Raw genomic sequence first — 56,127 nt, forward strand, 5'->3', positions numbered from 1 at the left:
CGCTGGGAAAGCTTGTGGGCGATGCGGAGATGGCGAAGGCGGCCGCCGATATCGATAGACATGATGGGCTCGTTTCTGTTGTCCAGAATATCGAAAACATATCCTTGCGCTTTATATATTTCAATTGGTTATGCAATTGAAGAAAAGGACTTGTTTGCAAAGCGGAAATCACGCCATTCTCGGTTCATTCCCAAGGAGGCCAGAATGGACCAGATCAACAAGACGAACGCGCCCGTACTCGAAAATTTCTGGATGCCGTTCACCGCGAACCGGCAGTTCAAGGCCACGCCGCGCCTTCTCGCAGCCGCCGAAGGCATGTATTACACCGATGTCGATGGGAACCGCGTTCTCGACGGCACGGCCGGCCTCTGGTGCTGCAATGCCGGCCACGGCCGCAAGAAGATCGCCCAGGCCGTCGAGCGGCAGCTTTCGACCATGGACTATGCCCCGACCTTCCAGATGGGCCATCCCATCGCCTTCGACTTTGCCGCAAAGCTCGCCGCAAACGCGCCGGGCGGCGCTGATGCCAAGCTCGACCGCATCTTCTTTACCGGCTCTGGTTCGGAATCGGTCGATACAGCCCTAAAGATCGCCATCGCCTATCAGCGCGCCATCGGCCAGGGCACCCGGACGCGCATCATCGGGCGCGAAAAGGGATATCACGGCGTCGGCTTCGGCGGCATTTCCGTCGGCGGCCTCGTCAACAACCGCCGGGTCTTCCCGCAAATCCCGGCCGACCATATGCGCCATACGCTCGATGTCGAGCGGAACGCCTTCTCCAAGGGGCTTCCCGCCCACGGCATCGAGCTCGCCGACGATCTCGAACGGCTGGTGCAGCTGCACGGCGCCGAAACCATCGCCGCCGTCATCGTCGAGCCGATGTCGGGCTCGGCCGGCGTCGTCCTGCCGCCGAAGGGTTATCTCGAAAAGCTGCGCGCCACTGCCGACAAGCACGGTATCCTGCTGATCTTCGACGAGGTCATCACCGGCTTCGGCCGTCTCGGCACGCCGTTCGCGGCGGATTATTTCGGCGTCATGCCTGATCTCGTCACCACGGCGAAGGGTCTGACCAACGGCGCGATTCCCATGGGCGCGGTCTTTGCCAGCCGCAAGATCTACGACGGCCTGATGGTCGGGCCGGAAAATGCGATCGAGCTCTTCCACGGCTATACCTATTCCGGCCATCCGGTCGCCTGCGCCGCCGGTCTCGCCACCCTCGAAATCTACGAGGAAGAGGGCCTGCTCACCCGCGCATCCGAGCTCGCCGACCACTGGCAGGAAGCCCTCCACTCGCTGAAGGGCCTGCCTCATGTCGTCGACATCCGCAATCTCGGCCTGGTCGGCGCCGTCGAACTCGCGCCCCGCGCTGCTACGCCCGGAACCCGCGCCTACGACGTCTTCGTCGATTGCTTCAAGAAGGGCCTGCTGATCCGCGTGACCGGCGACATCATCGCGCTGTCTCCGCCGCTCATCGTCGAGAAGGAGCAGATCGACACGATCGTCTCGACGATCGCCGATGCGCTGAAGCGCGCGGCATAACTTTGCCAGCCAACCGATGCGGTGGCGAAACGCCACCGCATCGGCTCACCCGACGGGCACGCCGAGCCCGACCTTGACCCGGTCCATCGCAACGAAGGTCCGGAAGCGTTTGACGTTGTTGTTGCCGAAGAAGAGCCGGCGCGTCAGCGCCTCGTAATCGGCCATCGACGGCACGACGATAACCAGAATGAAATCCGCTTCGCCGGTGACGTAATAGCATTGCTGGATCTCAGCGGCGGCCGCGAATTCCTTCTTCGCCCGCTCGATCTGATCGGCGGTTTCGCTGATCACCTCCACCTCGACGAAGATCGTGATCGACTGCCCGACCGCCTCCGGCTCGACGACTGCGACATCCGCCCGGATCACGCCCTCCTCCCGCATTCGCTTGATCCGCCGCTGAACGGCGGGCGCCGAAAGATTGACCGCTTCGCCGATCGTGCGCTGCGGGGTCATGTTGTCCTGCTGCAGGATGGCGAGGATCTTGCGGTCGAAGGCGTCGAGAGGAGAGGTCTGAACACGCTTGCTCAAATGAATGCTCCGGCGAAACAAAATTGCAAATGAACCCGCCAATATCAGCGCCTTTTTCGTGAGCGGTGCAATAGAGTTCAGCGACATCACGAAATCGAGGTTCGCCATGTTTCTTCCAAACACCACTGCCAGCTATCGGCTGCCGCTCGATCCGCGAGAACAGCAGACGCTCGGCATCGCCGCCGCCGAAGAGGTGGAGCGCTACCTCGCCTTTCGCGAGGACCATGCGGTTACGCCGCTCGTCGCGCTGCCGGGACTGGCGCGCGACATCGGCGTCGGCGCGATCCACGTCAAGGATGAGGGCCATCGCTTCGGCCTCGGCAGCTTCAAGGCGCTCGGCGGCGCCTATGCGGTGATCCGTCTCGTCCTCGAACAGGCCCGGCGGAAACTCGGCCGCGACGTCGATATGGCCGAGCTGCATTCCGAAGAGGTCCGCGCCGTTGCGCGCGAGATGACGGTTGCCTGCGCCACCGACGGCAATCATGGCCGCTCGGTTGCCCAGGGGGCTCAGTTCGTCGGTGCGCGCGCCGCGATCTTCGTGCACGCAGGCGTCAGCGATGAACGCGTCGCCGCCATCGCCCGTTTCGGCGCAGAGATGATCCGCGTCGAGGGCACCTATGACGACTCCGTCCGCGAGGCGGCCCGCATCGCCGAGGCGAAGGGCTGGATCATCGTCTCGGACACCTCATGGCCGGGCTACGAGCGCATCCCCGGCCTGGTGATGCAGGGCTATACCGCGCTGATCCGGGAAGCACTGAGCCAGATGCCGGAGCCGCCGACGCATGTGTTCATTCAATCGGGCGTCGGCGGCATTGCCGCCGCGGTCGCCGGCCATCTGGCGATTGCGCTCGGCGAGCGGCGTCCCGTCTTCACCGTCGTCGATCCCGCCCGCGCGGCGTGCCTCTTCGAAACGGCGCGCGCCGGCCATCCCGTTACGGTCGCCCATGGCGAACCGACAGTCATGGCGATGCTGGAATGTTATGAGCCCTCGCTGGTCGCCTGGCGTGTTCTTTCGCGTGCGGCCGATGCCTTCATGACGGTGGAGGAGACTGAGGCGACCGCGATCATGAACCGCCTTGCCCGCCCCGTTGCCGGCGATCCCGCGATCGTCGCCGGCGAAAGTGGCGGCGTCGGCCTCGCAGCCGCCATCAAAGCCGCCGCCGACCCGGCGAGCAGGGCGGCGCTTGCGATCGGCCAAGGCTCCCGCATCTTCGTCGTCAACACGGAGGGTGCGACCGATCCGGGCAAATACGAAGAAATCACCGGCCTGCCGCCCGCCGCGGTCGCCGCGAAGAACCGGCAAGGAGCCATGGCATGACTAAGCCATCCATCGATGCGGCCCGTCTTCTCGGACGCATCAGGACGCTCGGCGAGATCGGCCGGGACAGCAAAGGCCGGCTCGTCCGGCTGGCGGCGTCCGATACGGAAAAACTCGGCCGCGACCAGTTCGTGGCCTGGATCGCAGGCGCCGGACTCGAGGTCGCCATCGATCGCATCGGCAATATCTTCGGCATCTGGAAGCCGGATGGTGTGGCAGACGAAGCGCCCATTCTGCTCGGCTCGCATATCGACACGGTCATCGGTGCCGGCATCTATGACGGCTGCTACGGCACGCTGTCGGGGCTTGAAGTGATCGAGACGCTGAAGGCGGAAGGTCTGGCGCCATCCCGGCCGGTCGCCGTTGCGGCCTTCACCAACGAGGAAGGCGTGCGCTACGCGCCCGATATGATGGGATCGCTGGTCTATGCGGGCGGTCTCGACGTCGATGCCGTGCTTGCCACAATCGGCACCGACGGGACTGTTCTCGGCGAGGAGCTGAAGCGCATCGGCTATGCCGGCGAATATGAGCCGGGCTTCCTGAAACCGCATGCCTATATCGAGCTGCATATCGAGCAGGGGCCGGTCCTCGAACGCGGGGGTATTCCCGTCGGCGCCGTGGAAGACCTTCAGGGCATTTCCTGGCAGAAGGTGACTATCACCGGTGACGCCAACCATGCGGGAACGACGCCGATCTCGATGCGCCGCGATGCGGGTCATGCCGCGGCACGGGTCGTCACCTTCCTGCGCGACCGGGCAAAGACCTCGAACACGCCGACGGTGGCGACGGTCGGCTGCATGAATTTCGAACCGAACGCGATCAATGTGATCCCGTCGCGGGCGACCTTCACGGTCGATCTGCGCGACCCGGACGAAGATCGCCTCCGGGAAGAAGAAGCCGCGCTCGCATCCTTCCTGGAGGGCCTCTCGGCCGAGGAGCAAGTCAGCATATCGGTGGAAAGGCTTGCCCGGTTCGAGCCGGTGAAATTCGATTTGGGAATTGTCGAGCTCATCGAAGACTCCGCAGGAAAGCGGGGTCTCGCCTGCCGGCGGATGACCTCGGGCGCCGGCCACGATGCGCAGATGATCGCCAGGATCGCCCCGTCGGCGATGATCTTCGTTCCGAGCGCCGGTGGCATCAGCCACAATCCAAAGGAATACACCGCTGACGAAGATCTCGTTGCAGGCGCCAACATCCTGCTCGACGTCGTTCGCCGCCTCGCCACGGAAGGACTGCCGGCATGAGCATCGACAGGAATGCGCTTCACGCGGACATGACGGAATGGAGACGCCATCTCCACGCCCATCCCGAGTTCGGCTTCGAGGAGCAGCGGACCGCTGCCTTCGTCGCGGCCAAGCTCAGGGAGTTCGGCTTCGATGAGGTCGCTGAAGGCATCGGCGGCACCGGCGTCGTCGGAACGTTGAAGCGCGGCAGCGGCAATCGCGCCATTGCGCTACGCGCGGATATGGATGCCCTGCGCATCAGCGAACAGACGAACGCCTCATACCGGTCGCAGAACCCCGGCACCATGCACGCCTGCGGGCACGACGGCCACACCACCATGCTGCTCGGCGCGGCAAAGACCCTGGCTCAAGAAGGCGGCTTCGACGGCACCGTGCGCTTCCTCTTCCAGCCGGCCGAGGAATGGGGCAAGGGCGCGCTCGCGATGATCGCCGACGGGCTTTTCGAGCGTTTCCCCTTCGACGAGATCTACGGCATCCACAATATGCCGGGGCTCGGCGTCGGCAATTTCCAAACGCGTCCCGAAGCGTTCATGTCGGCCGAGGACAATTTCGAGATCACGCTGACCGGTATCGGCGGCCATGCCGCGCGGCCGCATTGGGGCAATGAAGTGCTCGTCGCCGCCTGCGCGCTGGTGACAAACCTGCAGACGATCGTCTCGCGGCGACTGGACCCGGCCGATATCGGCGTCGTCTCCGTCACCGAGCTGATCGCCGACGGCACGCGCAACGCGCTTCCCGGCCTTGCCCGCATTCTCGGCGACGCCCGCAGCTTCCGTCCGGAGATCAGCGAGACCATCGAAAAGCAGATGCGCGTCATCGCCGAGGGTACGGCCATGGCCTACAACGTCAAGGCCGACGTTCTCTATACCAGGGAATTCGTGCCGCTCATGAACGATCCCCTCCTGACGGAGGAAGCCCTGGCGGTGGGGCGCGGTCTCTACGGCGCTTCGAATGTCGCCATCGCGAGCAAGCCGATGACAGGGTCGGAAGATTTCGCGCAGTTCCTTGCGAAAGTGCCGGGCTGCTTCGTGTTCCTCGGCAACGGCGAAAGCTCGCCGCCGCTCCACAACCCGACCTATGATTTCAACGATGCGGGCCTGCTCCATGGGGCCGACTTCCACGCCGGAATCGTCCGTCGGCGGCTCCGGGCAGGCTGACGCTCACTGCTTGAAGACCTGTGAGGGCAGTTGGCCGAAACGCTTCCTGTATTCGGCTGCAAACCGCCCGAGATGGGTGAAGCCCCATCTGAACGCGATCTCGGCGACGGCCTGCCTGCCGCCGGTTTCCAGCAATTCGCTGTGGGCCGCCAGCATGCGGATTTCCTGCAGATAGGACATCGGGGTCGTGTTCCTGAACTGCCGGAAACCCTGCTGCAGGGTCCGCACGCTGACCTTGGCGGCCGCCGCTATGTCGTCGAGCGAGATCGGCTCGGCGATGTGTTCCTGCATGTAATCGATGGCCCATTTGACGTGGCGCGGCGCCGGCGCCGGAGCGGTCAGCGCCAGCTCGTCCGAATAGCGATTGGGACAGGCCTCCAGAAGCAGGTAGATCACCGCATCGGAGAGCGAGCTGACAGCCAGCGGCGAGCGCCGCAGCGGTCCGTTTTCGGCAAGGCCGGCATGAAGGTTCGCCACGATCTGCTGCACGATGAGTCCGGGACCGGCCGCAAGATCGATATCGGGATGAATGCCGATGTCGCCCGTGATCGTTCGCTCGAACATATGCGTGAGGCGCCTGACGATCATCTCCCGATCGATGAACATGCACAGGTGATGGCGGGGGCCGAAGATGCTGGTGCCCCTGGCACGGCCCGGCTCCAGGATTACGCCCCGGCCGGGCACGGAATAGATCGGCTCCTTGCTGCCCCCGAAGAGCATGTTGCCCTCCGTCGGCAGAAATATGGCCAATCTGTCGATGACACCGTCCCGCTTGCCGACAAGCGTGCCTTCATAGGAGCAATCGGCAACGCTGACATCTCCCGCCGAGATGAAATTGCAGTGATAGGAAATCGGCGCATTGCCCTCCGCCATCATCCTGATCGCTGCTTTCGGCGTCGACAATGCTTCCGAGAGCTGGTCGGGGTCCGTTCCACTCTGCACCATTTCCCGAAAGGACATGCCTGCCATCGCCGTCTCGCGGGAAAGATCGGCGGTGCTGTGCCTGTGAGGATTAACGGACATTCGTGACCTCGGATGACGGCTTCCCCGAGGGATAACCGATTTGTACAGTCATGTACATTCCCTTTCCTCCCGCTTGCGCGCTCAGCCGTAGCGGCTGACCGCAAGATCCCTGGCGTCGATTTCGGGCGCGCGGCCGCTGACGAGATCGCCGATCAGCCGCGCCGAACCGGTGCTCATCGTCCAGCCGAGCGTGCCGTGGCCGGTATTGAGGAAGAGGCCGGCGACCTTGGTCGGGCCGATGACCGGCGTACCATCAGGCGTCATCGGGCGCAGGCCGGACCAGAAGGACGCCTTGGAAACATCGCCGCCGGGGAAGAGATCGGTGACGGAGTGCTCCAGGGTGCTGCGGCGGGCCAGGCCGAGATCGTTGGTATAGCCCGAAATCTCGGCCATGCCGCCGACACGGATGCGATCGCCGAGCCGGGTGATGGCGATCTTGTAGGTTTCGTCCATGACGGTCGATTCCGGCGCACGCAACGCATCGGTGATCGGAATGGTGAGCGAATAGCCCTTGACCGGATAGACCGGCAGGCTGATGCCGAGAGGTTTGACCAGCAGCGGCGAATAGCTGCCGAGCGCGACCACCACCACATCCGCGCTCATGCGCTCGCGATCGGGGTTGCCGTCGCCATCGCGAGTGGTGATCACCCCGCGCACGCGCCCGGCCTCGACATCAAGCGCCTTGATCGTCGTGCCGTAGGCGAAGCGGACGCCGAGCGCCTCGGCCTTGGCGGCCAGCGCGTTGGTGAACTTGAAGCAGTCGCCGGTTTCGTCCTTCGGAGTCAGCAGGCCGCCGACGATCTTGTCGCGCACATGCTTCAGCGCCGGCTCGACGCGGATGCAGCCGTCCCGGTCGAGCACCTCGTAGGGAATGCCGTCGGCGGCGAGCGCCTTGACGTCCTTTGCCGAGGCATCGAGCTGCTGCTGCATGCGGAACAATTGCAGCGTCCCCTGCATGCGCTCGTCATAGGCAATGCCGGTTTCGGCGCGAAGCTCGGCGAGCGCGATGCGGCTGTAATCGGCAAGGCGCAGCATGCGGCTCTTGTTGATCGCGTAGCGCTCGGAGGTGCAGTTCGACAGCATTCTCGCCATCCAGGCGAGCATGGCCACGTCGAATTTCGGGCGCAGGATGAGCGGCGCATGTTTCATGAACAGCCACTTCATGGCCTTCGCAGGAATGCCGGGGGCCGCCCACGGGGAGCAATAGCCGAAGGAGACTTCGCCGGCATTGGCAAAGCTCGTCTCCAGCGCCGGGCCGGACTGACGGTCGACGACCGTCACCTCGTGGCCTGATTTGGCGAGCTGATAAGCGGAGGTGACGCCGAGGATGCCGGCGCCCAGAACGATGACTTTCATGATGTTCCCAATGATGAAGCGCCTGATCTCAGCGATATTGCCTGTGATAACGATCGCCGAGACCGGTTAGGATTTCGTAAGATAGCGATATTGCCTGTGATAACGATCGCCGAGACCGGTTAGGATTTCGTAAGATATGGTGTCGGCATCGCGCGCGATATGCTCGAGCGTCTGATGCGCCCCGAGCACCTCGACAAGGCTGCCGAGCGTCAGAGCGCCTTCCGGTAGCGCCGATACGTCGACGGTGATGCTGTCCATCGACACGCGCCCGACGATCGGCAGGCGGATGCCCTTGAAATAGACGGCGCCGCGGCCGCTCAGGCTTCGCGGCAGGCCGTCGGCATAGCCGGCTGCAATGGTGGCAAGGCGCGTTTCCCGATGCGTGACATGCGCGCCGCCATAACCGACCTTCGTGCCTTCAGGCACGGCGCGCGTCTGCACGACGGCGACATCGAGGCTGACGACCGGCTCCATCGGATTCTCCGTGCCGGCATTCGGAGCGCCGCCATAGAGCGCGATGCCCGGCCGGGCGAGCACGCCATGATAGGCATCGCCGAGGAAGACGCCGCCCGAATTGGCGAAGGAAATATCGAAGCCCGGAAATTCCTCGGCGATGCAGGCCATCTCCGCCAGCTGTTCGCCGTTCTGCTCGCCGTCCGTCTCATCGGCCGAGGCCAGGTGACTCATGATGAACAGGATCTCGACATTGCCGCCATCGCGAAGGGCGGCCGCAAGTTCTGCCCTCTCTTCGCTGGGAAAGCCGAGCCGCGACATGCCGGTGTCGAATTGCAGGACAGCGGGCAGGCAGCGCTTCAGGGCGCGCGCCGCCGCCGACCATTGCCGCCACTGGGCGAGCGAGTTCAGGACCGGGACGACGCCCATCTCGGCGCAGGCGATTTCATTGCCCGGCTGCAAGCCGTTCAGGACGAAAATCTGGGCGTCCTGCGCAAGTGCGGGCCGGAGCCGCACGGCCTCGATGAACTGGGCGACGAAGAAATGCCGGCAGCCCTGAGCGTAGAGCGTCCTGGCGACCCGTTCGGCGCCGAGGCCATAGGCGTCGGCCTTGACGACGGCGCCGGCGCGGACCGGCGTCAGCATGGATAGGAGCTTGCGGTAGTTGCGGCCGAGTGCGGCGAGGTCGATCGTCAGATAGCCGGTGGCTCCCTGCATGATCGTGGCAGTACGTGCGTGGGAAACCAAAATATCGCTATCCATGTCCACCCCTCTTTTCCAAGAGTGTATGAAATAATGAGCGACATTGCCTGCGATTCTGTCATCGATTATTGCGTGACTTGCATATTATGCGCATAGTCGATGAAAATTTGGAACAATCGATCATGCCCGCTCTCGACACCACCGATCGCAACATCCTGAGACTGCTGCGCCTCGATGCCCGCATGAGCAATGCCAAGCTCGCGGCCGAGGTCGGCCTGTCGCCATCGGCCTGCCTCCGGCGCATCAAGATCATGGAAAAGACGGGCGTGATCCGCGGCTATACGGCGCTGCTCGATACGAGCAATGCGGATGCGATGATCGCCGTGATCATCAACATCACCCTCGAACGGCAGACGGAAGATTATCTCGACCGCTTCGAAGCGGCGGTCCGCCGGCACCCGGAAATCCGGGAATGTTTTCTGATGACGGGCGGCTCGGATTATCTCCTGCGCGTGGAAGTCGCCAATGCGGGCGAATTCGAGCGGATCCACAAGGAGATATTGTCAGCCTTGCCGGGCGTGCTCAGAATTCATTCGAGCTTTTCGATCCGCAACGTTCTGGCGACACGGACGAAGGGAAAACGCTGAGCACGGTTCCTTGCATTCCTATCAGAACCCCGCTTCCTTCTGATGCCGCACCGCCAGGATCATCAAGGCGTCTCCATCGATACGGTAGCGAACCACGTACCCGCTGTCGCCGAAATCGACGAGCCATTCCAGGTATTGCTCGGGCAGATCGTCGACAAGACGTCCCATATGCGGATTAAGACCGAGAGCCCGCACAGATCTGAGGATCGTTTCGCCTGCTCGCTTGGCGGCCGATGGATTTTTCGGCCGGAGGAACTTCCGCAACCGTTCAAGGTCACGGATTGCAGCCGGGGAGAAGATTACTTGTGGCATTCGGGTGCGGGCAGCTCTTCGTCAGTTCCCCATGTTGAAAGCCAGTTCTCAACCTCATCTCCGGTCACGTGCAGACCGGTCGCCTGAAATTCATCCCAGGCATTGAGCGTCTCCTGCCGCAGCCTCTCGCGCTTCTCCTCGCGCTCCACATATTGTGCAATGGCTTCCCGCATGATCCAATGAGACGAGCGGCGGCGGGCTTCGGCCAATTGCTGGACACGGCCCTTCAACTCGTCATCGAGCTTGAGTGAGGTCGGCGATGCCATGGAGCCTCCTTAGTCAAAGGTAATACCGAGCGCTAATGTAAGGTTTCCCAGCCCGCTTGTCCACGAAGATGTTGACCGCCCTCGCCCGCGGGCCTGACGTCAAACTGAGCATTTCAAGCTATATCAGCTCGAGCGCAGTGGCCTTGGCCACCGCTTCGCTCGTCGTGGCGACGGTCAGCTTCCGGCGGGCCGAGGCGAGATAGAGCTGCACGGCGCTGACCGAAATGGACAGGCGGGCGCAGATCTGCTTTGCCAAAAGGCCATTGGCGGTCATCTCCAGGCATTGCAGTTCGCGGCGCGACAATTGCGGAAAATCCGCGGTCTTTCTCATGCCTGACAAGACCATCGCCCTGTCATGGAGATGGTGGGCGAGAAACTGGAGGTCACGCATGCTGTCCATCCGGAACTGACGCCAATAGGCATCCGGATGATTGGATGTGACGGTAAACAGCGATCGCTCCCCTTGCGGGCCGCGCACCGGCAAGGTGATACCTTGTCGGCCGACGCCGAAGGCCATCGCCTCCTTGAAGAAGCCTTGCGCCCGGCCCGAATCCCATTTCGAAGCGGACCATTCCACCGGCAGGAAGCCGCGCCGGCCAAGGCGGACGATGGGATCGATGCTGAAATAGTCCCGCTCGAGATATTGCTTCACCCACTCGGGCGGATAGGTGAGCATCAGCAACGGATTGCTGGCATTGCCGCCCGAGGTGCGGGTTACATGCAGAACCATATGCGAGATGGCGTAGATATGGCGGACCTCGTCCAGGGTTGCTTCCAGATCCCGCAATGTCGGCGATGCGGAGATCCGGTCCAGACTGTAGAAAAAACGAGAACTGCTCAGCATGAGATGAACTCGCAGTTGTGTGTTTGCTTTACTGCTCGTATTGGTATCATTTAGCGACTGCTGATAAAAGCCCAATCCCCGGCACGACGTGAAAAATAGGTTAAGGTCCGGCAGCGGCATATCTCACTCTGGGCGGCGCCGCTCTCCAGCGATCCCGAGATCACCTGATGCCGCCATGCCTTTCGCCGGCGACGGCCTCGGCGGGATTGCGGGAGGCTTGTTCGAGAAGGCGGGACAGGTTGGCGCGAAGTATGCGGCAATTGTCGGCCGTAACGTCCCACAGGCCGACAAAGAGGTTGCCGATTTCCGGCCGGGATCTAGCAAGCGGCGTCGGTCTCCAGCCGATCCGGCGATAGACGCCGATCATCGCGGCATCGTAGACGCCGACGATGCTTTCGATGCCGGTATCGAGTGCCAGATCGCAAAGCCCGGAGAGCAGTTCCGTGGCGACCGTGCGCGAGGAATGTTGATCGATCTCTCCGGCAAGCGGATGCACGCAGAAACGGGTGCATTCCCAGGTCGTCGGACTGTCGACATCGATGGGCTCATCGAAGAATTGACGAAACTCGCTCTTGAGCATCGTCGCCCCCGTGGTCGGCAGCAGGCGCAGCGAGCCCGTCAGCGTGCCGGAAGGCCGTTGCGTCACGATGTAGACGGGATCTTCCGTCTCGTCGTATCGATCCCTTTCCCACTCGTCCCTGACATCGACCTGCCATCCCAGCCGGTCGCGGAAGACGGCCGCGCGTGCGCGAAACATTTCATCGAAGGCTAGCCGATCGATCTCGAACATGTCTCTGGTGAGTATCCGCAGCATCTCCGTCCTCCTGATCACCGAAGTTTCACAAGGGGAGGACGGCCCCGGCAATATGGATATTTCACCAGATTGACCGGCGCTTCGCTTTGCCTTTCATTTTCATAAGCGACTTCTGATATTGACCGGCAAACGCTCTCCATGACCGCCAAACAATATAAACATGGGGAGGATTCCGATGACGCACGACCTGGCACGCGGCAAACGCATTCGCGAGGCGATATCCCGCGGCAAGTTCCGCAAAGTTCATGCACTTGCGGCCGAACTGAACGTCTCCGTCGCCGCCGTTTCGCGCTGGCAGAACGGCGGCCACACCTCGCTCGAAAGCGCCTGCGCGCTGGCGCACCTCCTTGATGTTTCCCTCGACTGGCTGCTGCTCGGGCGCGGCACCATCGACTGGCACAGGAACAGCCCGGTCTCGGCCACCGAATTGCAATTGGTTCTGGCACTGCGCGACCGGCCCGCGGCAGCCCGCTCCAATCTCATGGGCCTGGTCGAATCCATTCCCCCGGAGCACCCGTAACCCCAGGCGCAAATCTGCGCAGATTTTTCAATCTGCGCTCAACACGTTTAAGTTGCTATTTTCCAGATCATCAATGATCTTTCTCGTCAGGGTTTCAACAACGGTATCAGCAAAAACGGCTCATCCGCCTGCCTCGCCGCCGCGGAAACCCTTGTTTTCACTCTCAACCGAGAAGGGTCGTCGACCATGTCTACTTTGCTGACCATCAACGTGAAAAACTTCGAACCCCAGGCGCAGGGCTTCTTCTTCTTCCAGCAGCCGGCCATTTATACCGGCGGCGGCCAAGTCTATTCGAACAGCCTTTTCTCGCAGACCCTCGTCAACTACGATTCCGGAGGCTCGATTCTGACCTTCCAGGTCAACCTGCAATATTATGCCGGTATCCAGCAGGCGAATACGCCGCCGGCTATCGGCTCCGCTTCCGGCTATGCATCGGCCAGCCGCGCCGTCGATCTGGCTCCAGCGGCGGGCGGCAGCGGCAAGCCCAACGACTGGACGACCGCAACGGTCAGTCCGCTCGGCCTTTCCGCACCGACCTACGGTGAAGGGGTGCAGCCTGGCGCGTTCCGCATCACCACCCCGAGCTTCACCTCGCCGCCCTATTACAACGTCGGCTCCGCCGTCGAGGTCAATGGCGGCATCGTGCTTTCCAACTTCGTCCAGGCAAATCCGCTCAGCAATACCGATTGCCAGCCGATCCTCAAATATTATGTCCAGACCGGCGCCTACACGCCGGGCAGCGTCATGGATTTCACGCAGTCGAGCGTGAATGCGGCCGTCGCTGACTTCACCGGCGGCTACACCGTCTGCAACGTCACCCTGAACGCCAATGGCACCTGGAGCGTGCAGCGCCAGTAAGCCTCGGCAGCATGCGGGTGGGGCGTCCCCTCCTCACCCGCATGCGCACCATCCGCGCGATTGCCGCCATCCGCCGAGACGACGGGTAGGCTGGGTCTCAGACGGGAGCGCCGTACGCCATGACCAGTTCGTCCTACCAGATCAACGTTCGGAACCAATCGCAGACCACGCAATATTTTTATCTCTTCCAGAAGCAGGCCGCTTTCCCGTCTATGACGAACCCTTCGGTGCTCGCGAGCAGCCTCTGCTGCCAGAGCGTCGGCAACTACGGAAGTTCGGGAGCCCAGATCAATTTCGGCCTGGACAGACAGGTCTACGCCGGTGCCCTCAGCACCATGCAATCGGCGCCGCCCTCGCAGCTGATCGCGCTCATCGCACTCGATGCCAACACACGATCCATCGTCACCAGAACCACGGCCGCCCGGGCGATCACGCTCACCACAGCAAGCGGCTCACCTGACAATTGCACGAGTCTGTCGCTCGATCCGCTGGGTCTTTCCGTGCCCGCCTATCAATCCGGGATCCCCACAGGCGCCTTCGCCATGAACGTACCCACCTATACGCCCTTGCCGACTCCGGAACTTTATTGCGGCGTCGCCGCCCTGAACGACGATGAGTCGATCATCCTGTCGAGCTTCGTCGCCCCTGCGCCGAACGCCGTCCTGAGCTGCATCCCGGAACAGGTCTTTTTCGTAAAAACCGGCTACCAGCCGGCCGGAACCGTCGTGCCCTACGACGAGACCAACGCCGCCCGCTGCGATTTCACCACCGGCTACGCAAGCTTCACCGTCACCTACAACGCCAACGGAACCTTTTTGGTGACAGGAGGACCATAGACCCAGAAATCCGCTTCATCACCGACGTTCAGCCATCCAAACCCCGAGCTTATAGGGAGCATATCAATGCTAAACATCGCACCGAAATTCGCTGGCCAGACATCACGCCGCCGCAAGGCCGCTGCCGGCTTTGTCATTGCCGCCGCCTCTCTCCTCGCGACCGCTCTGCCGGCCGCCGCGCAATTGGCCTTTTCGCCCGACTGCCGGAATTTTCAGCCTATTGCCGTCGCCGCGCCGAACGATGCGATCCTGTTCACCAAGCAGCCGGTGCCGCATCCGAACGGAACGGCGACCGTTTTCGCGATCAACGGATTGGACAACTACGTCATTCCGGCCGGCGTCAATTCCTGCATCGTCGCAGCGCCCGAACCCAATGACAATTACTGCTTCATGGCCCGCAGCGACAACACGATCGACGGCGTCGGCTTTGCCGCCATTCATAATCCGGGCGGCCTGCCTGCGTGCCAGTAGGAGCTGTTCCATTTTCAGCAAATCTCCCCGCCCTGTCGAAAAAGAAGGCGGGGAGAGAAAGGGCGGCCAGTCGCAAGGATGCGACATGCCCGCCTCATCAGCTCGCGCGGACGGCGCCGGCTTGCCGGACCTCCAGCGCTTCCTGCTCCAGCCGCGCCGTCAGATCGGCAAAGGATTGCGGCCGCCCGAACGCATAGCCCTGAAGAGTGTGGACGCCGAGACCGGCAAGCACCTGGGCATGGTCGAGGGTTTCCACCCCTTCCGCGATGACTTCCATATCGAGGGCGCGCGCTATGTCGACCAGCGAGCTGACCAGCCGGCGGCTGGGCACCGATTGCAGGATCGGCATCACCAGCTGGCGGTCGATCTTGACGCGATCCGGCCGCAGCTCGAGGAGGCCCAGCAAGGAGGCATGGCCAGAGCCGAGGTCGTCGATTTCGATGTCGATGCCGAAGGATTTGATTGTCTGGATATTCTCCCGCACCTGATCGCTCAGGCTGTCGAGGAATATCGTTTCTATCAGCTCGAAGCTCAGCCGGCCGGGCGGTATGTCGAACGCGCCGAGCCTGGTGATCCACTCGGGATCGTCGAGACGGTCGGCGGAAAGGTTCACCGACACCCGGATCCCGGCAAGCGCAGCGCAGGATTCCATATCCGACAGAACGGCTTTCAGAATGACGTCATCGAGCTCTGCGACCAGTCCGTTCGATGCGGCGAGCGACAGGAAATGCGACGGCGCGAGAATTCCCCTGGTCGGATGGTGCCATCGCGCCAGCGCCTCGACGCCGTTGATCCGCAACGACCTGGCGTCGACCTGAACCTGATAGAAGGGGCGGATCTGGCCGAGCGCCAGTCCCGAACGGAGATCCTGGGCAAGCTGCCTTTCGTTGGCGAGCGCCGAAGCCATCTCATCGGAAAAGACTTCGGCGCGGTTCCGCCCATTCCGTTTGGCGTGATAGAGCGCCAGATCGGAATGCGAGAGCAGCTTGGCAAAATCGGCGCTTGCAGCACTGGCAACGCCGATCGAGCATCGGACGATCAGCGTCTGATCGCCGACAGGAATCGGATTGCCCAGGCTTTCCTGAATATGATCGAGCACCGCATCGATCCGGGCGCCTTCGTCTTCCGGGATGAGGATGGCGAACTCATCGCCGCCAAGACGCGCGGCGACACCGCCCGCGGAAATGGCGTTCAGCAGAATCTTGCTGACATGGCAGAGAACGAAATCGCCGACCGCATGGCCGAAACGATCGTTGATTTCCTTGAAGTGATCGACGTCGATGTGGAAAAGCGTGACCTTGACGCTCTCTTTCCTGGCAAATTCGGCCAGGGCGAAGTCGAAGCTGCGCCTGTTCAGAAGCCCGGTCAAATGATCGTGGTCGGCGGCGAGCCGCGCCTCCTCCCGGCTTCTTTCGAGCTCCTTGTTGAGAAGCACGTCGTCGGTCACGTCCCATTCGGCACCGACAAAGCAGGGATCGCCGCTCGCATCGACGAAATAGCGGGCACGCGAGCGCAGATAGCGCACCGCGCCGTCCGGCCGGATGATGCGGAACTCGGAAGCATAATCCGATTTGGTTTCTATCGCGCGCAGAAACACCGCATTGGTCGGCCCCAGGTCGTCGGGATGGACGCTGTCGAGCCAGATGACATCGAGCGGTGCCTTGGGCACGCCATAGATCGCCTTGAGCTGCTCATCCCACCGCGTCTGGTTCTTCGCGATGTTGTGCTGCCAGATGCCGATCCCGGACGCCTCGAGAGCCAGGCCAAGCTGGCGAAGCAGGTTCTCTAGCTCGACATTCGTTCTGGACCGTTTTGTGCTCAAAGGCGATCTCGCTGTTTCGTTCGCCCAAATGTCTCATTGAATATTTTATAGAGTGCTAATCGGCATCTCGCGGCAATCGCGCCGCCATGCTGCGCAGCCGAAGCGCTGCCGCGCAGACCCCAATCCGGCGAAATTCGCGTCCCGATCTTTCGCGGCAGGCTCCGCCCCGGCGCCATCCAGAAAAATCTTGTAAAAAAAATTACGAAGATATTCTGCTTTCCCGTTACACGGCGGAGATCACCGAAACAGGGATATTCAAATCATTTTCGACACTTGTTCAATCTTCATATTACCGGGGCTGAAATAATTATCCCGCTAACGAGTATTTTTCTTACAACGCCTTTCGCGCAGCATTTTCCACATATGAAATATTTATTGCAAAGCGCGGCCGTTGCGCTCTTAATTGAAAAAAAGGAACCACATGAATGCTCACACGGTCCGAACGCGCTCCCGCACCATTGTCGCCTGAAGCCCTTCTCGACGGGTTCCAGCCCAGCTTCGAATTCGAGCCGGTCAATCCGCTGCCGGAGGAAGAATTCGCGGAACGCCTGCGCCATATCCGGCGCGAGGCCACCATGGCCGGCCACGATCTCATCCTCGTCCATGCCGATTCCATCGGCTCCTACCGCGTGTCGAATTCCTATCTGCGCTACATCTGCGACTGGATGCGCGAAGGCGTGCTCGTCATTCCGACGGACGAGGATCTGCCGATGGCGCTGTTCTCCTTCTTCAGCAGTTCCGTCCTGCTGCCGCCGGCCGGCGAACCGGTGCTCGTCGAGGATATCTGGCAGATCGGCACCTGGGGGCGCGAAACCTACAACCGGCCCGGCCGGACCGTCGACCGTGTCGTCGAGGCGGTCGCCGCTCATCTGGAGGGACGGGGATTTGCCTGCAGCCAGATCGGCCTTTTCGGCGATGCCACCTCCTCACCCTATTGGGACGGCCTGAAGACCCGTCTGCCGCGTAGCCGCTTCGTGTCCGATGCCGGCATCATCGAACGGATGCAGCGGCGGCGCAGCAAGCGCGAGCAGGCGATCGTGCGGGCGGCGGCGCAACTGGCCGATATCGGCATCCAGGCCGCCTATCACGTCACCCGTCCCGGCGTGACCGATCACCAGATCTATGCGGCCTTCACCTTTGCCCAGATGGCGCGCGGCGGCGAATGGGGCGATGGCTATCAGATCGGCGTCAACCGCTACGGCACCCATTGCGGCAAGCCCTATGGCCATGTCGTCAGCCCCGGCGACCTCGTCAATCTCTATATTTCGAGCGTCAGCTATCACGGCTACTCCGCGCAGATCGCCCGCATGATCGCCGTTGGCGACATCACCGACCAACAGGAAGAAGTCCTGCAGATGTGCGTCGAAGGCGTCGAGGCGGCGGCGGCGCGTGTGCGCCCGGGCGTCTTGGTCTCCGAAGTCGCCAACGCATCCTTCGAGCCCTATATCCGCCGTGGATACCTGAAATCGGCCGACAGTCGAACGATGCCTTATAACTGGCAATCGAATGAAGACGGATCGCCCCGCCAAGTCCCGCGCAGCTACGTGGCTGACGCCGATTGGGAGCGGCAGGGGCGCAGGCTGATGCATGTCTATCCCGCGACCAGAGGACCGCACAATCCCAATGTCGGCCACTCCGTCTCGATGGCCAAATTCAAGCCCTACAACATCGCCTCCAACAATCATGACCGGCTGGAGGAGGGCATGACCTTCGTCCTGCATTCGCAGTGGCTCGATCCGCTGGTGGCGGGCTGCAATGTCGGGGACTGCTATCTTGTCACCGACGACGGCTGCGAGAATTTGAGCTGCAACACGTCCTTGGCGCCCTACCGCGTCAAGGCCTGACCCAACAACAACGATAAATCGACAAAACAAACAAAAGAGGTGAACGAAAATGAATAGAATTTCCCTGCTCTCCGGCGCCTGCGCCGTCATCATGGCATTGGCTGCGGCAGCACCTGCCACGGCGCAAGACAAGGTGAACCTCGTCGTCTCGAATTCCCAATGGCTCGACGCCCTGCGCGGCGAAGCGCTGTGGAAGGCGGTCAAGAATTATGAAAAAAAGGCACCCAACGTCCAGCTCGAATCCCTCGGCATTCCGTCGAAGGATTATGGCGACCGGCTGATGACCGAGTTCGGCGCCGGCCAAGGGCCCGATGTGGCGATCATCCAGGAAGGCGTCTTCTTCGCGCTCGCCGATGCCGGCCTTCTCGTCGACGTCGGCTCTGCGACCGAAGGTGTCACGCTCAACGCCACAGCGAAGAACGGCATCGTCGACGGCGTGACGCTCGGCGTTCCCTGGCAGCGCGCGGCCTACGCGCTGATCTATAACGGCAAGCTGACCGAAACGGCCGGCGCCGCCGTGCCGAAAACCATCGACGAGCTCATCGCAAGCGCCAAGACCGTACAGGACAAGACGGGCGCCATCGGCTTCACCTCGCGTCACCAGATCAACGACTTCTCCGGCTTCTACATGGATTTCCAGAGCTGGGCCTATGGCTATGGCGTCAACTGGGTGAACGACAAGGGCAAGCTGACGATCAACACGCCCGAAGCGGTCAAGGCCGTCACCGAATTCAAGAAGATGTACGATGCGAAGATCATTCCTGTCGGCGATGATATGCCGACCCAGCGCACACGCTTCAAGGAAGGCCGCGTCGGCTTCAGTATCGACAACTCCGGCGGAACGCTCAACATCGGCTCCGGCGGCACGATCAAAAGCGCCGACATGCATGCGGCGCCCCTGCCCTTCCCCAATCCCGGCGCCCATCAGCAGATCTATGTCGTCGTCAACGCCAACAGCAAGCATCCCGATGAAGCCAAGGACTTCCTGAAATGGCTGATGAGCCCGGAGGGCCAGACCGATTTGCGCAAGGCTTCCGGACCGGACATGCTGGCAACCGACGTGCCGCTGACGGAAGAGTTCGTGGCCGCCAATCCCTGGGCTCCGGTCTTTGCCGACATCGCCCAGAAGTCGCGCTCGGTGCTCATTCCCGGCTACGAGGTCGAGACGACGCAGATCATGCGCCCCGTCATGGAAGCCGTCGAGGAAGTGCTGATCAAGGGCACCGATCCTGCCGCAGCGCTGACAAAGGCTCAGGAAAAAGTCGACGGCATGTTCTGACGAACGAGCCGCTGATCAACAAGGAAAATGGGCCATGACTGACCAAACCCTGCTGGAGCGGCCCCTGGCCGTCCCAGCATACTCCGCCCGAAAATCCACAGCCCGCAGACGGCTGAACGGACTTCTGCCCTATGCCTTCGTCATCCCGCCGGCCCTCTATCTGCTGGTGTTCATGTTCTGGCCGCTCGGCAAGCAGATCTATCTGAGCTTCACCCGCACGCGGCTCGCCAACCCGAACCGCAGCAGCTTCATCGGATTGCGGAATTACGAAAGACTGCTCGACAATCCGGATTTCTACACGACGCTGCAGATCACCCTGATCTATTCCGTCATGGCCGTGGTGATCGGCGTCACCGTCGGCCTCATCGCAGCGCTTGCGCTGAACCGGCCGTTTCCGGGCCGCACCCTGGTGCGCGGCATCCTGCTGTTCGGCTGGGCGGTTCCCAATGTCGCCGCCGCGCTCGTGTGGCTGTGGATCTTCAACGAGCGCTCGGGCATCCTCAACACGATCGTCACCGGTCTCGGCCTCGAACGGATCTCCTGGCTGACCAGCACCGAGATGGCGCTGCCTTCGATTCTTCTCGTCACGGTGTGGCAGGTCGCGCCCTTCGTCATGCTGGTGATGCTGGCTGCCCTTCAATCCGTTCCGGAAGAGGTGAAGGAGGCGGCGGTCGTCGACGGCGCCGACAAGCTCAACGTCTTCAAGTCGGTGACGCTGCCGCACATCCTGCCGACATTGCAGCTCGTTTCCCTGCTCGTCATGGTCTGGTCGATCCGCCGCTTCGACATCATCTACTTGCTGACGGGCGGCGGCCCGGTCGACAGCACCAGCACCCTCATCGTCAAGCTGCGGCAGGTCGCCTTCGAGAACCATGACCTCGGCCTCTCCAGCACCTACGGCGTGGTCGGCCTGGTCTTGGCGCTCTCAGTCGCGGCGATCCATGCGCTCTTCAACCACCGCCGTCAGAAAATGAGTTCGCGATGAGCAATCTCCATCAAATCCCGACCCGCCTGCTGCATATCCTGCTCGTTCTCGCGCTCACGGTTTTCGGCGGCTTCCCGATCTATTGGATGGCGACAACGGCGCTGTCGCTGAATTCCGAACTCTACAACAGCGGCCAGGTGCCGTGGCCGCAGCTAGCCAACCTGCCAGCCATGATCGGCGAACTCTCCCAGTTGCCGCTGATGCGCTGGCTGATGAATACCAGCATCGTTGCTGTCGGAACCACCGTCCTCAGCCTGGTGCTCGGCGCCCTTGCCGGCTACTCCCTCAGCCGCTTCAAGTTCCACGGCAAGAGCATCCTGGGCTTCCTGATGTTCATGACGCAGGTGGTTCCCGAGGCGCTGATCCTCGTGCCGCTCTACGCCATGTTCATCACCTTCGGGCTTCTGAACAGCCTGTTCGGCCTGGTGCTCGCCAATGTCGGCTTCTCGCTGCCGGTGGCCGCCTTCATCATCAAGGGCGCCATCGATGCCGTTCCCTACGAGATCGAGGAATCGGCCGTCATCGACAATTGCCCGCGCATCAGCGTGCTGACGATGATCATCCTGCCGATCATCGCGCCCTCGATGGCGGCAGCCGCAGTGATTTCCTTCTTTGCCGGCTGGAACGAATATCTCTTCGCCGCAACCTTCCTGATGGACAGAGACCTCTGGCCGGCCAGCGTCGGGCTTGCATCCTTCGTCGGCCAGTACGAGACGCCGCTTTCGCGGTCATGGCCGCGGCTTTGATCTTCAGCCTCCCGGCCGTCGTCTTCTTCCTTCTCATTCAACGCAAGATCGTCGCCGGCATCACCGCCGGTGCAGTGAAGGGATAATCCCCATGCCTCAGATCACCATGAAAGGCGTCAGCAAGAATTTCGGCGACGCCACCGTCATTCCCCAGTTCGATGCCTCGATCGATGACGGCGAATTCCTCGTCCTCCTCGGTCCCTCCGGCTGCGGCAAGTCCACCCTCTTGCGCATGATCGCCGGGCTGACCGGCATCACCTCGGGAAGCCTCAGTTTCGACGGCGAGGATGTCAACGACTGGACGCCCAGCCGGCGCGGCGTCGCCTTTGTCTTCCAGTCCTATGCGCTTTATCCGCATATGACGGTGCGCGAAAACATCGCCTTCCCGCTGCTGATGGATGCATTCCGCAAATGGCATCACATACCGCTCGTCAGCAGCGTCATGCGCTGGAAGCTGATGCGCCGCCCCGATATCGTCGAGCGCACCAACCAGATCGCCGAACAGCTGGAACTCGCACCCTTGATGAACCGGCGTCCGGCGAGCCTCTCCGGCGGCCAGCGCCAGCGTGTCGCGCTCGCCCGTTCGCTGGTGCGCGATCCCTCGCTCTATCTTCTGGACGAGCCGCTCTCCAATCTCGATGCCAAGCTGCGCACGCAAATGCGCTCTGAGATATCGACCCTGCATCAGCGCGTGCGCAAAACCTTCGTCTACGTCACCCACGATCAGGTCGAGGCCATGACGATGGCGACGAAGATCATCGTGATGAATCGCGGCGAGATCCAGCAGATCGGCACGCCCGACGAGATCTACGAGCATCCGGCGAACACCTTCGTCGCCCGCTTCGTCGGCGCGCCTCCGATGAACCTTCTCCCCGTCCGGCGGCAGGGGCAGCAATTGACGCTCGAGGCCGGCGCGGCCTTCACGCATCCCGGCGAACTGCCGGCCGAAAAGGAACTGATCCTCGGCCTGCGCCCCGAGCGGCTGAGGCTTCAATCGGCGGAACAGCCCGGCATTCCCGTCGAGGTGAGCCTTGTGGAAAAACTCGGCGCCGAAGTCATCCTCGGATGCCGTATCGTCCATCCCGGCGACAGGCAATCCGGCGCGCTCCTGCGGCAGGATCTGGTCTTCGTGCGTATCTCGGGCAATCCGCATATCGCGATCGGCACGCGGGCTTCGCTCGGATACGACGCGGCTGACGTCAACTGGTATTCGCCACAGACCGGCAAGGCGCTGCATTCGGCTCCTGCTCCACTCCTCTCCTGCAGCGCCTGAGGAGCCGATATGTTCGATTTTCATGTCGCCGCGACCGGCCACAGCCTGAACTATCTTCCGCATTATGTCGCCGTGCGGCAGGGCTTCTTCGAGGCGGAGGGCCTGCGCGTCACCGTCAGCGTGCCGCGTCCCTGGGATCTGGTGCTGGAAGAGCTTCGCCGGGGAACCGCCCAGGCTGCGCTCGGCGGCATCTGGGTGCCGTCCATGTATCTTGGCCGCGGCACGCGTTTCACTCCCTTCGCCCAGATCGCGGCCCGCGCGCCGCTCGCCATCGTCGGCCGGGAAAAACAGGAGGAATTCCGCTGGGAGACGCTGCCCGGCAAGGTCGTCCTGATGAAGGGCAGCAACGGCGCCAGCGTCGGGCTCTTTTTCAAACTGTGCCTGCGCGAGCATGGCATCGACCCCGGCAAGCTCGGCTATATCCAGGATCTCGACGGCGCCATGCTCTCGGAACTTTTCCACGGCGGCATGGGCGATTATCTGATCGTCGATTACCCGAATGCGCTGCGGATGGAGGCGGAAGCCCGCGGTCATGTCGTGCAGCCGCTTCCCGTCACCGGAGGCAATGTGCCGTGGAGCGTCTATTATGCGCTCGGCGAGAACGACCCTGAGCGGCAGGAAATCCAGACGCGTTTTGCCCTCGCCCTCAATCGGGGCATGGAATGGATCTTGGCGCGGAATCCGGAGACCTACGCCGATTTTCTCGCCGAGACCTTCCCCAGCCTGCCCTTGAACATCGTCCTGTCCGCGGCGCGGACCTATATCGCGCACGGCATGTGGACGACGCCGAGGATCGATGCGGATGGCTATCGCCGCTGGCAGCAGGGTATTACGGCCGGTCATCTCACCACGGCTCCAATTCCCTATGAGCAACTGATCGATTCCGTTCCGACCCGGCAATGGCAAGGGGCTGAAGAAATCGCATGAAAATAGCCGTCATCAATCCGAACACGACGGTCGAGATGACCCGGGCGATCGGCGTCGCCGCGGCGCGATCGGCCGCACCCACGACCGAACTCCTGATCCGCCAGTCGAACCATGGCCCTTCGGCGATCGAAGGCCCGTTCGACGGCGCGGTCTGCCTGCCCGGACTGCTCCAGGCCATTCAGCAGGCCGAGGCCGAGGGCGCACGAGCCCATGTGATCGCCTGTTTCGACGACACCGGGCTAGACGCGGCGCGCGCCCTGTCGCATTGCCCGGTCATCGGCGTCGGCGAGGCGGCGCTCCATGTCGCAAGCCTCGTCGCCCAGGAATTCTGCGTCGTCACCACGCTTTCCCGATCGGTGCCGACGCTGAAGATGAACATTCTGCGCTACGGATTCGAACGGCGCTGCCCGCAGGTTCTGGCCAGCGACATTCCCGTGCTCGATCTGCACCGGCCGGAAAGCGGAGCGCGTGAGAAGATCTCCGGCCTCATCGTGCGGGCAATGGAAAACGGCGCCGAGGCTGCGGTTCTCGGCTGCGCCGGCATGGCGGATCTGGCCGCGTCATTGCAGCAGGAACTCGGCATTCCCGTCATCAACGGTATCGATGCCGCCGTCCGCCTGGCGGAAATGTTGGCGGCATCGGGGCTTGCTCCCTCGAAGCGCCGCGGCTGGGCCTTTCCATCGCGCGCCGGCGATTTCCTGCGAGTAGATTAGCCTTTCGGCCGCGCCGTTTCCCGCTTCGGTGTAGCAACGTCGTCGATCAGCTCGACCATCCGGTCGATCCTGCGGAAGCGTTCGACGCTGAGCTCACCGAGCCGCGCCGCGACGGTCCAGGAGATATAGTCGATCATCGTCGCAGCCGCGGTGAAGGAGTTGAACGCCGCCAGCGAATGGCAGCGGCATCGGATGACATGGTCGGCGGCCTTGGCGCTTTCGGCGGCGCTGATATCGGTGATCAGAACCGCGATCGCGCCGGTGGTGCGGATCTCGTTCAGAAGCAGCGGAAGCTTGCGCGGCCGGCGGCGGAAGGCGAAGCAGATCACCAGATCGCCCTCGCGAATGCCCGACAATTCATGCGCCATCGAAGTGCCGGTCGCCGGCAGCACCCGCACGTCGTTCTTGATCAGGCCGAGATAATGCGCGGCATAATGCGCTAGGCCGAAGCCGTTGCGCATGCCGACGACGAAGATGCGCTCGGCTTCGATGCAGGCGGTGCAGATCGCATCCAGCGTCTCCGGCGGCGTCCCGTCGGCGGTCGCGCGGATGTTGTCGATATTGGTCTGCACCACCGCGGCCAAAGTCGGCACCTCAGCCGCATGCTCAGCGGTATCGATCGCGCCGCCCTGCGGCGATCCCCAATGGATCGCCTCGCGGATCTGGCGCTTGGCGGCGGGATAGGAGGAATAGCCGAGGGTGCGAATGAGCCTGGCCGCCGTCGCCGTCGAAACGCCCGCCTTGCGAGCAAGCTCGCCCGCCGTATAGAGGGCAAGATCCATCTGATGCTCGAGCATCACATCCGCCAGCCGGCGCTCCGATGGAGAAAGGCCGGCATAGACGGAATAAATTCTGGATTCCAACGACCTCGTCGGCTGCGTGTTCTGCACGTCGATATCCCGCTGGGAAAACAAGATTGCCGGCCTCGATCAATAAACCTGCCAGTCATCTCTATCTTATGTTTCTCAGGGCTAGGTCAAGGATGGCTGTGCGCCGGCCGTGAGATCTAAGTCTTCTGACGAGATCGGCGACGGCCGCAGTTCACCTTTGCATCGCCGGCCGCAGAGCGACCACCTGCGACGGCATGCGGCTCTCCAACGACCGTGTATTGTTCCGCGTGCTCGCTTGGCCCCTGTCATCATCCAATTGGAACTGATTGACCAGCTCCCGCAGACGGCTTGCCTCGGAGGCTAACGAAGAGGCGGCGGCCGTCGACTGCTCGACCATCGCCGCATTTTGCTGGGTTGCCTGATCCATATGATTGATGGCTGTGTTGATCTCGGAAAGTCCGGTAGCCTGCTCGCGCGCCGAAGTGGCAATCGCATCCATGGCTCGGTTGATGTGTGCGACGTGCTCGCCGATCGACTTGAGTGACGTCCCGGTTTCGAGAACCAGTCTGACCCCGTGTTCGACTTCGGTCGATGATTTCTGAATGAGGCCCTTGATTTCCTTGGCCGCCTGCGCGGCTCGCTGAGCGAGTTCACGAACTTCCTGCGCGACCACCGCGAAACCCTTTCCTGCCTCGCCCGCACGCGCCGCCTCGACACCGGCGTTGAGCGCCAGGAGGTTCGTCTGGAAGGCAATTTCGTCGATGACGCCGATGATGTTGGAAATCTGCTGTGAACTGTCCTCGATGCGTCGCATGGCCTGCTCCGCCTCCGACACGACGGCGGCCGACCGCTGGGCGCTGACATTGGCTTCGACAGAGATATTACGCGCTTCCTCGGTGCGTTTCGTCGCCATCGCGACATTCGAGGTAATCTCATCCAATGCGGCTGCGGTCTCCTCGAGCGAAGCGGCCTGTTGTTCCGTGCGCTTCGACAGGTCCTGGGCGCCGGATGCTATTTCACCGGTTCCATTGTCTATGCTGTGTACCGTCTGGAGCACCGCGCCGATCGTCGCGCCCAATTGCCGCAGCGAAATATTGAAATCGTCGCGCAATGCTTCGTAGTCAGGGGCAAATCGCTCCGAAAGCTGGAAGGATATATCGCCCGCGGCAAGGCGCCGGAGACCTCCGCCCAAGGTCGTGGTCGCAAAGCGCAACTGCTCGGCTTCGCGTTCGGCACGCTGCTGGGCTACAGCGCGCGCCGCCTCGCTCTCACTGCGGGATTCGGCAGCTTCCTTCTCAAGCCTGACAACGTTGAGAGCATTCTGACGAAACACTTCAACCGCGCCGGCCATTTCGCCGATTTCGTCGGCGCGGCCGGCATAAGGAATATCGCTGCCGAGATCGCCAGCCGACAACCGCTTCATGGCGGACGCCGTATTGCGGATCGGATTGGCAATGCCGGAAATCGCAAATACGATACCTGCGATGGCCACGAGCAAGGCCAGCGAGGCGATCGCAGCGGTCAGCATGAAAGCGGATTCTGCGGAAGCATCACTTGCCGCCACGAAGCCTTCGGTCTGACTGAGAATGAATGCCACCAGATCCGCTACCCCATTGTTCACCAAGTCGGCCTGCGGCTCCATCTTCTCCTTGAAAAGCTGGACTGCCTCGGCTGTCTTGCCGCCATCTTCGAGCGCGATCATTTGCTCCGCCAACGCGCGATATTTGTCGAGTTCGGGCTTTATCTGATTGATCAGCTGGCGCCCGCGCTCCGTGCGCACGCCTTTCTCGTATTCGCCGACAACCGTCTCGAGCCCAGTGGCAGCAGCAGCGATAGCCTGCTTTTCGGTGTTGTCGATCTCCGCGGCGTCTTCGAGCAAATATCGGGCGTGCGCAAGTTTCAGATCCAGAAAGTTGGCTTTGATCTCACGCGCCGTCACCAGCCGATGCACCCAGAAGGTGCCGACCTGTTCAGCATTTGCGCGAAGCGAGGAAATGGTGTCCAGCGAGACGTAAGACAGACCAAGTATGAACATGCTGATGATGGACAGCTTTAGGATGAGAGCTTGCTTGATACTCGGGCGCTTCATGCGGGTCTCCTCAAAGAAACTTGGGACGGTCGCTGCCGGTTAATGCGAAATCTCCCATCGGATTCGATAATTTAGTATTAACTAAACAACGATGTTTGTTCGGTTTTCGGAATCTTTAGCCGGCGCGATTACTTCCGCGATCAATCCGAAGCCCGCTCCACTCAAAGTTACTGGAAAATATAGGGAATTGCGACTTTTCCGGGCGGGGCGACCAGAGCGGCGGACGCCTTTGGTCTCGCGTTGCGTCGCGATTCGTCAGACCGGAAGCGTTAAATGCAGGTGCTCCGTTTTGATGCCCTCAGTGGATGAACGCGAGCCTGTAGCCTCGCAGTCGCTCGAAGCGCCAATTCGCTTGGTCGAGTTATGTGCACTGCACAAATATGGCGCTCAGCAGCTGCGTTTCGCATTCGCAATCGCACAAATCGTGACCACATTCTTTATGTGCACAACAAATAATCATTGCTGAAATTTCCGATTTTCTTGTTTTGCTTCCTACAGTTACTCGCCTTCTTTGGAGTTGGCATGCCGATTGCCTCTTCCTAGGCGCACCGGTCAACGGCGACCGGCGCGGATGGGCGCGGCATAAGCGTCCGCATGAGACAATGGCGTCGCAAGGTCTTTGCTGTCGGGAAACTCCCATCCCGCGAGCAATGTCCGGCGGCGTTTTTTTGCGTGCGAATTCACCAAGCAGAGGGGAACCTGCAGATGAAAAAGATTTCGACGACTGGGATTTCGACAACCGGCATCACCCGCCGCAGCATGCTCAAGACGACGGCCGCGGCCGCCCTCATCGGCGCGGTCAAGACCGCCTTTCCCTCCGGCGCCTTCGCAGCCGGAGCCGGCCCTGAAGTGAAGGGCGTCAAGCTCGGCTTCATCGCTCTCACCGATTCCGCGCCGCTCATCATCGCCAAGGAGAAAGGCTTTTTCGACAAGCACGGCCTGCCGGAAACGGATGTGGCCAAGCAGGCCTCCTGGGGCGCGACGCGCGACAATCTGGTGCTCGGCGGCGCGGCCAACGGCATCGATGGCGCGCACATTCTTTCGCCGCTGCCCTACCTCATGCAGACGGGCAAGGTGACGCAGAACAACAAGCCGGTGCCGATGGCGATCCTCGCCCGGCTCAATCTCGACAGCCAGGGCATTTCCGTCGCCAAGGAATATGCCGAAACCGGCGTGCAGCTCGATGCTTCCAAGCTGAAGGCCGCCTTCGAGAAGAAGAAGGCGGAGGGCAAGGAGATCAAGGCCGCCATGACCTTCCCCGGCGGCACCCACGACCTCTGGATCCGTTACTGGCTCGCCGCCGGCGGCATCGATCCGAACAAGGACGTTTCCACCATCGTCGTACCGCCGCCGCAGATGGTCGCCAACATGAAGGTCGGAAACATGGATGTCTTCTGTGTCGGCGAGCCGTGGAACGAGCAGCTCGTCAACCAGGGCATCGGCTTTACCGCGGCGACCACCGGCGAGCTCTGGAAGGGGCATCCCGAAAAGGCGCTCGGCCTGCGCGCCGACTGGATCGAGAAGAATCCGAACGCCGCCAAGGCCCTGCTGATGGCCGTCATGGAAGCGCAGCAATGGTGCGAAAGCATGGATAACAAGGCCGAGATGGCCGAGATCCTCGGCAAGCGCCAATGGTTCAACGTTCCGACCAAGGACGTGCTCGGCCGCCTCAGGGGCGACATCAACTACGGCAACGGCCGCGAGGCCAAGGCCACCGACCTCTATATGAAATTCTGGAAGGACGGCGCCTCCTATCCGTTCAAGAGCCACGACACCTGGTTCATGACGGAGAATGTCCGCTGGGGAAATCTGCCCGGTACAACCGACATCAAGGCGCTGGTCGACCAGGTGAACCGCGAGGATATCTGGCGCGAGGCCGCCAAGGATCTGGGCGTCGCCGCGGCCGACATTCCCGCATCCTCGTCGCGCGGCAAGGAGACCTTCTTCGATGGCAAGGTCTTCGATCCTGAAAATCCTTCCGCCTATCTCGACAGCCTGTCGATCAAGGCCCTCTCCTGATCCCGCCTCCGGCGCGCGCGGCGCGCCGGCCTTCCATTCCCGTGAGGAGCGCGCTGATGTCCGCCCTGGCAAATAAAGAAACTCCCTCGATAGTCGCCCCTGCCAAGCCGGCGGCGAAGGTGCTGTCATTCTCCGGCAAGCAAGGCTCGCGGATCGATCTTCGCCGTGCGGCGCTGACCGCACTTCAAAATATCGTTCCGCCGGCCGTCGTGCTGGCGCTCGTCCTCCTCCTCTGGCAGGCGCTCTGTTCATCGGCGGACGCCTCCCTGCCTTCGCCGCACCAGGTCTGGCAGGATAGCTACGACCTCATCGCCTATCCGTTCTTCAACTACGGCTCCCAGGATATCGGCCTCGGCTGGCGCGTGCTGGTTTCGCTGCAGCGCGTCGCCTATGGCTTCGGTCTTGCCGCCGTCGCCGGCGTCATCGTCGGGGCGATCATCGGCCAGTCGGTCTGGGCGATGCGCGGCCTCGATCCGATCTTCCAGGTGCTGCGCACGGTGCCGCCGCTCGCCTGGCTGCCGCTGTCGCTCGCCGCCTTCCAGGATTCCAACCCTTCGGCGATCTTCGTCATCTTCATCACCTCGATCTGGCCTGTCATCATCAACACCGCCGTCGGCGTCCGCAATATTCCGCAGGATTATCGCAACGTCGCCGAGGTGCTGCGGCTCAACCAGTTCGAGTTTTTCTGGAAGATCATGCTGCCATCGGCAGCCCCTTACATCTTCACCGGCCTCAGGATCGGCGTCGGGCTTTCCTGGCTCGCCATCGTCGCGGCCGAAATGCTGACCGGCGGCGTCGGTATCGGCTTCTTCATCTGGGACGCATGGAACTCCTCGCGCCTTCCCGACATCATCGTCGCGCTCGCCTATATCGGCATCGTCGGTTTCGCTCTCGACAAGCTGGTGGCCGCGCTCGGCAAACTCGTCACCCGCGGCGCCATGGCCAACTGAGGACCGTACGATGAACGCCTATCTCAAGCTCGATCATATCGACAAGCATTTCGATCGCGGCGGCGTGCGCGCCGAAGTCCTGAAGGATATCAACCTGACGATATCCGAGGGCGAATTCGTCTCGATCATCGGCCATTCCGGCTGCGGCAAGTCCACCCTGCTCAATCTCATCGCCGGCCTGACGCCGGTTTCTTCAGGAGCCGTGCTCCTGGAAAATCGCGAGGTCAACGAGCCAGGCCCGGAACGCGCCGTCGTCTTTCAGAACCATTCGCTGCTGCCGTGGCTGACGGTCTATGAGAATGTGAATCTCGCCGTCTCCAAGGTCTTCAGCCGAACGAAGACCAAGGCCGAGCGGCATGACTGGGTCATGGCCAATCTCGACCTCGTGCAGATGGCGCATGCCAGGGACAAGCGGCCCGCGGAAATCTCAGGCGGCATGAAGCAGCGCGTCGGCATTGCCCGCGCGCTTGCCATGGAGCCGAAGATCCTGCTGCTCGATGAGCCCTTCGGCGCGCTCGACGCGCTGACCCGCGCCCATCTTCAGGATGCGGTGATGGAAATCCACGCCCGGCTTGGCAACACGATGGTGATGATCACCCATGATGTCGACGAAGCGGTGCTGCTCTCCGACCGCATCGTGATGATGACCAACGGCCCGGCGGCCCGCATCGGCGAAGTGCTCGACGTCACCATGCCGCGCCCCCGCAACCGCATCGAACTCGCCTCCGACCGGACATATCTCAAATGCCGTGAAGCCGTGTTGAAGTTCCTCTACGAACGCCACCGCTTCATCGAAGCCGCGGAATAGACCGCGGCGATTGCGGACATAACCCGCTGCCCGATTGCCAATCGGGCAGCGGTACGCATACTGGCCTGATGCAGCAATCAGACAATCAACCGGCCGCCATCGATGTCGTGCTTTGGCAATATCCGAAGAACGGGAGCGATGGAGAGCGCTGGATGCGGTCGCTTTCCTCAAATGAGCGGGAGCGCGCCGCGACCTATCGCTTCGAACGCGACCGGACCTTGTTCATCGCCGGCCGCTATCTGCTGCGGCAACTGCTGAGCGCGCATACCGAAACGCAGCCTGACAAGGTCGTGTTGCTGGCGGATGCGTACGGCAAGCTGACGGTCGAGGGCCGCGACAGGCTGCAGTTCAGTCTTTCCAATGCCGACGGGCTGGTGGCGGTCGCCGTCACTTCGGACTGTGAGCGCGTCGGGATCGACTGCGAACGCGCCGACGCCGAAATCGAGGCGGCGGCGCTGGAGAGCTATTGCAGCCTGGACGAACGGCGCTGGCTCGATCAAATGCCTGCGGGCGAACGGCCGCGTGCGGCCGTTGCCGTTTGGACACTCAAGGAGAGCCATCTCAAGGCGCTCGGGGTGGGCTTGCGCGGGGATGCCCGCAGCGTCGCCTTTTCCTGGCAGGACGGCATTCCTGTCCTGGTTCACAGCGGCGAACCCGACCGGCAATGGCATCACCGTCTGCTCGAAAGCGGCAGCCAGCACGTCGTCGCGCTGGCCGTCCGCTGCCAATCCGGCGATCCTGGTATTCATCTCCGGATGTTTCAGGACGAGAGCAGGCCATCCGAATAGCCGGCCCGCAGCTGATGCGGCATGGCGGAAGCTGCCTCCGTCGCCCAGACCAGCTGCGCATTGTCGGGCTCGGCATCGAAATGCTGCCGGCCGAGAAGCGTGTTGACGATGGCGGCGCTGCGCCAGGCCATCAGGCTGAGCTGAGAATCGGCGATGCCATGCGAGTATCGGCCGGCATTCTGCGCAAACAGCCGGTTGGTCCGCGGACCTGTCCACTGCATCGTGTAATCGTCGTTCAAGGTGGGATAGCCGTTTCTGTCGAGGCTGATCCTTTCGCTGAGCGATCCGAGCGCATCCGGCAAACGGAACCTGTAGCCGGTTGCCAGCACCACTGCATCGGCATGCAGCACCTCGATCCCGCCGTCGAAGTGGTTGCGGACGATCAGCCGATAGGCATTGCCGTTCCGCTCCATCTGGATCACGTCGCGGTTCGGCGACAGGGATGCGTTCAGCGTGCCCGGCTCGAGATAACGCAGCGCATAGAGGCGGCGATAGATCGAATGGATCGTCGAAATCGACAGGCCGTCACTCGTCAGGATCGAGTTCTTCAGCGCCGCCTGCTTCTGCTCGCCGCTGAGCTTCAGGTAGGCCTGCACATATTCCGGAGAAAAGACCTGGTTCGAAAACGGCGTGTCGTTGATCGGCTCGAAATTGTGGCGCCGGCTGATCCAGGTCAGTTCCCTCATCGAACCGGGATCGCCAAGCAGCGCTTCCACCACCTCGCCGCCGCTCTGGCCGCCGCCGACCACGACGATGCGGGAAGCGCCGAGATCGCCGAGGCGCGTTTTGGCCTCGCTGTTATGGAAGCAATCCGCGCCGAGGAAGGGTTTCGCCCAATCGGGCACGAAGGGCGAAGACCCGGTGCCGATCACCAGGTTGCGCGCTTCCTCCTGGCCGTTGTCGAAGCGCAGGACGAAGCGGTCGTCGCGGTGCTCGACGTCACGAATCTCGCTCGAAAAACGCAAGCCCTCCACGCCCTTGGCGACCCAGGCGAGGTAACGCGCGAATTCCTGCCGGGGGACGGCCTCGTAATTGGCGTTCAGGAAGGCGTAGAGCCTTTTATGGGCGACCAGATAGGAGATGAAGGACCAGCGGCTGGTCGGCAGGACCGGGGTGACGAGATCCTTCAGGAAGGACGACTGCAGCTCGACGCCGGGCATCATCATGCCGGGATGCCAGTCGAAGGCGCCGCGCCGCTCGAAGAAGCGGCTGCGGACCTCGGGCACGGATTCCAGCAGGCAGGCAAGGCTCAGATTGGAGGGACCGATGCCGATGCCGGCAAGATCGAGCGGCTCGTTCAGGGCATCCCTGCGGGTAAAAGCGACGGTCATGCGTTATCCTTCTCTGTTTCCTTGAGACGCAGGGCAAGCCTTGAGTGGAAGGCGGGCGACCCGATCATGTGCAGATGGTTGGTGCCGGTGATGATTTCGGCCGCGCGCGCCCGCGGCGACAGGCGGCGCCAATCGATCAGGTTGAGGCCGCGATTGAGGCTGTCGTCGGCCGCCCAGGGATAGATCGGCACATCGTGGGGAACGAGCCGATGCTTGCGGAAGATCAGGGCGTTGTCGATCAGCACCCAGAACGTATGCTCGCGGCTGCTGATGTCAGGCCCGTCGGTCGGAAGCGGATCCTTCTCGTCGCCGACGAAGCGCAGGAACTGCTCGTAGGTATCTGCGTCCATCGTCGAAAGCAGCCGGTCCCATTCCGGGCGCATCGCCGTCTTTTGCAGCCATGCCTGCACGTCGCGATGCAGCACGTCGCGCTCGCCGGGGCGGAAGCGCGGCTTGGCGCCGATCGCGAATTCCGAGCCGAGATCGCACACGTCGACCATCGCCATCATCCTGACATCGACTTCGTTGCCGAGGGTGCGGGCAGCCTCGTAGGCGAGAAGCCCACCCCAGGACCAGCCGAGGAAATAGCAGGGCGCGCCTCCGCTATGCGTCCTGATGTAATCGACATAGCTCTCGATGATCTCTTCGATCGGCGCGCCGACTTCCTTCTTTTCGGAGAGCGAATGGCAAATGAAGCCGGTCGCCGGCTGGTCGGCGCCGAGATAATCGACGAGCTTCACATATTCGCGGGTGCTGACGAGAAGCCCCGGGAAGCAATAGAGCCGCGGCTTGGCGCCGGAGGCGCGCAGCACGATCACCTCGGAGAGATCGCGCTCCTCCCCCTGCTCCATCACGCCGGCAAAGGCGCGGATGGTCGGGTTGTTGAAGATATCGGCGACGGTCAGCGGAACCTTCGGCCGGCGCTGCCTGAGCTGCGTGAGGATGCGGATCGCGCCCAGCGAATTGCCGCCGATGGCGAAGAAATTATCCTCGACGCTGATCGCTTCCAGCTTGAGAACCTGGCGCCAGACATCCAGCACCTCCTCTTCCAGCGCGGTCGCCGGCTCGACGATGGCGCGTTTGACCTGCTGGGGTGCGGGCAGCGCGAAGCGGTCGAGCTTGCTGTTCGGATTGGTCGGCATCTTCTCCAGTTCGACGACAGCGGCCGGCACCATATAGGAGGGCAGGCTGCGTTCGAGGCCGGATCGAACAGTCTCGACATCGAGCCTCTCGTCCTTCTTCGGAACGACATAGGCGACCAGCGCCTTTTCGCCGCCGGCATCGTCATCGCGCAGCACGACCAGGGCCTCGCCGACGCCGGGCTGCTGGAGCAGCGCGGCTTCGATCTCACCGAGCTCGATGCGGTATCCACGCAGCTTCACCTGATGGTCGACGCGGCCGACGAATTCGACGGTTCCGTCCTCGCGCCAGCGCGTCAGATCACCGGAGCAATAGAGCCGGCCGCCTTCCTTCGAGAACGGGTCGGGGATGAAGCGGTCGGCGGTCGTATCTGCTTTGCCGAGATAGCCGCGCGCGATGCCCTCGCCGCCGATATAGAGTTCGCCGGTCACGCCGATCGGGCACAGGTTCAGGTCGGGATCGAGCACATAGACGCGCCGCAGCCCAACCGCGCGGCCGAGAGGCGCATAGACGCCCTGGAACTTGGTGCCGGCCCTCACCTTCCAGACCATCGGCGTCATGATGGTTTCCGTGGGACCGTAGCCGTTGATAAGCCATTCCGATTTCAGCGCCCGCGACAGGAGGTCGAAGGTCGATTGCGCCAGCCCCTCGCCGCCGAAGGAATAGAGGCGCATCGGCGGCGCGCCGTCGGTAATGTCGGCCCATTCCGCCAGCTGCTGCAGATAGGTTGTCGGAATGCTCGCATTGTTGGCGCCATGCTTGCGCATCGCCGTCAGCGTCTCTTCCGGTGTCCAGAGCGGCTGGTCGGGAAGAATGATGCTGCCGCCTTCCATCAGCGGGTTCATCCAGCGCTCATGGCCGCCGTCCGAACTGAAAGGCAGGAAGGGAAGCTCGCGGGATTCCGAGCTCATGCCATAGACGCGCGAGGTATTCTGCAGATGGTGGGTCAGCGGCCCGTGCTCGACGGCGACGCCCTTCGGCAATCCCGTCGAGCCCGAGGTGTACATGACATAGGCGAGCTGGTCCTTGTGCGTGGGAACATAGAGCGGCGTATCCAGCTCGCCGTCGAGATCGAGCTTGTCGAGCTCGAGGACGGTCGCGTCGAGCTCTTCCGGCAGGCGGTGGCGCAGCCAGCTATGGGTGAGCACGATCTTGACGCCGCCATCGCGCAGGATGTGGTGGTTGCGCACCGGCGGATGGTCGGGCTCGACCGGAATATAGGCGCCGCCGGCCTTCAGGGTCGCGAGGATACCGACGATCGCTTCCGGCGAGCGCTTGATGAAGATGGCGACCGTCACTTCGGCGCGAACGCCGAGCTGCCGCAGCCGATGGCCGAGGCGGTTGGTGCTCGCCTCCAGCCAGCCATGGCTCCACTCCTCGTCGCCATAGACGATCGCTGTTTTGTCGGGCGTGCGGCGCGAATGGGCCGAAATCAGCTCGTGCACCGGCCGGTCGTCATTGACGACGTCATCCTCATAGGGCGCCGACAGCCAGTCGAGCTCATCGCTGCCCATGAGCTCGATATCCTTGATCCTGAGATCCGGCTTCGCGATGATCTGCTCCAGCACCAGGCTGAAATGCCGGGCGACACGGGCGATCAGGGCACCGTCATAGAGATCCTGGGCATAATCGATCAGCCCGTATGCGGCGCCATCGGCACGCGCCTCGATCACCAGGGAAAGCTCGCTGTCGGCGCGTGCGCCCGAGGGTTCCAGGTTCGTCGCCAGCCTGGCGACGGGATAAGGCTCGCGGAATTCGAACAAGGCCTTGACCACGGCCTCCTGGGCGGCTGCCTCGTCGACGACCAGTTCCTGCGTGATGCGCTCCAGCGGCACGAGGCGGGCAAGCCCCTCCTCCGTCACCGACGAGATCGCCGCGACGACGTCGTCGAGCGAGTGCCTGGAGGTCAGCGAAAGCACGAGGGGAAGAACCTGTTCGGCGCGGCCGCGGCTGGCGAAATGCTCGGTGCGGGGCCGCGCGACGAGCAGGCCGGTCAGCAGGGCATAGTTGCCGCTGTAGCGCGCCAGCAGAGCGCAGAAGGCGGCGTGAAGCACGCGCTCGATCTGAACGCCCTTGCCTCTCGCATGCCGTTCGAGTTTGCTCCAGAGGTCGGGCTCGATCGAAAACCGATGCTCGGCGCGCGCCACGCCTGCCAGGCCGCCGCTGTTGAAGCGGGTGGGGAAGGTCGAGGCCGCATAGTCGAGACCGATCGCATCGCGCCAATAGGCAAGCGCTTGCCGCGCCTCGTCCGTCTCCAGCCAATCGGCCTCCCGCGTTCCGGCCGAGATTTCCACCGGCTGCACGTCGCCGGCGGGTTCGCCATCGAGAATGCGCGCCAGCGACCTCGCCAGGACGGATTTTTCGCGGTCGTCGCAGATGATCGGATGCAGCACGATCGTCAGCAGCGATTGCCCCTCGGCAAGCCGGATGATCTGGATGCGCGCACCGGGCCCCTCCAGGAGATCGAAGCGCTTGTCGCGGAAGGCTTTCCGTGCGGCCAAGGCATCCGGCTCGGAAAGAGCCGCGCCGTCCGTGCCGAGGATTTCGACCGGCACTGCGCTCGATGCGCCGCGATACTGCTCGATCCGGCCGCCCGCCAGCCGGCGGAAACGGGAGGCGAGCGACGGGTTTTGCGCCACGAGCGCCCGGCAGGCGCCTTCAATCGTCTCGACGTCGATCGCGGCGCTCAGCCTCAGCCCGATGACCTGGTCGGGAAAGACGGTGTAATTGCCGATCTGCTCCAGCGACCAGATGCGCTTCTGCGCGATGGTCAGCGGAAAACTCTCGAAGACGGCGTCCACTGCGTCGGTCGGGCGGGCATCGGCGAAATTGGTGATCTGCTTGTTCATCTTGCCATCCAGAGGTTTTCAGAGACGCGCATCGCCGGCCATCGCCGAGCGCAGGGAGAGCGGGCGGGGATCGGTCCAGGCGTCGCGGATATGGGCCAGGCATTCCTGGCGCGAACCGGCAAAGCCCGCGGCCTCCCAGCTCATCGGAATCCGCTTGTCCTGCGGCCAGACCGAATAGTGGCGCTCGGTGTCGATGACGACGATCCAGAGATCGTCGCGGGGCTCAAGATTGTCCATTCGAAGCTCCTGCAGAGATGGATGTCATGCGCAAATGACGGATCGGGCAGGTTGCAGTTTAGAAAATTGATGAGAATTTTTTTCTTCGTATAACCCTAAATCGGGCCGGAGATGGATCGTCATTCTACCAAATCGGCACAGGAGCGGGCTTCATGCTCGCAGCGTCAAAAGTCCTGCCGATCAAGGAGAACATCATGGATTTCGACGCCGCCAAACAGAGGCGGGCTCTGCAGTCGCGGAGCTACATCAGGCTCGCCCCCAATATCGTCCACCTGAAGACCGCGCACGGGCACCACGAAGCCGCCTACGAGGCCGAGGCCGGCGTCGCAACGATCACCTTCTACCACGGTGATCCCACGCAATCGGCGGAGCTTCTGATGGCGGCGGCCGAAGCGGTGACGGCGGAGGATCGCTCGATCAGGTCGGTCGCCTTCGAAGGCCATCAGGCAAGCCTTCCCCGGCATATTTCGAGCGCGGGGAAGCTCGATTCCGCGATCCTGTGGCAATGGCCGTCGCTGTGGCTGCCGCAGCTTTCCTATCCGCTGCCGCCGGTGCAGGAAATGACCGCGGGCCGCTATCATCCGCGCCGTCCGGCAAAGCCGAAGGGCACGGTCTATCGCCGCTTCATCCCCTGGCTGGAACGGGACATCAGCTTCCGGGTGGCCGATCCCGAGACCGATCTTGCCGCCTTTCACCGCTGGATGAACGACGAGCAGGTCAACACGATCTGGGAGGATGCGGGCTCGCTCGAAAAACACCGCGAGATCCTGGAGGAGCGGGTCGCCGATCCGCATGTGCTGCCGCTGATCGGCAGTTTCGCGGACATTCCCTTCGGCTATTTCGAGGTCTACTGGGCGAAGGAAAACCGGCTCGGGCCGTTCTACGACGCCGACGATTACGATCGCGGCTGGCATGTCGCGATCGGCGAGCCGGATTATCGCGGCAAGAAATGGATCAGCGCCTGGCTTCCCTCGCTGATGCATTTCATCTTCCTCGACGATCCCCGCACGCAGCGCATCGTCGGCGAGCCGCGCGCCAGCCACGAGCAGCAGATCCGCAATCTCGACCGCTCGGGCTTCGCCAAGATCAAGCATTTCGATTTTCCGCATAAGCGGGCGCTGCTCGTCATGCTGAGCCGCGAGCGCTTCTTCGGCGATCATCTCTGGGTGCCCGCATCATGAACGACATGAGCGAAATGAGCGGCAGCCTGCGGAAACGGCGGCTTGCGCCGGAAGATCTTGCCAGTCCGCACCTGTTCAGGCTGCTGCTGCGGCTCGGGCTGCCCGCCATGTTCGGCTTGTCGATCAACGCCGCGCATCACACCATCAACATGATCTTTGTCGGCATGATCGGCGAAGACCAGATCGCCGCCATCATGATCGTGCTGCCGGTCCTCATGCTCGTCGCCGCTTTCGGCGAAGGCATCGGCGTCGGTGTGGCGACCGAGGTCGGACGCGCGCTCGGCGCCGGCGACCGGTCGCGGGCGAGTACCCTTGCCTCGGTCAGCCTTGCCGCCGGCGTCGCCTTCGGGGCGGCAAGCGCGGTTGCGATCGTCGCCTTTCCCTCTGCCCTGCTGTTCGGCGCCACATCAGCGATCGAGCCGCTGGCGCAGCATTATCTCCTTATCATCGCGATCTCGATACCGCTGACGATGGCGCAGATCATTCTCGATTTCCTGGCGATCGCCGAGGGCAATGCCCGCTTCAGCATGTGGACGCTCGTCGCCTGCTTCGCGCTGAACATCATCCTCGACCCGATCATGATCTTCGGCTTCGGTCTCGGTCTGCAGGGCGTGGCGATGGCAACCATCCTCTCCCAGCTCGTGGCGCTCTCGATTTACGGCGCCTACCATGCGAGACGTCTCGGGACGATCCGCCTGACGTTCTCCTGGCGGTTCGCCGATATCAGGCATCTCAAGCCGGTGCTTGCTGTGGGCGCACCGACGACGCTGACGAGCCTTGCGACGGCGGGCGCGATTGCCGCGATGCTGTCGGTCGCCGGCACCTATCACGGTGAGGACGGCATCGCCGGCGTCGGCATCGCCTTGCGGCTGCTTGCGGTCGGCGCACTGCCGGTCATCGGCATTTCGCTCGGGGCGCAGTCCATCCTGAGCTTTGCCTGGGGCCGCGGGGATATATCGCGGGTGCTGGCGGCAGCCCGCATGCTTTCCGTGGTCACGAGCGCGGTCGGCGGCGTCTACGGGCTGGCAGCGATCGTCTTTTCCGAGCGCCTCGTCTCGTTCTTCACCGACGAAGCCGCCGTGCTTACGATCGCCGGCCAGGCGATCGTCGCAACCCATCTTCCCTTCCTGCTGTTCGGCCTCCGGCAAACCGTGCTGATCCTCTTCCAGGCGCAGGGCAGGCCGAAAGCCGCACTTGCCGTCGGCCTGGCGCAGAACGGGTATCTTCTCTTTCCGCTGCTTGCGCTGCTACCGCCCTTCTTCGGCTTTTCCGGTCTGCTCGCCGCCATGTTCCTGGCCTCGGCGCTCACCGGCCTGCTGTCATGCGTCTGCCTGGCAAGGTCGCTCAGCGCACTCCGGCAGCGCTCGGCCGACGATCTGACCGCTCTTCGTCCCTATCCCAGCTTTTGTCCATGAGAGGATTATCATGAACCAGTCGTTCAGCCCCCGCGACCTTGGCGCCCACGCGGCCGCCGACGATCTCTTCACGCCCGTCGATCCGGCCGCCTTCAACGCCGTCTCGCCGCCGATCTTCCAGACCTCGCTCTTCACCTATGACAGCTACGAGGCGATGGAGGATGTCTTCGCCGGCCGGACGCGCAACTTCATCTATTCGCGCGGCGACAATCCGACCGTGCGCGAATTCGAGCTCCTGGTCGCCCGCCTCGAAGGCGCGGAGGATGGGCGCGCCTTTTCCAGCGGAACGGCCGCCATCACCTCGACCATTCTCAGTCTCGTGGAAGTGGGCGACCGGGTCGTCGCCGTCCGCCACCTCTATAATGACGTCTACCGCCTTCTCGTGAAGCTGCTCGGCAGGCTCGGCGTCACCGTCGATTTCGTCGATCCGTCCGATCATGACGAGGTGCGCAGGGCGCTGCCGGGCGCCAAGCTGCTCTATCTCGAAAACCCCTCCTCCTTCGTCTTCGAGCTTCAGGACATCGTGGCGCTGTCAGCCATGGCGAAGGAGGCAGGCGTCACTACGATCATCGACAATTCCTGGGCGACGCCGCTCTTCCAGAAGCCGATCCAGCACGGCGTCGATATCGTCATTCATGCCGCCTCGAAATATCTCGGCGGCCACAGCGATACGGTCGCCGGCGTTGTGGTCGGCACGAAGGAGGCGATCGCCAAGATCAACTCGACCTCCTACCCCTATGTCGGCGCCAAGCTTTCGCCCTTCGAGGCCTGGCTCCTGCTGCGCGGCATGCGCACGCTGCGGGTGCGCCTCAAGGAACACGAGCGCAGCGGGCTTCTGCTCGCCGGCCGGCTGAAACAGCATCCCGACATCGCGCGTGTCCGCCACCCGGCCTTTCAGGATCATCCCGGCCGGGCGACGCTCTCGGGTTATGCCGGGCTTTTCGCCTTCGATCTCACGCCCGATATCGATGTCGTGCGCTTCGTCAACGCGCTTCGCGAGATCCGCCTCGGCGTCAGCTGGGGAGGGCCGGAAACGCTGGTGGTTCCGGCCAAGGTCGCGCTGCAGATCCCCGACCGGATGACCACCTTCATCCGGTTCGGCGTGAGCGAGCAGACGATACGTTTCGCTGTTGGGCTGGAAGAGCCGGAATTGCTGTGGAACGATTTGCAGCAGGCGCTGCACGCCGCGAAGCGGTAATATCCCGCGGGCGCTCGTGATCGGGGCGGGCAGGTTCGGTGATTGCCAGATGGCAATGCTGCTCCGCCGCCTTGATCATGAAATTGACGAGCGTCCTGGAGACGCCGAGTTCGGCCGCGATATCCTTCTGCGGCACGCCGTTCAGGCGATGGCGGATGAAGGCGTCGTTGGTGCGCTTCGGCAGCGCCTCGAGCGAGGCAAGCACATCGCGCAGGGTTTCGGCGGCGACCAGCTGATCGAGCACGGTGGGGATGGGCGCCGTGATCTCCTGAACCTGGTCTATCGACCTATAGTTGTTCATCTGCTGGCGCCGGCGGCGGCTCTCGTCGAGGGCGAGGTTATAGACCATCCGGAAGGCATAGCCGATCGGGCAACGGATGCCCTCGATATTGACCCCGTAAGCTTTGATCACGCCATCCTGGAATATATCCTCAGAATATGACCTTGATTTGACAACGCTTTCAATCGTCTTCAGGAGCTTGTCCTTGTTTTCGATCATCGCGTTGACAACCGCATTTCCGTTCACATCACGATGCGATGCTCGCATTGTCCTGTACCCTTTTTACAAATGGAAAATCAGGCTCTGTCGTTGCTGGGTCGGTTCGGCCTCGGTGCTCCTTTTTGAACAAAGGTACACGATGTGATTGCAGTGTCTAATTTAAGGTGATAACAGGAGTCAAGTTTAAATCGACCGAGCGGAGGCGAGAAAAAAATGGGACGAACAGTCGAGATCCTGACCGGCAAGGCGGAGCTCTGCCGATCGATCATGGGGGCTTTGCCCGACTGGTTTTCGGAACCCGAAGTCATCGAGGCGAGCGCTGAGGCGGTCGAGGAACTGCCGGTGTTCGGCTATATCGAAGCGGATGTCGTCACCGCCATGATCGCCTTGAAGCCGCACCTGCCTGATGCCGTCGAGATCGCGCTGATCGCGACCCGGCCCGACTATCACGGCCGCGGCGCCGGGCGTCATCTCGTCGATGCGGCCGAACGCTTCGCCCATGAATCGGGCGCCCGGCTGCTGACGGTCAAGACGCTTGCGCCGCGCGGCCGCGACGAGCCGCAATTCGAAGCGACGCGGCGCTTCTATGACCGGACCGGCTTCGTCAAGGCCGAGGTCTTTCCAAAACTCTGGCACGAGGATCATCCGTGTCTGTTCATGGTCAAGCCGCTCACGGAGACGCAGCCGAACAGGACCGCGCTTTGAGACGACGAGACTTTCTTCTTGGCGCTTTGGCAATGACCGGCGCTCCCGCCATCGCGCAGGCCGGCGACGGCGGCGTCGTTTCGCTCGATTATGGGCTGGCATCGACGATGCTGGCGCTCGGCAGCGTGCCGCGGGCAATCGCTTCCTTGAGGAACTGGCCGGAATGGGTGGTCGAGCCGGCGATGCCATCAGGCGTCGTCGATATCGGCACCACCGCCGAGATCAATCTCGAAGTCCTCACCAGCCTCCGGCCATCGCTCATCCTCAGCACACCCTTTCTTGCGGCCATGGATGAGAAACTGTCGCGGATCGCGCCCGTGGAAACCTTCACTGTCTATGCCGAGAACGGCGAGGCGCTCGGCCGCTCCTACGCCGAAACGCTACGTCTCGGCGCCATGATCGGGCGACGTCAGGAAGCGGAAGCATTTCTCGCTCGCGCCGACGCGACGTTCGATCGGCTGCGCGACCGGATAAAAAGCCTGTCGGCGCCGCCGGTCGCCGTCATCAATTTCATCGACCAGAGGCATGCGCGCATCTATGGCGGCCCCGGACTTTACGGCGGTGCCATGCGCCGCATCGGCCTCGATAATGCCTGGAAGGGCGAGGCGAGCTACTGGGGATTTCAGACGATCGGGCTGGAGCAGCTCGCCGAACTCGGCGAAGAGGCGCATCTCGTCGTCGTGTCGCCGCTGCTTCCGCCCGATGTTCTGACCCGGCTTTCCGAAAGCCCGCTCTGGACCAGCCTTCCCTTCGTCCGGCGGCAGAAGATCTCGGTCGTTCCAGGTGTGCTGATGTTTGGAATGGTCCAGGAAGCGCTGCGCTTTTCGACCCTGATGGTCGATGTTCTGGAGACTGCCGCCCGATGACAGCGCAAATTTCCCGCTTCGGCGCGCCCGCACTCGCGGCGCTGCTGCTGTTTTCGGGCCTCGGCCTGGCTCTCCTCGACGTCCTGCCGGCGCTGCCGCATCTGGAGACATCAGACGGTTACGACGCCCAGCACCTCCTTCTCGTCTATTCGACGCTTCCGCGCATGGCGACCGCCCTGATCACCGGAGCGGCCCTCGCGCTGTCGGGCACGATCCTGCAGCAGGTGCTGCGCAACCCGCTCGCTTCGCCGACGACGCTCGGCGTTTCGGCCGGGGCCAATCTGGCGCTGGTCTCCGTCATGCTTGCCTTCCCGTCGCTGACGGGATGGGGCCGCGACGCGGTGGCGCTTGCCGGAAGTGCCGCTGCCGCCTTCGCGATCTTCTCGATCAGCGCCCGGCACGGCTTCTCGCCCTTTTCCCTCATCCTCTCGGGCATGATCATCGGCCTCTGGTGCGGGGCCGCGGCCGCCATCCTGATCTTGATGAACGAGCAATATCTCTCCGGGATCTTCATCTGGGGCGCCGGGTCGCTCTCGCAGCAAAGCTGGGCGATCCCGATCTCGCTGCTGCCGAAGGTGGCGCTGCTCGCCGCTCTTGCCCTTCTCGCCACGCGGCCGCTGGCGCTGAGCCAGCTCGGCGATGCCGGCGCGACGAGCCTCGGCCTGCCGATCAAATGGGCGCGCGGCTTCATCCTGGCGATCGCGATTGCGCTGAGCGCCCTCGTCACCAGCGCCGTCGGCGTCATCGGCTTCATCGGTCTGGTCGCCCCGCAGATCGTCCGGCTTGCAGGTGCAAGGCGCGTCGTCAGCCAATTGATCTGGTCGCCCGTTGCCGGCGCCGGTCTGCTCCTTCTGACCGATGAGGCGATCAAACTCCTTGCTCCCGGCGATTTCGTGCCGACCGGGGCAGTGACCGCATTGCTCGGCGGCCCGATCCTGATCGCGCTCCTGCCACGCCTCGCCACCGCCACCCGCGCCCTGCCCGGCATGGCCTCGCCAAAGGTTGCAGTCGGCAGCAGAACCACATCGCTTGTCCTGCTGCTCCTGGCGGTTGCCGCTTTGGCAACGGCCGCGGTCTTCTTCGGCCGCGCGCCGGACGGAAGCTGGGCCTGGCTGCCGGCCGCCGCATGGGATGAGATCCTTCCCCTTCGCCTGCCGCGCGTCGCCGCCGCCTTCGGGGCCGGAACCGTGCTCGGCGTGACCGGGCTGATCCTGCAGCGGCTGACCGGAAACGAAATGGCAAGCCCCGAAGTGCTCGGCGTTTCGGCGGGAGCGACGCTCGGCGTCGCCGCCGCCATATTCGCCTTCGCCGCACCGGGGCTGACCATCCAGCTTGCCTTTGCCGGCGGCGGCGCGCTTGCGGTGCTGCTGCTGATCTTCCTCCTGAGCGCCCGTTCGGGCTTCGGCCCGAACCGTGTGCTGCTCGCCGGCATCGCCTTCGGCGCGATCCTCGACGCCGGGATCGGCGTGCTGGCGGCCAGCGGCGATCCGCGCGGCCTGGCGCTGATCCGCTGGATGGCGGGCTCGACCTATTTCGTCGACAACAGCGTTGCGGCCAGCGCCCTCATGATCGGACTTACCGGCCTCATCGCGGCCTTTCTCGCCAGCAGATGGCTTGCGCTCTTGCAACTCGGGCCGGAGGCCGCAAGCGAACTCGGCCTGAGGATCGCTCCCACGCGCGCGATCCTGTTCGGGCTCTCGGCGATCATGACGGCCGCCGCCACGCTCGTCGTCGGCCCCTTGAGCTTCATCGGCCTGATGGCGCCGCACCTCGCTCACGGTCTCGGCCTTCGCCGCCCCTCCATCCAGCTCCTCGCCGCCGCCCTCATCGGCGCGACCCTGCTCGTCACCGCCGACTGGGCCGGCCGCATGATCGCCTTTCCCTACCAGGTCCCCGCCGGCTTGATCTCCGCCCTGGTCGGGGCGCCGATGCTGCTGATCGTGTTGCGCCGGCGGGCGTGAAAAAGTGGTCGGCAATCGGCGTCTCAAGCGGGTTTATGTCGAGATCCGTGGCTCGACCCTGGTCGGTTACCGCAGCCGGATGGGGGCAACCGGCAATCATTTGGATCGAGGGCTGAAAGATTAATGCCGCCCGTCCGGCAGTGGACAGGCTTCGCCGCAGCCGCCGACGCCCGGCAGGTTGTAGCGCAGGCAGCAGACCTTGCGACGGGCGAATTCCAGCCCGCATTGCTGGCGCGCCATGCGGATCATGCCGAACATCGGATTGCGCCCGCCGCCCGGCCACTCGGCATCATTCAGCAGCGCAAGGCCGCCTTCGACGAGGGCGGGCTCGTGGCGATGGGCGATCTCTTTCAGGATCCAGGAGAGATAGGCCGCGACATTGTTCCACAGAAGCTTCGGCGCCACGCCGGCATTGGCGGCAATCGCCGCGATGACGGGCTCGGCATGGCCGAGCATCAGCCGGTGAAGCTCGCCGGCCGGATCGGCGGTGATCTCGGGGCTGTCGGACATCACGAATGCTTCCGGCTCGCCCGTCTCGGCGTTGCAGACGAGCGAAAGCCGGTCGATGTCCATCGGCAGGGCAATGCGGTTCACGAACATGTGGACGCTCGGGGCGATCGTCAGCATGCTGAAATAATAGAGCGTCCACATGGAAACGATCGCGCGGCGGTCGCTGCCCGGGAATTTTTCGGCATAGCGGGCGATGATCCCGCCAAAGACGTCCGGGTCGCCAAGCTCCCGGCAGGAAACCACCAGGCCCGCCGGCGGCGCAGAGCCGAGCAGCTTACCGCGGCAATAGGCGAACGGGCCATCGCCCACCAGGCCGTCGAGGTCGACGGCCTGGTGGGCGACAGGATGATCGGCGATCGAAGGGCGCGAGACCGCCCCGTTCATCTCTGCCGCCATGGTGCTACCACCGATACTTCAGGGTGCCGGCCATATTGCGGCCCTGGCCGAGGTAGCAGAAGCCCTCTTCGCAGACCGTTTCACGCTCATCACCGATGTTGCGGATGTTGAAGGCTGCCGTCAGTCCTTCATATTTCTTGTCGACGGCCCCGAAATCATAGGCGAGGGCGGCATCGACATAGAAAGTTGCGGAATTCTTCGAGGTGTTGGCGACATCCGTCCAGGTCTCGCCGATGTAGCGCACGCCGGCGCCCATCGACAGGCCGTTGAAGGGATTGCTTTCCTGGAAGGTATAATTCGCCCAAAGGCTCGCGATATGGGTCGGGGTGAGGGCGGGAGTATTTCCGACGTTGTTGCCCCCGGTTACCTCAGAGTCGTTGTAGGTATAGGCAGCAATAATATCGAGACCGTCGGCGATTGCCGCGCGGGCTTCAAGCTCGATACCCTTTCCCGTCACCTCGCCCTGGGAGTCGTAGGCGAAGGTCAGCGGGTCGGCGAGCCTCGGCTTGTTTTTCTCGACGATATGATAGGCGACAGCCGAGAGCAGGATGTCGGAACCGGGCGGCTGGTATTTCACGCCGAGTTCGAATTGCTCGCCCTTCGACGGCGGAAGAATAGTGTTGGATGCCGACCGGTTGGTGACCGGATCGAAGGAGGTAGCGTAGGAAGCAAACGGCGCGATGCCGTTGTCGAAGGGGTAAAGCGCGCCGGCCTGTACGGAGAAGGCATTCTTGTCGACGTCCTCCGAGCTGACCGTGGGCAAGGTCGAATCTCGCGTCTGGTTCACCCAGGTCTGCCGGCCGCCGAGGTTGAAGCGCCAGTTTCCGGCCTCGATCTGGTCCATGACGTATATGCCGACCTGCCGCATGTCGGCATCGGACGCCAAGAAATTATAATCCGGCGTGGCGCCCGAGACTCCATAGGTCGGATTGGCGATATCGAAGTCGAATGCCGGATCTGCGGCTCCGGCACCGTAGCCAAAGCTCGACTGGAGATTGGTGTAGTCGAGCCCGAACAGCATCGTATGCGCAAGCGGGCCTGTATCGAACTTTGCCTCGAGCTGGTTATCGACCTGGAAAACGTTCATTTCGTCCCGGATCGCATTTGTGCCGCGATGCGCGACGGTCCCGGTCCAGCTGGTAACACCCAGATAGCGAGACTCCAGATCGAGATGCGAATAACGCAGGTTCTGCCGGAAGGTCAGGCCGTTGTCGAATTCATGCTCGAACTGATAGCCGACCTGCTGCTGCTTGACCTTCTGGTGATCGTAATCCGGATCACTCGCCCTGAGATCGAGAATCCGGCCGTCCGAGGTCGTGATCGCGCCGACATTGGCGTCGATCTCGTCGGACTGCGCCAGACCATACACCGTGAAAGTCGTGCCTTCGTCAGGCTTCCAGGTGAAGGACGGCGCGAGCAGATAGCGGTCGTCGGCAATGTCGAAATTGGTGTCGCCGTTGCGGGCGACACCAACGATGCGATAGAGGAAATCGTCATTGCCCTCACTGATCGGCCCGCCGAAATCGAACATTCCCTGCACCCGGTCCTTGGTGCCGTAGATAATGCCGACTTCGCGGATCGGCTCGTCGGTCGGAAGCTTCGATATTTTGTTGACGAGGCCGCCCGGCGAACCGGAACCGTAAAGAACGGAAACCGGTCCCTTGATCACTTCGACGCGCTGCAGCTGATAGGGCTCGGTGCGGAACATGCCGTAATTGATGTAGGGCTGGCGCAATCCGTCGCGATAGTCGCCGACCGTCGTGGCGTTGTAGCCGCGAATGTAGATCTGGTCGAAACGCGGGTCGAAGCCGCTCGTTCCCGTCGTCACGCCGGCCGTATAACGCACCGCCTCGATGACCGTCTGCGCACCGCGCTGCTCGATTTCCTTCTCGGTGGTGACCGAGACCGAACGCGGAGTCTCCACAAGCGGCGTGCTGATCTTGGTCGCGCCGGCGCTGTTCTTGGCGGTCACCGACGTCCGGTCGGTCTTGCTATCAGAGGATGCACCTTGGATGACGATCGGTTCCAGTGCCGTCGCCGTGTCGCCAGTGGTGGCGCTCTGGGCGGAAGCCGGCGATGCTGCAATGCCGGTCAGAACGATTGCCGTGGTGGCAAATAGGGTATCTCTATAAAATCGCGATACATTATTAGAAACATTCAAAAAAACACGCGCCATTGCTTGGTCCCTACGTCACTGATGCGCGCGGAACCTATGGAGCGAAGAAAGCCTTGTCAACATAAGGTGATTATTTTTGTCATCTTTTAGACGAGAAAAATCCTTAGTCCGGCACTCTCGAAGAGGTTGCACGGAATCCTCCATATCCGGCGCCGATAAAATTGCCGCCGGCCCGCACGGGAATTTCCGAGCCTGATGTTGCTTCCCCACTTGCTGAAAGCGACAATGGGCAGGTTCGAACCATCGAATTTCGGCCCGGAGGACTTCGATTTGTACGACATGTGGACTTGAAAACTGGCGGATATGGGTGATTGATCTGGCGATTGGTCGCAACCATCGGAGCGGGCGGAGTCCATGACGACATATTTTGGCGCGATTGCAGATGACTTCACCGGCGCGACCGATCTCGCCGGGCTGCTGGCGCGGTCGGGCGTGCGGGTATCGTTGAGGATCGGCGTGCCGCGGGAGCCGCCCGCCGATACCGCACCGCTGGAAATCATCGCGCTGAAATGTCGGACAGCGCCGGTTGAAGAGGCCGTGGCCGAGACGCAGGCCGCGCTCGATTGGCTTCGTCGGGCCGGCGCCCAGCGGTTCTTCTGGAAATATTGCTCGACCTTCGATTCGACGCCGCAGGGCAATATCGGCCCGGTCGCGGAAGCGCTGATGACGGCGCTCGGAACGAAGCAGACGATTTATTGCCCGGCCTTTCCCGAAAACGGCCGCTCCATCTTCATGGGCAATCTTTTCGTCGGCGAACAGCCGCTTGCCGAAAGCCCGATGAAGGATCATCCGCTGACGCCGATGCGCGATTCGAACCTCTTGCGCCTGCTGGCGCCGCAGGTGACATCGCCGGTCGGCCTTGCCAACCGCCATGCGGTGGCGAAGGGAGCGGCGGCATTGCGCGACAGGCTCGCGCAGCTCATGGACGACGGCGTAGTCCATGTCGTCGTCGACGCCGTTGCCAATGACGATCTCTCTCTCATCGCAGAGGCCTGCCACGACATGCCGCTGCTGACCGGCGGCAGCGCGATCGCCATGCCGCTGCCGGAGATCTGGCTGAAGCAGGGTGTTCTGAAGCGTCACGAGGTCGATCGCACCCATCGCTTCGAGGCAGGCCCCGCCATTATTCTCTCCGGCAGCTGTTCGGCCATGACCAATCGCCAGGTCGCGGCCTTTCTGTCCAAGGAGCGGCCGAGTCTGAAACTCGACCCGCTCGATCTTGCCGAAAACGGCGATGCGGCCGCGCTCGACTGGCTCTCCCGCCAGGATCTGGCCGGCACGCCAATCATCTATGCCACCGCCGCGCCGGATGCGGTGCGCGCCGCGCAGGAGAAGCTCGGCACCGAACGCGCCGGTGTGCTCGTCGAAGCGACGCTCGCCGCCTGCGCCGCCAGGGCCAGGGATCTCGGCGTCCGGCGCTTCGTCGTCGCCGGGGGCGAGACGTCGGGGGCGGTCACCAAGAGCCTCGGCATATCGCGGCTCGATATCGGCGCCGAGATCGCGCCCGGTGTGCCCTGGTGTTTTGCCCGCACGGCAGGCCGCGATATCGCCATCACCCTGAAATCGGGAAATTTCGGCAGCGAAGACTTTTTCGCCAAGGCGCTTAAGGTGCTCCAGAGATGACCGACGAATCCCGCCTGCGCGAACTCATCTGCACCCTGGCGAAATCGCTGTTCGACCGCGGTCTGACCCATGGTTCGACCGGCAATATATCGGCACGCACAGCGGATGGCGGACTGCTCGTCTCGCCGACGGGCTCCAGCTTCGGGCGGCTCGATCCCGCCCGCCTCAGCCGCTTCGACATGGCAGGCCGGCATCTGAGCGGCGACCAGCCGACCAAGGAAATGCCGCTGCACACCGCCTTTTACGATACGCGCAGCCAGGCGGGCGCCGTCGTCCATCTGCATTCGTGCCATGCCGTGGCGTGGTCGCTGATGCCCGATGTCGACGAGGACGATTTTCTGCCGCCGCTGACGCCCTATGCCGTCATGCAGCTCGGCCGGGTGAAGCTCCTACCCTTCTTCCGGCCCGGAGATCCTGCCATGGGCGAGGCCGTGCGCGGGCTCGCCGGAAAGCGCTCCGCCGTCATGCTCGCCAATCACGGGCCGGTCGTCGCCGGCAAGGATGTGGAAGCGGCCTGCAACGCGATCGAGGAGCTGGAAGCCAATGCCCGGCTTGCGGTGCTCACCTGCGGCTGCCGTCCGCGCCTCCTGAACAAGGCTCAGGTCGGCGATATCGTCACGCATTTCAATGTGGAGTGGGACGCATGAGGTTCTCCGCAAATCTCGGTTTCCTCTGGACCGATCGTCCCCTGCCCGACGCGATCCGTGCCGCCAAGGCCGCCGGCTTCGACGCGGTGGAATGCCACTGGCCTTACAGCGTGCCGGTTGCGGCGACGAAGGCGGCACTGGAGGAAACCGGTCTTCCGATGCTCGGGCTCAACACCAGCCGCGGCAACACCGCGATCGGCGAAAACGGCCTTTGCGCCCTGCCGGGGCGGGAGGCCGACGCGCGGGCGGCCATCGACGAAGCGCTTGCCTATGCCGCCGGGCTTTCCGCATCGGCCGTCCATGTCATGGCCGGCAATTCCAGCGGGCCACGCGCCCGGCGCACATTCTGCGAGAACCTCGCCTATGCCTGCGATGCCGCGGGCGACGCGGTCACCATCCTCATCGAACCGCTCAATCCTTACAATGCGCCCGGCTACTTCCTGAACGGCACCCAGCAGGCGGCCGACATCATTCGCGAGGTCGGCAAGCCCAACCTGCGACTGATGTTCGACTTCTACCATGTGCAGATCATCGAAGGCGATGTGACGCGCCGCTTCGAGACGCTGCTGCCGCTGATCGGCCATGTCCAGATCGCCTCGGTGCCCGACCGCGGAACGCCGGATCATGGCGAACTCGACTACGGCTACGTGCTGCAGCGGGTCGCGGACCTCGGCTGGAAACATCCGATCGGCGCCGAATATCTGCCGCGCGATGTCGCCAACCCCGACATGTCCTGGCTCGCCCGCCATCGATAAGGCATCGGATCCATCAACCTCGCATGAGCGAAAGGAAAGATCATGGGTGACAAACCGGTTATCGGCTTCATCGGCCTGGGTCTCATGGGCCACGGCATGGCGAAGAATATCCGCAAGGCAGGCTACGAATTGTGGGTGCGCGGCCGCAGCAACCGCAAACCCGTCGAGAGCCTGCTGTCGATGGGCGCGAGCGAGGCCGCAAGCCCGAGGGATATGGCGGAACGATGCGATATCATCCTCATCTGCCTCTCCACCTCGGCGCAGGTTGAAGCGGTGATCGGCGCGGAGGATGGCATTCTCGCCGGCGCCAGACCCGGCCTCATCGTCATCGATACCTCGACCGCCGATCCCGGCTCGACCGCAAAGCTTGCCGCCGAGCTCGCGTCGCGAGGAATGCACATGGTCGATGCGCCGCTCGGGCGCACGCCGAAGGAGGCGGAGGAAGGGACGCTGGACGCCATGGTCGGATGCGACGACGCGCTGTTCGAGCGCGTCCGGCCGGTCATCGAATGCTGGGCCGGCAGGATCACCCGGACCGGGGCCGTCGGCAGCGGCCACAAGATGAAGCTGCTGATGAACTTCATCGGCATGAGCTACGGCGCTCTCTATTCCGAAGCCGTGACGCTCGGCGCCAAGATCGGCATTTCCCCGCAGATGATCCGGGAGGTGATCGGTCCGAGCCGCCTGGGCAACGGCTTCTTCGAAACCTTCATGCGCTACGTCGTCGACCGCGATCGCGACGCCCATAAGTTCGCAATCTCCAATGCCGCGAAGGATCTGCGCTACATCAACAACATGGCCGCCGACGCGCAGGTGATGTCGGTCATGGCGTCGGCCGCCCGGCATTATTACACGCATGTCGAAGCGACCGGCCACGGCAATGATTACGTGCCGATGCTGAGCGACCATGTCGCGGCGCTGAACGGCATCGTCATGGAGGACGAAGTGCGCAAGGGCGCGGCCCCTGGCGAGAAGTGAGCGGCGCCGGGATCGTCAGCCAAGATCGGCCCGCTTGCTTCTGAGCGTCAGAAGCGCGAGCGCGGCGGCGGCGAGCAGCAGCACGGCACTGACGGCGAAGGTCAGCTTGTAGCCGCTCATGTCGAAAAGCAGGCCGCCGACCACCGCGCCCGCGGTGATGGCGACCTGGACGATCGCCACCATCAGCCCGCCGCCGGCCTCGGCATCATCGGGCAACGTCTCAGCCACCCAGGTCCACCAGCCGACGGGTGCGGCGGTCGCGAACAGGCCCCAGACACCGAGCAGAAACGCCGTCATGGCGAGGCCGCCGGAAACGGCGATCAGTGCCGATGCAATCGCCGCCATCAGCAGCGGTATGGCGATCAGCGTCCGGTAAAGGCCTTCCTTCAGGAAGCCGCCGATGAGAGTGGTGCCGATAAAGCCGGCGACCCCCATCGCCAGCAGCATCAGCGACAGCGTGGACACGCCGGCATGGGCTGCGGTTTCGAGAAACGGCCTGATATAGGTGAAGAGCGCGAACTGCCCCATGAAGAAGATCCCCACGGCCGCCATCCCGAAAGCGACGACGGGACGCTTCAGCAGCGTGAAGACATTGGCCGAACCGGACCGCGTCTCGCTTCTCATCGACGGAAGGCTGATCAGCTGCCAGACGAAGACGATGGCGGCGATCGGCACGACGAAGAGGAAGGCGCCCCGCCAGCCGATCAGCCCGCCGAGAAAACTGCCGAGCGGTGCGGCAATCACCGTCGCCAGCGCATTGCCGCCATTGAAGATCGCCAATGCGCGGGAGACCAGATGCTCCGGCACCAGCCGCATCGCGGTTGCCGCCGACATCGACCAGAACCCGCCGATCGCGACCCCGATGAAGGCGCGGCCGACCATGAAGATTTCATAGTTCGGGGCAATCGCCACGATCGTTCCCGAAACGATCACGACGCCGGTCAGCGCCAGAAGCAGCGCCTTGCGATCGATGCGCCCTGCCACGGATGCGATGAACAGGCTCGTCAGCACCGCAAAGGCGCCCGAGACGGAAATGGCCTGTCCGGCCTGGCCTTCGGATATTCCGAGATCGGCCGCGATCGGAGTCAGAAGGCTGACCGGCATGAACTCGGAAGCAACAAGCGCGAAGGCGCCGAGCGACAGCGCAAAGACCGCGCCCCAGGCGGCGGCCGGGGTTTCGATCTCGGCAGTTTCGGAAGAGAGTTGCAGCTGCATTTTATCCTCGATGCTGATGGCCGCCCAACGCCGTTCGTCCGCCGGGCTGCCTCTGGCGCTTCGGCGGATTGCATGCGGTCGCTGAGCGGTGGCTTGCCCGCGATGGAGGCTCTCCATCCTCGCCGTCACAGGCGGGCGGGCGCGTGCGCAAATTGATGTTGGATCGATGCCGCGAGAAATAAACGAAGCCGTTCTTCCTGATTAGGGGGTGCAGATCGCATGCCGCAATGAGCTGCGCTCATGAATGCGGCCGCGGAGCTTTCGCAAATCTTTGATCGCGCCGTTACCGCGGGCTGCCATCAAATGCTGTCCCATCAATCATCCGGACGCTATAACAAGCGCAATAACATGAAGAGGATTCATGAATGGCGCGTGAGAACATCAACGATCTTATGGCTTTCGTGGCCGTGGCGCGGGAACGCAGCTTCACCCGGGCCGCCGCCAAATCCGGCGTCTCGCAATCCGCGCTCAGCCATACCATCCGCCAGCTGGAGACGAGGCTCGGTGTGCGGCTTCTGACCCGCACCACGCGCGCCGTCTCGCCGACCGAAGCCGGCGAACGACTGCTCGAAGGCATCGGGCCGCATTTCGACGAGATCGAAATGCAGGTCGACGCGCTGAGCGCCCTGCGCGACAAGCCGGCCGGCACCATCCGCATCGCCGCCTCGGATTATGCGATCAGGCATGTCCTATGGCCGAAGCTTAGAGAATTTCTTCCCGACTATCCCGATGTGAAGATCGAGCTCGCGCTCGACAACGGCCTGACCGACATCGTCACGGAACGCTACGACGCCGGCGTGCGGATGGGCGAGCACCTGGCGAAGGACATGATCTCGGCGCGCATCGGCCCAGACTTCTGTCTCGCCGTGGTCGGCGCGCCGTCCTATTTCGCCAACCATCCGGAACCGCTGCATCCCCAGGATCTCGTCGACCACCGCTGCATCAATTTCCGCCTGCCGACATCAGGCGCCTTCTACGTCTGGGAGTTCGAGGAAGACGGAAGGGAACTCAGGATCCGGGTCGACGGCCAGGTGGGCTTCAACAACATCTTCGACGTGCTGGACGCGGCGCTCGACGGCTTCGGTCTTGCCTATATTCCCGAGGATATCATCCTGCCCTATGTGGAGGACGGCCGCCTCCGGCGCGCGCTGCGGAAATATTCGCCGCACTGGGACGGCTTCCACCTCTATTATCCGAGCCGCCGCCAGTCCTCGCCCGCATTCCTTGCCGTGCTCGACGCGCTGCGTTACCGCCGATAGAGCTTTCACCCGTTTGCGTTTCGGCAAGAGGCGCTTTGTAATAAGACCATAGTCAAAACCATTTCGAGGCTGAGGCGCATGGACCCGACACATTTGTTCGAGCTTGTTATCGGCATGTTCGTCGCGATCATCGCGCTGCATTACGCCGCGCACAGGCTCGGTCTGCCGCCATCCGTCGCACTGCTTGCCGGCGGGGCGCTGCTTGCCTTCGTGCCGGGGCTGCCCACCATCGAGGTCGATCCGGCGCTGGTGCTGGTGATCTTCCTGCCGCCGCTGCTGCTGGACGGCGCCTGGTCGATAGCGCTTCGGCGGCTGCGCCGCCACATGATCGGCATCGGCTCGCTTGCCATCGGCGCGGTCCTCTTCACCTGCGTCGTCGTTGCGCTGGTGACCCATCTGCTCTTTCCCTCGCTGCCCTGGGCCGCCTGCGCCGCGCTCGGGGCGATCGTCTCGCCGCCCGACGCCATTTCCGCCCGCGCGGTGCTGGAGCGGGTGCGGCTGCCGCGGCGCCTGCAGATCCTGCTCGAAGGCGAAAGCCTGCTCAATGATGCGAGCGGCCTGGTTCTCTTCCGTTTCGCCATTGCCGCCGGCGTGACCGGCGCCTTCAGCATCGGCGAAGCGGCGGGCAGCTTTTTCGTGCTGGCGGCCGGCGGCGCGCTGATCGGCATCGTCGTCGGCACGACCTGGGTTCTGCTCGTGCGCCGGCTCGGCGACGAGTATCTCATCATCGCCGCCACCGTCCTGCTCTCCTGGACTTCCTATCTGCTCGGCGAATTCGTGCACGTCTCCGGCGTCATCGCCACGGTGACGACGGGCCTGATCGCGAGCTGGCACCAGCATACCGTTCTCTCCGCCGCCACCCGCATGCGCGGCACGTCCTTCTGGACGGTCGTGGTTTTCCTGATGGAGGCCGCCGTCTTCATCCTCATCGGCCTTTCGCTGAGAGGCGTCGTCGAACGCGGCGGCGGTTTCGACGTGGTGATCGCCACCATGGGCTGGCCGATGCTGGCGATCCTGATCACGCTGACGCTCGCGCGCTTCGCCTGGGTGTTCGGATCCGATCTTTTGATCAGGCTCTGCAATGCGCTCGGGCTCCGCCGCTACACACCGCTCGGCCTTCGCGGCTCCACGGTGCTCGGCTGGGCTGGTGTACGCGGCGTGGTCACGCTGGCACTGGCGCTCAGCGTGCCCGCCGGCTTCCCCGGCCGCGATTTCATCCTGGTCA

51 protein-coding genes (2 of these 51 running past the window's edge) are annotated in these 56,127 nt (G+C 63.0%); 32 read left to right on the forward strand and 19 right to left on the reverse strand.

Features of this window, described 5'->3' with window-relative positions; translation table 11 throughout:
• Positions 1 to 62 carry the start of a cupin domain-containing protein gene (locus CO670_RS11825; RefSeq protein ID WP_064696882.1) on the reverse strand. Its footprint begins 487 nt before the window's first position, so 62 of the gene's 549 nt are visible here — the first part of the coding sequence; it begins with the start codon at positions 60 to 62; the stop codon falls past the left edge of the window.
• Positions 63 to 204: 142 nt separating this feature from the next.
• Between CO670_RS11825 and CO670_RS11830 the strand changes: the two genes are divergently transcribed.
• Positions 205 to 1,539, forward strand: coding sequence for an aspartate aminotransferase family protein (locus CO670_RS11830; protein WP_097590409.1), 1,335 nt, complete (start codon positions 205 to 207; stop codon positions 1,537 to 1,539).
• A 45-nt stretch (positions 1,540 to 1,584) separates the two neighbouring features.
• Here CO670_RS11830 and CO670_RS11835 read toward each other — a convergent pair whose 3' ends face one another.
• On the reverse strand, positions 1,585 to 2,067 hold the full coding sequence (locus tag CO670_RS11835; RefSeq protein ID WP_097590464.1) for an Lrp/AsnC family transcriptional regulator: 483 nt from the start codon (positions 2,065 to 2,067) through the stop codon (positions 1,585 to 1,587).
• A gap of 106 nt (positions 2,068 to 2,173) precedes the next feature.
• Here CO670_RS11835 and CO670_RS11840 point away from each other — a divergent pair, with 106 nt between their 5' ends.
• From CO670_RS11840 to CO670_RS11850, 3 genes are read left to right on the forward strand one after another with little or no spacing between them, the layout of a single operon-like run.
• The gene (locus CO670_RS11840) at positions 2,174 to 3,385 is read left to right on the forward strand and encodes a diaminopropionate ammonia-lyase (protein ID WP_097590410.1); all 1,212 of its coding nucleotides are present in this window, start codon (positions 2,174 to 2,176) and stop codon (positions 3,383 to 3,385) included.
• Positions 3,382 to 4,629 carry a Zn-dependent hydrolase gene (locus tag CO670_RS11845; protein WP_097590411.1) on the forward strand — a complete coding sequence of 416 codons (1,248 nt, stop codon included), beginning with the start codon at positions 3,382 to 3,384 and terminating at the stop codon, positions 4,627 to 4,629. Before CO670_RS11840 ends, CO670_RS11845 begins: the two co-directional genes overlap by 4 nt.
• Positions 4,626 to 5,786, forward strand: a complete 1,161-nt coding sequence (locus CO670_RS11850; RefSeq protein ID WP_097590412.1) for a M20 aminoacylase family protein — start codon at positions 4,626 to 4,628, stop codon at positions 5,784 to 5,786. Before CO670_RS11845 ends, CO670_RS11850 begins: the two co-directional genes overlap by 4 nt.
• Positions 5,787 to 5,789: 3 nt before the next feature.
• Here CO670_RS11850 and CO670_RS11855 read toward each other — a convergent pair whose 3' ends face one another.
• The 3 genes from CO670_RS11855 to alr form a co-directional block, all read right to left on the reverse strand.
• The gene (locus CO670_RS11855) at positions 5,790 to 6,809 is read right to left on the reverse strand and encodes an AraC family transcriptional regulator (RefSeq protein ID WP_097590413.1); all 1,020 of its coding nucleotides are present in this window, start codon (positions 6,807 to 6,809) and stop codon (positions 5,790 to 5,792) included.
• An 81-nt stretch (positions 6,810 to 6,890) separates the two neighbouring features.
• Positions 6,891 to 8,165: a D-amino acid dehydrogenase gene (locus tag CO670_RS11860; RefSeq protein ID WP_097590414.1), complete on the reverse strand. Its 1,275-nt coding sequence runs from the start codon at positions 8,163 to 8,165 to the stop codon at positions 6,891 to 6,893.
• Positions 8,166 to 8,231: 66 nt separating this feature from the next.
• Positions 8,232 to 9,380, reverse strand: a complete 1,149-nt coding sequence (gene alr, locus CO670_RS11865; protein WP_097590415.1) for an alanine racemase — start codon at positions 9,378 to 9,380, stop codon at positions 8,232 to 8,234.
• Positions 9,381 to 9,502: 122 nt separating this feature from the next.
• Between alr and CO670_RS11870 the strand changes: the two genes are divergently transcribed.
• Positions 9,503 to 9,967: an Lrp/AsnC family transcriptional regulator gene (locus CO670_RS11870; RefSeq protein ID WP_097590465.1), complete on the forward strand. Its 465-nt coding sequence runs from the start codon at positions 9,503 to 9,505 to the stop codon at positions 9,965 to 9,967.
• 21 nt (positions 9,968 to 9,988) lie between these two features.
• On the opposite strand, the gene CO670_RS11875 is transcribed toward CO670_RS11870, so the two are convergent.
• The 4 genes from CO670_RS11875 to CO670_RS11890 form a co-directional block, all read right to left on the reverse strand.
• Positions 9,989 to 10,279 (reverse strand): type II toxin-antitoxin system RelE/ParE family toxin, encoded by a 291-nt coding sequence (locus tag CO670_RS11875; protein WP_097590416.1) that lies wholly within the window; start codon positions 10,277 to 10,279, stop codon positions 9,989 to 9,991.
• The gene (locus tag CO670_RS11880) at positions 10,267 to 10,545 is read right to left on the reverse strand and encodes a CopG family ribbon-helix-helix protein (RefSeq protein WP_097590417.1); all 279 of its coding nucleotides are present in this window, start codon (positions 10,543 to 10,545) and stop codon (positions 10,267 to 10,269) included. Before CO670_RS11880 ends, CO670_RS11875 begins: the two co-directional genes overlap by 13 nt.
• 118 nt (positions 10,546 to 10,663) lie before the next feature.
• Entirely contained in the window at positions 10,664 to 11,389 is a 726-nt protein-coding gene (locus CO670_RS11885; protein ID WP_097590418.1) for a LuxR family transcriptional regulator, read from the reverse strand.
• Between the two features lie 160 nt (positions 11,390 to 11,549).
• Entirely contained in the window at positions 11,550 to 12,203 is a 654-nt protein-coding gene (locus tag CO670_RS11890) for an acyl-homoserine-lactone synthase (RefSeq protein WP_097590419.1), read from the reverse strand.
• 175 nt (positions 12,204 to 12,378) lie between these two features.
• On the opposite strand from CO670_RS11890, the gene CO670_RS11895 reads away from it, so the two are divergent.
• The 4 genes from CO670_RS11895 to CO670_RS11910 all read left to right on the forward strand — a co-directional run bounded on the left by CO670_RS11895 (position 12,379) and on the right by CO670_RS11910 (position 14,888).
• Complete coding sequence (locus CO670_RS11895; RefSeq protein WP_097590420.1) at positions 12,379 to 12,723, forward strand: helix-turn-helix transcriptional regulator; 345 nt, start codon at positions 12,379 to 12,381, stop codon at positions 12,721 to 12,723.
• Positions 12,724 to 12,909: 186 nt separating this feature from the next.
• Positions 12,910 to 13,581 carry a hypothetical protein gene (locus tag CO670_RS11900; RefSeq protein WP_097590421.1) on the forward strand — a complete coding sequence of 224 codons (672 nt, stop codon included), beginning with the start codon at positions 12,910 to 12,912 and terminating at the stop codon, positions 13,579 to 13,581.
• 119 nt (positions 13,582 to 13,700) lie between these two features.
• Positions 13,701 to 14,417 carry a hypothetical protein gene (locus CO670_RS11905; RefSeq protein ID WP_141502266.1) on the forward strand — a complete coding sequence of 239 codons (717 nt, stop codon included), beginning with the start codon at positions 13,701 to 13,703 and terminating at the stop codon, positions 14,415 to 14,417.
• Positions 14,418 to 14,483: 66 nt separating this feature from the next.
• Positions 14,484 to 14,888, forward strand: coding sequence for a hypothetical protein (locus CO670_RS11910; protein WP_097590422.1), 405 nt, complete (start codon positions 14,484 to 14,486; stop codon positions 14,886 to 14,888).
• A gap of 97 nt (positions 14,889 to 14,985) precedes the next feature.
• Here CO670_RS11910 and CO670_RS11915 read toward each other — a convergent pair whose 3' ends face one another.
• The gene (locus CO670_RS11915; RefSeq protein WP_245425806.1) at positions 14,986 to 16,710 is read right to left on the reverse strand and encodes an EAL domain-containing protein; all 1,725 of its coding nucleotides are present in this window, start codon (positions 16,708 to 16,710) and stop codon (positions 14,986 to 14,988) included.
• 425 nt (positions 16,711 to 17,135) lie between these two features.
• Between CO670_RS11915 and CO670_RS11920 the strand changes: the two genes are divergently transcribed.
• The 7 genes from CO670_RS11920 (at position 17,136) to CO670_RS11950 (ending at position 24,477) form a co-directional block, all read left to right on the forward strand.
• Positions 17,136 to 18,554, forward strand: coding sequence for a Xaa-Pro peptidase family protein (locus CO670_RS11920; RefSeq protein WP_097590423.1), 1,419 nt, complete (start codon positions 17,136 to 17,138; stop codon positions 18,552 to 18,554).
• 49 nt (positions 18,555 to 18,603) lie between these two features.
• Positions 18,604 to 19,833 (forward strand): sugar ABC transporter substrate-binding protein, encoded by a 1,230-nt coding sequence (locus CO670_RS11925; protein WP_097590424.1) that lies wholly within the window; start codon positions 18,604 to 18,606, stop codon positions 19,831 to 19,833.
• A gap of 34 nt (positions 19,834 to 19,867) precedes the next feature.
• Complete coding sequence (locus CO670_RS11930) at positions 19,868 to 20,818, forward strand: sugar ABC transporter permease (RefSeq protein ID WP_097590425.1); 951 nt, start codon at positions 19,868 to 19,870, stop codon at positions 20,816 to 20,818.
• A complete protein-coding gene (locus CO670_RS11935) occupies positions 20,815 to 21,564 on the forward strand; it encodes a carbohydrate ABC transporter permease (RefSeq protein ID WP_348628102.1) in 750 nt (249 codons plus the stop codon). The genes CO670_RS11930 and CO670_RS11935 overlap by 4 nt, the downstream gene beginning before the upstream one ends.
• A 91-nt stretch (positions 21,565 to 21,655) precedes the next feature.
• On the forward strand, positions 21,656 to 22,837 hold the full coding sequence (locus CO670_RS11940; RefSeq protein WP_097590426.1) for an ABC transporter ATP-binding protein: 1,182 nt from the start codon (positions 21,656 to 21,658) through the stop codon (positions 22,835 to 22,837).
• A 9-nt stretch (positions 22,838 to 22,846) separates the two neighbouring features.
• The gene (locus CO670_RS11945; RefSeq protein WP_097590427.1) at positions 22,847 to 23,764 is read left to right on the forward strand and encodes an ABC transporter substrate-binding protein; all 918 of its coding nucleotides are present in this window, start codon (positions 22,847 to 22,849) and stop codon (positions 23,762 to 23,764) included.
• A complete protein-coding gene (locus CO670_RS11950; protein WP_097590428.1) occupies positions 23,761 to 24,477 on the forward strand; it encodes an aspartate/glutamate racemase family protein in 717 nt (238 codons plus the stop codon). Before CO670_RS11945 ends, CO670_RS11950 begins: the two co-directional genes overlap by 4 nt.
• Here the strand turns inward: CO670_RS11950 and CO670_RS11955 are convergent.
• Positions 24,474 to 25,367, reverse strand: a complete 894-nt coding sequence (locus CO670_RS11955) for a MurR/RpiR family transcriptional regulator (RefSeq protein ID WP_245425807.1) — start codon at positions 25,365 to 25,367, stop codon at positions 24,474 to 24,476. The two genes, CO670_RS11950 and CO670_RS11955, sit on opposite strands and share 4 nt — an antisense overlap.
• 151 nt (positions 25,368 to 25,518) lie before the next feature.
• Positions 25,519 to 27,396, reverse strand: coding sequence for a HAMP domain-containing methyl-accepting chemotaxis protein (locus CO670_RS11960; protein ID WP_097590429.1), 1,878 nt, complete (start codon positions 27,394 to 27,396; stop codon positions 25,519 to 25,521).
• Positions 27,397 to 28,101: 705 nt separating this feature from the next.
• Between CO670_RS11960 and CO670_RS11965 the strand changes: the two genes are divergently transcribed.
• The 4 genes from CO670_RS11965 to CO670_RS11980 all read left to right on the forward strand — a co-directional run bounded on the left by CO670_RS11965 (position 28,102) and on the right by CO670_RS11980 (position 31,961).
• On the forward strand, positions 28,102 to 29,415 hold the full coding sequence (locus CO670_RS11965) for a CmpA/NrtA family ABC transporter substrate-binding protein (RefSeq protein ID WP_097590430.1): 1,314 nt from the start codon (positions 28,102 to 28,104) through the stop codon (positions 29,413 to 29,415).
• Between the two features lie 56 nt (positions 29,416 to 29,471).
• Complete coding sequence (gene ntrB / locus CO670_RS11970; protein ID WP_097590431.1) at positions 29,472 to 30,365, forward strand: nitrate ABC transporter permease; 894 nt, start codon at positions 29,472 to 29,474, stop codon at positions 30,363 to 30,365.
• 10 nt (positions 30,366 to 30,375) lie between these two features.
• Complete coding sequence (locus CO670_RS11975) at positions 30,376 to 31,173, forward strand: ABC transporter ATP-binding protein (RefSeq protein WP_010021888.1); 798 nt, start codon at positions 30,376 to 30,378, stop codon at positions 31,171 to 31,173.
• A gap of 68 nt (positions 31,174 to 31,241) precedes the next feature.
• Positions 31,242 to 31,961, forward strand: a complete 720-nt coding sequence (locus tag CO670_RS11980; protein ID WP_097590432.1) for a 4'-phosphopantetheinyl transferase superfamily protein — start codon at positions 31,242 to 31,244, stop codon at positions 31,959 to 31,961.
• Here the strand turns inward: CO670_RS11980 and CO670_RS11985 are convergent.
• Genes CO670_RS11985 through CO670_RS11995 form a run of 3 tightly spaced genes read right to left on the reverse strand, consistent with a single transcriptional unit; the run spans position 31,934 to position 37,518 of the window.
• Positions 31,934 to 33,292: a SidA/IucD/PvdA family monooxygenase gene (locus CO670_RS11985; protein ID WP_097590433.1), complete on the reverse strand. Its 1,359-nt coding sequence runs from the start codon at positions 33,290 to 33,292 to the stop codon at positions 31,934 to 31,936. The two genes, CO670_RS11980 and CO670_RS11985, sit on opposite strands and share 28 nt — an antisense overlap.
• Positions 33,289 to 37,281 (reverse strand): non-ribosomal peptide synthetase, encoded by a 3,993-nt coding sequence (locus CO670_RS11990; protein WP_097590434.1) that lies wholly within the window; start codon positions 37,279 to 37,281, stop codon positions 33,289 to 33,291. Before CO670_RS11990 ends, CO670_RS11985 begins: the two co-directional genes overlap by 4 nt.
• Before the next feature lie 18 nt (positions 37,282 to 37,299).
• Positions 37,300 to 37,518 (reverse strand): MbtH family NRPS accessory protein, encoded by a 219-nt coding sequence (locus tag CO670_RS11995; protein ID WP_097590435.1) that lies wholly within the window; start codon positions 37,516 to 37,518, stop codon positions 37,300 to 37,302.
• A 194-nt stretch (positions 37,519 to 37,712) separates the two neighbouring features.
• On the opposite strand from CO670_RS11995, the gene CO670_RS12000 reads away from it, so the two are divergent.
• Genes CO670_RS12000 through CO670_RS12010 form a run of 3 tightly spaced genes read left to right on the forward strand, consistent with a single transcriptional unit; the run spans position 37,713 to position 41,312 of the window.
• Positions 37,713 to 38,699 carry a GNAT family N-acetyltransferase gene (locus CO670_RS12000; RefSeq protein WP_176538928.1) on the forward strand — a complete coding sequence of 329 codons (987 nt, stop codon included), beginning with the start codon at positions 37,713 to 37,715 and terminating at the stop codon, positions 38,697 to 38,699.
• Positions 38,696 to 40,114 carry an MATE family efflux transporter gene (locus CO670_RS12005; protein WP_097590437.1) on the forward strand — a complete coding sequence of 473 codons (1,419 nt, stop codon included), beginning with the start codon at positions 38,696 to 38,698 and terminating at the stop codon, positions 40,112 to 40,114. The genes CO670_RS12000 and CO670_RS12005 overlap by 4 nt, the downstream gene beginning before the upstream one ends.
• A gap of 10 nt (positions 40,115 to 40,124) precedes the next feature.
• Positions 40,125 to 41,312 (forward strand): PLP-dependent transferase, encoded by a 1,188-nt coding sequence (locus tag CO670_RS12010; protein ID WP_097590438.1) that lies wholly within the window; start codon positions 40,125 to 40,127, stop codon positions 41,310 to 41,312.
• Here CO670_RS12010 and CO670_RS12015 read toward each other — a convergent pair.
• Complete coding sequence (locus CO670_RS12015) at positions 41,203 to 41,859, reverse strand: sigma-70 family RNA polymerase sigma factor (RefSeq protein WP_097590439.1); 657 nt, start codon at positions 41,857 to 41,859, stop codon at positions 41,203 to 41,205. The genes CO670_RS12010 and CO670_RS12015 overlap by 110 nt on opposite strands.
• A gap of 165 nt (positions 41,860 to 42,024) precedes the next feature.
• On the opposite strand from CO670_RS12015, the gene CO670_RS12020 reads away from it, so the two are divergent.
• From CO670_RS12020 to fhuB, 3 genes are read left to right on the forward strand one after another with little or no spacing between them, the layout of a single operon-like run.
• Entirely contained in the window at positions 42,025 to 42,516 is a 492-nt protein-coding gene (locus tag CO670_RS12020) for a GNAT family N-acetyltransferase (RefSeq protein WP_097590440.1), read from the forward strand.
• A gap of 32 nt (positions 42,517 to 42,548) precedes the next feature.
• Positions 42,549 to 43,382, forward strand: coding sequence for an iron-siderophore ABC transporter substrate-binding protein (locus tag CO670_RS12025; RefSeq protein WP_097590441.1), 834 nt, complete (start codon positions 42,549 to 42,551; stop codon positions 43,380 to 43,382).
• A complete protein-coding gene (gene fhuB / locus CO670_RS12030) occupies positions 43,379 to 45,343 on the forward strand; it encodes a Fe(3+)-hydroxamate ABC transporter permease FhuB (RefSeq protein ID WP_097590442.1) in 1,965 nt (654 codons plus the stop codon). The genes CO670_RS12025 and fhuB overlap by 4 nt, the downstream gene beginning before the upstream one ends.
• Positions 45,344 to 45,463: 120 nt before the next feature.
• Here the strand turns inward: fhuB and fhuF are convergent, their stop codons facing one another.
• Positions 45,464 to 46,249 carry a siderophore-iron reductase FhuF gene (gene fhuF, locus CO670_RS12035; protein WP_097590443.1) on the reverse strand — a complete coding sequence of 262 codons (786 nt, stop codon included), beginning with the start codon at positions 46,247 to 46,249 and terminating at the stop codon, positions 45,464 to 45,466.
• 4 nt (positions 46,250 to 46,253) lie between these two features.
• Positions 46,254 to 48,425 (reverse strand): TonB-dependent siderophore receptor, encoded by a 2,172-nt coding sequence (locus CO670_RS12040; RefSeq protein WP_097590444.1) that lies wholly within the window; start codon positions 48,423 to 48,425, stop codon positions 46,254 to 46,256.
• A gap of 354 nt (positions 48,426 to 48,779) precedes the next feature.
• Between CO670_RS12040 and otnK the strand changes: the two genes are divergently transcribed.
• Genes otnK through CO670_RS12060 form a run of 4 tightly spaced genes read left to right on the forward strand, consistent with a single transcriptional unit; the run spans position 48,780 to position 52,428 of the window.
• Entirely contained in the window at positions 48,780 to 50,048 is a 1,269-nt protein-coding gene (otnK, locus tag CO670_RS12045) for a 3-oxo-tetronate kinase (protein WP_097590445.1), read from the forward strand.
• A complete protein-coding gene (locus CO670_RS12050; RefSeq protein WP_097590446.1) occupies positions 50,045 to 50,695 on the forward strand; it encodes an aldolase in 651 nt (216 codons plus the stop codon). Before otnK ends, CO670_RS12050 begins: the two co-directional genes overlap by 4 nt.
• The gene (locus tag CO670_RS12055; protein ID WP_097590447.1) at positions 50,692 to 51,450 is read left to right on the forward strand and encodes a TIM barrel protein; all 759 of its coding nucleotides are present in this window, start codon (positions 50,692 to 50,694) and stop codon (positions 51,448 to 51,450) included. Before CO670_RS12050 ends, CO670_RS12055 begins: the two co-directional genes overlap by 4 nt.
• A gap of 42 nt (positions 51,451 to 51,492) precedes the next feature.
• On the forward strand, positions 51,493 to 52,428 hold the full coding sequence (locus CO670_RS12060; RefSeq protein WP_097590448.1) for an NAD(P)-dependent oxidoreductase: 936 nt from the start codon (positions 51,493 to 51,495) through the stop codon (positions 52,426 to 52,428).
• 15 nt (positions 52,429 to 52,443) lie between these two features.
• Here CO670_RS12060 and CO670_RS12065 read toward each other — a convergent pair whose 3' ends face one another.
• Positions 52,444 to 53,643, reverse strand: a complete 1,200-nt coding sequence (locus CO670_RS12065) for an MFS transporter (RefSeq protein ID WP_097590449.1) — start codon at positions 53,641 to 53,643, stop codon at positions 52,444 to 52,446.
• Positions 53,644 to 54,008: 365 nt separating this feature from the next.
• On the opposite strand from CO670_RS12065, the gene CO670_RS12070 reads away from it, so the two are divergent.
• Entirely contained in the window at positions 54,009 to 54,902 is an 894-nt protein-coding gene (locus CO670_RS12070; RefSeq protein WP_097590450.1) for a LysR family transcriptional regulator, read from the forward strand.
• A gap of 78 nt (positions 54,903 to 54,980) precedes the next feature.
• Positions 54,981 to 56,127: the 5' portion of a Na+/H+ antiporter gene (locus CO670_RS12075; protein WP_097590451.1), read on the forward strand. 437 nt of this gene lie beyond the right edge of the window; the window shows 1,147 of its 1,584 coding nt (coding positions 1-1,147); the start codon lies at positions 54,981 to 54,983; the stop codon falls past the right edge of the window.

Origin of the sequence: Rhizobium sp. J15, assembly GCF_002531825.1 — a bacterium.
Lineage (GTDB): Bacteria > Pseudomonadota > Alphaproteobacteria > Rhizobiales > Rhizobiaceae > Rhizobium.

Bases quoted from the DNA above. Each gene is read 5' to 3' on its own strand.
- CO670_RS11895 (WP_097590420.1), top strand. From the start codon at position 12,379: ATGACGCACGACCTGGCACGCGGCAAACGCATTCGCGAGGCGATATCC.
- CO670_RS11900 (WP_097590421.1), top strand. From the start codon at position 12,910: ATGTCTACTTTGCTGACCATCAACGTGAAAAACTTCGAACCCCAGGCG.
- CO670_RS12065 (WP_097590449.1), bottom strand. From the start codon at position 53,643: ATGCAGCTGCAACTCTCTTCCGAAACTGCCGAGATCGAAACCCCGGCC.
- CO670_RS11935 (WP_348628102.1), top strand. From the start codon at position 20,815: ATGAGCAATCTCCATCAAATCCCGACCCGCCTGCTGCATATCCTGCTC.
- CO670_RS11975 (WP_010021888.1), top strand. From the start codon at position 30,376: ATGAACGCCTATCTCAAGCTCGATCATATCGACAAGCATTTCGATCGC.
- CO670_RS12010 (WP_097590438.1), top strand. From the start codon at position 40,125: ATGAACCAGTCGTTCAGCCCCCGCGACCTTGGCGCCCACGCGGCCGCC.
- CO670_RS11890 (WP_097590419.1), bottom strand. From the start codon at position 12,203: ATGCTGCGGATACTCACCAGAGACATGTTCGAGATCGATCGGCTAGCC.
- CO670_RS11950 (WP_097590428.1), top strand. From the start codon at position 23,761: ATGAAAATAGCCGTCATCAATCCGAACACGACGGTCGAGATGACCCGG.
- CO670_RS11985 (WP_097590433.1), bottom strand. From the start codon at position 33,292: ATGACCGTCGCTTTTACCCGCAGGGATGCCCTGAACGAGCCGCTCGAT.
- CO670_RS12020 (WP_097590440.1), top strand. From the start codon at position 42,025: ATGGGACGAACAGTCGAGATCCTGACCGGCAAGGCGGAGCTCTGCCGA.
- CO670_RS11875 (WP_097590416.1), bottom strand. From the start codon at position 10,279: ATGCCACAAGTAATCTTCTCCCCGGCTGCAATCCGTGACCTTGAACGG.
- CO670_RS11910 (WP_097590422.1), top strand. From the start codon at position 14,484: ATGCTAAACATCGCACCGAAATTCGCTGGCCAGACATCACGCCGCCGC.
- CO670_RS12040 (WP_097590444.1), bottom strand. From the start codon at position 48,425: ATGGCGCGTGTTTTTTTGAATGTTTCTAATAATGTATCGCGATTTTAT.
- otnK (WP_097590445.1), top strand. From the start codon at position 48,780: ATGACGACATATTTTGGCGCGATTGCAGATGACTTCACCGGCGCGACC.
- CO670_RS11940 (WP_097590426.1), top strand. From the start codon at position 21,656: ATGCCTCAGATCACCATGAAAGGCGTCAGCAAGAATTTCGGCGACGCC.
- CO670_RS11860 (WP_097590414.1), bottom strand. From the start codon at position 8,165: ATGAAAGTCATCGTTCTGGGCGCCGGCATCCTCGGCGTCACCTCCGCT.
- CO670_RS11980 (WP_097590432.1), top strand. From the start codon at position 31,242: ATGCAGCAATCAGACAATCAACCGGCCGCCATCGATGTCGTGCTTTGG.
- CO670_RS12000 (WP_176538928.1), top strand. From the start codon at position 37,713: ATGGATTTCGACGCCGCCAAACAGAGGCGGGCTCTGCAGTCGCGGAGC.
- CO670_RS12055 (WP_097590447.1), top strand. From the start codon at position 50,692: ATGAGGTTCTCCGCAAATCTCGGTTTCCTCTGGACCGATCGTCCCCTG.
- CO670_RS11925 (WP_097590424.1), top strand. From the start codon at position 18,604: ATGAATAGAATTTCCCTGCTCTCCGGCGCCTGCGCCGTCATCATGGCA.
- CO670_RS11830 (WP_097590409.1), top strand. From the start codon at position 205: ATGGACCAGATCAACAAGACGAACGCGCCCGTACTCGAAAATTTCTGG.
- CO670_RS12070 (WP_097590450.1), top strand. From the start codon at position 54,009: ATGGCGCGTGAGAACATCAACGATCTTATGGCTTTCGTGGCCGTGGCG.
- CO670_RS11995 (WP_097590435.1), bottom strand. From the start codon at position 37,518: ATGGACAATCTTGAGCCCCGCGACGATCTCTGGATCGTCGTCATCGAC.
- CO670_RS11920 (WP_097590423.1), top strand. From the start codon at position 17,136: ATGCTCACACGGTCCGAACGCGCTCCCGCACCATTGTCGCCTGAAGCC.
- CO670_RS11870 (WP_097590465.1), top strand. From the start codon at position 9,503: ATGCCCGCTCTCGACACCACCGATCGCAACATCCTGAGACTGCTGCGC.
- CO670_RS11960 (WP_097590429.1), bottom strand. From the start codon at position 27,396: ATGAAGCGCCCGAGTATCAAGCAAGCTCTCATCCTAAAGCTGTCCATC.
- CO670_RS11845 (WP_097590411.1), top strand. From the start codon at position 3,382: ATGACTAAGCCATCCATCGATGCGGCCCGTCTTCTCGGACGCATCAGG.
- CO670_RS11850 (WP_097590412.1), top strand. From the start codon at position 4,626: ATGAGCATCGACAGGAATGCGCTTCACGCGGACATGACGGAATGGAGA.
- CO670_RS11930 (WP_097590425.1), top strand. From the start codon at position 19,868: ATGACTGACCAAACCCTGCTGGAGCGGCCCCTGGCCGTCCCAGCATAC.
- CO670_RS11885 (WP_097590418.1), bottom strand. From the start codon at position 11,389: ATGCTGAGCAGTTCTCGTTTTTTCTACAGTCTGGACCGGATCTCCGCA.
- CO670_RS12025 (WP_097590441.1), top strand. From the start codon at position 42,549: ATGACCGGCGCTCCCGCCATCGCGCAGGCCGGCGACGGCGGCGTCGTT.
- CO670_RS12050 (WP_097590446.1), top strand. From the start codon at position 50,045: ATGACCGACGAATCCCGCCTGCGCGAACTCATCTGCACCCTGGCGAAA.
- CO670_RS12015 (WP_097590439.1), bottom strand. From the start codon at position 41,859: ATGCGAGCATCGCATCGTGATGTGAACGGAAATGCGGTTGTCAACGCG.
- CO670_RS11880 (WP_097590417.1), bottom strand. From the start codon at position 10,545: ATGGCATCGCCGACCTCACTCAAGCTCGATGACGAGTTGAAGGGCCGT.
- CO670_RS11855 (WP_097590413.1), bottom strand. From the start codon at position 6,809: ATGTCCGTTAATCCTCACAGGCACAGCACCGCCGATCTTTCCCGCGAG.
- CO670_RS11840 (WP_097590410.1), top strand. From the start codon at position 2,174: ATGTTTCTTCCAAACACCACTGCCAGCTATCGGCTGCCGCTCGATCCG.
- ntrB (WP_097590431.1), top strand. From the start codon at position 29,472: ATGTCCGCCCTGGCAAATAAAGAAACTCCCTCGATAGTCGCCCCTGCC.
- CO670_RS11945 (WP_097590427.1), top strand. From the start codon at position 22,847: ATGTTCGATTTTCATGTCGCCGCGACCGGCCACAGCCTGAACTATCTT.
- CO670_RS11965 (WP_097590430.1), top strand. From the start codon at position 28,102: ATGAAAAAGATTTCGACGACTGGGATTTCGACAACCGGCATCACCCGC.
- fhuB (WP_097590442.1), top strand. From the start codon at position 43,379: ATGACAGCGCAAATTTCCCGCTTCGGCGCGCCCGCACTCGCGGCGCTG.
- alr (WP_097590415.1), bottom strand. From the start codon at position 9,380: ATGGATAGCGATATTTTGGTTTCCCACGCACGTACTGCCACGATCATG.
- CO670_RS11990 (WP_097590434.1), bottom strand. From the start codon at position 37,281: ATGAACAAGCAGATCACCAATTTCGCCGATGCCCGCCCGACCGACGCA.
- CO670_RS12005 (WP_097590437.1), top strand. From the start codon at position 38,696: ATGAACGACATGAGCGAAATGAGCGGCAGCCTGCGGAAACGGCGGCTT.
- fhuF (WP_097590443.1), bottom strand. From the start codon at position 46,249: ATGGCGGCAGAGATGAACGGGGCGGTCTCGCGCCCTTCGATCGCCGAT.
- CO670_RS11905 (WP_141502266.1), top strand. From the start codon at position 13,701: ATGACCAGTTCGTCCTACCAGATCAACGTTCGGAACCAATCGCAGACC.
- CO670_RS12060 (WP_097590448.1), top strand. From the start codon at position 51,493: ATGGGTGACAAACCGGTTATCGGCTTCATCGGCCTGGGTCTCATGGGC.